General features: G+C 44.8%; 50 protein-coding genes and 1 pseudogene. 29 read left to right on the top strand and 22 right to left on the bottom strand.

Annotation, left to right across the window (positions count from 1 at the left end; translation table 11 throughout):
- Positions 1–304 precede the first annotated feature (304 nt).
- The gene (locus GVO62_RS03680) at positions 305–1,630 is read left to right on the top strand and encodes an OapA family protein (protein WP_120961940.1); all 1,326 of its coding nucleotides are present in this window, start codon (positions 305–307) and stop codon (positions 1,628–1,630) included.
- 7 nt (positions 1,631–1,637) lie between these two features.
- Positions 1,638–2,840, top strand: coding sequence for an anhydro-N-acetylmuramic acid kinase (locus GVO62_RS03675; RefSeq protein WP_159117785.1), 1,203 nt, complete (start codon positions 1,638–1,640; stop codon positions 2,838–2,840).
- Positions 2,841–2,883: 43 nt separating this feature from the next.
- On the opposite strand, the gene fucP is transcribed toward GVO62_RS03675, so the two are convergent.
- A complete protein-coding gene (gene fucP, locus GVO62_RS03670; protein WP_159117784.1) occupies positions 2,884–4,221 on the bottom strand; it encodes an L-fucose:H+ symporter permease in 1,338 nt (445 codons plus the stop codon).
- 512 nt (positions 4,222–4,733) lie between these two features.
- On the opposite strand from fucP, the gene GVO62_RS03665 reads away from it, so the two are divergent.
- A complete protein-coding gene (locus tag GVO62_RS03665; protein WP_159117783.1) occupies positions 4,734–6,053 on the top strand; it encodes a carbohydrate porin in 1,320 nt (439 codons plus the stop codon).
- Positions 6,054–6,271: 218 nt separating this feature from the next.
- Positions 6,272–7,393, top strand: coding sequence for an alkene reductase (locus tag GVO62_RS03660; protein ID WP_159117782.1), 1,122 nt, complete (start codon positions 6,272–6,274; stop codon positions 7,391–7,393).
- Positions 7,394–7,511: 118 nt separating this feature from the next.
- Here the strand turns inward: GVO62_RS03660 and GVO62_RS03655 are convergent, their stop codons facing one another.
- Together GVO62_RS03655 and GVO62_RS03650 are read right to left on the bottom strand one after the other, a co-directional pair.
- Entirely contained in the window at positions 7,512–7,958 is a 447-nt protein-coding gene (locus GVO62_RS03655; RefSeq protein ID WP_159117781.1) for an SRPBCC family protein, read from the bottom strand.
- Positions 7,959–8,156: 198 nt separating this feature from the next.
- Positions 8,157–9,974: a trans-sulfuration enzyme family protein gene (locus tag GVO62_RS03650; RefSeq protein WP_159117780.1), complete on the bottom strand. Its 1,818-nt coding sequence runs from the start codon at positions 9,972–9,974 to the stop codon at positions 8,157–8,159.
- 177 nt (positions 9,975–10,151) lie between these two features.
- Between GVO62_RS03650 and GVO62_RS03645 the strand changes: the two genes are divergently transcribed.
- Positions 10,152–11,123, top strand: a complete 972-nt coding sequence (locus tag GVO62_RS03645; RefSeq protein ID WP_159117779.1) for a D-2-hydroxyacid dehydrogenase — start codon at positions 10,152–10,154, stop codon at positions 11,121–11,123.
- 52 nt (positions 11,124–11,175) lie between these two features.
- Here the strand turns inward: GVO62_RS03645 and GVO62_RS03640 are convergent, their stop codons facing one another.
- Positions 11,176–11,748: a glutathione S-transferase family protein gene (locus GVO62_RS03640; protein WP_159117778.1), complete on the bottom strand. Its 573-nt coding sequence runs from the start codon at positions 11,746–11,748 to the stop codon at positions 11,176–11,178.
- Between the two features lie 207 nt (positions 11,749–11,955).
- Entirely contained in the window at positions 11,956–12,300 is a 345-nt protein-coding gene (gene erpA, locus GVO62_RS03635; protein WP_105929654.1) for an iron-sulfur cluster insertion protein ErpA, read from the bottom strand.
- A gap of 238 nt (positions 12,301–12,538) precedes the next feature.
- On the opposite strand from erpA, the gene GVO62_RS03630 reads away from it, so the two are divergent.
- On the top strand, positions 12,539–13,372 hold the full coding sequence (locus GVO62_RS03630; RefSeq protein ID WP_159117777.1) for a polyphosphate kinase 2 family protein: 834 nt from the start codon (positions 12,539–12,541) through the stop codon (positions 13,370–13,372).
- A gap of 114 nt (positions 13,373–13,486) precedes the next feature.
- Here GVO62_RS03630 and minE read toward each other — a convergent pair whose 3' ends face one another.
- From minE to GVO62_RS03605, 5 genes are all read right to left on the bottom strand, one after another.
- The gene (minE, locus tag GVO62_RS03625; protein ID WP_105929466.1) at positions 13,487–13,747 is read right to left on the bottom strand and encodes a cell division topological specificity factor MinE; all 261 of its coding nucleotides are present in this window, start codon (positions 13,745–13,747) and stop codon (positions 13,487–13,489) included.
- The gene (gene minD, locus GVO62_RS03620; protein ID WP_105929465.1) at positions 13,747–14,556 is read right to left on the bottom strand and encodes a septum site-determining protein MinD; all 810 of its coding nucleotides are present in this window, start codon (positions 14,554–14,556) and stop codon (positions 13,747–13,749) included. Before minD ends, minE begins: the two co-directional genes overlap by 1 nt.
- 30 nt (positions 14,557–14,586) lie before the next feature.
- Positions 14,587–15,396 (bottom strand): septum site-determining protein MinC, encoded by an 810-nt coding sequence (gene minC / locus GVO62_RS03615; RefSeq protein ID WP_159117776.1) that lies wholly within the window; start codon positions 15,394–15,396, stop codon positions 14,587–14,589.
- A 309-nt stretch (positions 15,397–15,705) separates the two neighbouring features.
- Positions 15,706–17,079, bottom strand: coding sequence for a class II fumarate hydratase (locus tag GVO62_RS03610; protein WP_159117775.1), 1,374 nt, complete (start codon positions 17,077–17,079; stop codon positions 15,706–15,708).
- A 112-nt stretch (positions 17,080–17,191) separates the two neighbouring features.
- A complete protein-coding gene (locus tag GVO62_RS03605) occupies positions 17,192–17,527 on the bottom strand; it encodes a hypothetical protein (protein ID WP_159117774.1) in 336 nt (111 codons plus the stop codon).
- A gap of 176 nt (positions 17,528–17,703) precedes the next feature.
- Between GVO62_RS03605 and azu the strand changes: the two genes are divergently transcribed.
- Positions 17,704–18,153 (top strand): azurin, encoded by a 450-nt coding sequence (azu, locus tag GVO62_RS03600; RefSeq protein ID WP_159117773.1) that lies wholly within the window; start codon positions 17,704–17,706, stop codon positions 18,151–18,153.
- A gap of 191 nt (positions 18,154–18,344) precedes the next feature.
- On the opposite strand, the gene GVO62_RS03595 is transcribed toward azu, so the two are convergent.
- Positions 18,345–19,052 (bottom strand): DUF6776 family protein, encoded by a 708-nt coding sequence (locus GVO62_RS03595; RefSeq protein WP_159117772.1) that lies wholly within the window; start codon positions 19,050–19,052, stop codon positions 18,345–18,347.
- A gap of 105 nt (positions 19,053–19,157) precedes the next feature.
- Here GVO62_RS03595 and GVO62_RS03590 point away from each other — a divergent pair, with 105 nt between their 5' ends.
- The 3 genes from GVO62_RS03590 (at position 19,158) to GVO62_RS03580 (ending at position 21,596) form a co-directional block, all read left to right on the top strand.
- Positions 19,158–20,834, top strand: a complete 1,677-nt coding sequence (locus tag GVO62_RS03590) for a chloride channel protein (protein WP_159117771.1) — start codon at positions 19,158–19,160, stop codon at positions 20,832–20,834.
- Between the two features lies 1 nt (position 20,835).
- Positions 20,836–21,264, top strand: coding sequence for a CopD family protein (locus GVO62_RS03585; RefSeq protein WP_159117770.1), 429 nt, complete (start codon positions 20,836–20,838; stop codon positions 21,262–21,264).
- Positions 21,265–21,407: 143 nt separating this feature from the next.
- Positions 21,408–21,596: a hypothetical protein gene (locus GVO62_RS03580; protein WP_105929653.1), complete on the top strand. Its 189-nt coding sequence runs from the start codon at positions 21,408–21,410 to the stop codon at positions 21,594–21,596.
- A 31-nt stretch (positions 21,597–21,627) separates the two neighbouring features.
- Here GVO62_RS03580 and GVO62_RS03575 read toward each other — a convergent pair whose 3' ends face one another.
- Positions 21,628–22,287, bottom strand: a complete 660-nt coding sequence (locus GVO62_RS03575) for a UPF0149 family protein (RefSeq protein ID WP_159117769.1) — start codon at positions 22,285–22,287, stop codon at positions 21,628–21,630.
- 247 nt (positions 22,288–22,534) lie between these two features.
- Here GVO62_RS03575 and GVO62_RS03570 point away from each other — a divergent pair, with 247 nt between their 5' ends.
- Entirely contained in the window at positions 22,535–23,731 is a 1,197-nt protein-coding gene (locus GVO62_RS03570) for an Nramp family divalent metal transporter (RefSeq protein WP_159117768.1), read from the top strand.
- Between the two features lie 183 nt (positions 23,732–23,914).
- Here the strand turns inward: GVO62_RS03570 and GVO62_RS03565 are convergent, their stop codons facing one another.
- From GVO62_RS03565 to typA, 3 genes are all read right to left on the bottom strand, one after another.
- Complete coding sequence (locus GVO62_RS03565; RefSeq protein WP_159117767.1) at positions 23,915–25,090, bottom strand: MalY/PatB family protein; 1,176 nt, start codon at positions 25,088–25,090, stop codon at positions 23,915–23,917.
- Between the two features lie 141 nt (positions 25,091–25,231).
- Positions 25,232–25,609, bottom strand: coding sequence for a response regulator (locus GVO62_RS03560; RefSeq protein WP_120961971.1), 378 nt, complete (start codon positions 25,607–25,609; stop codon positions 25,232–25,234).
- A 233-nt stretch (positions 25,610–25,842) separates the two neighbouring features.
- Positions 25,843–27,675, bottom strand: a complete 1,833-nt coding sequence (typA, locus tag GVO62_RS03555; RefSeq protein WP_159117766.1) for a translational GTPase TypA — start codon at positions 27,673–27,675, stop codon at positions 25,843–25,845.
- 457 nt (positions 27,676–28,132) lie between these two features.
- Here typA and glnA point away from each other — a divergent pair, with 457 nt between their 5' ends.
- The 4 genes from glnA (at position 28,133) to glnG (ending at position 33,022) form a co-directional block, all read left to right on the top strand.
- Positions 28,133–29,542: a glutamate--ammonia ligase gene (glnA, locus tag GVO62_RS03550; RefSeq protein ID WP_120961975.1), complete on the top strand. Its 1,410-nt coding sequence runs from the start codon at positions 28,133–28,135 to the stop codon at positions 29,540–29,542.
- A 235-nt stretch (positions 29,543–29,777) separates the two neighbouring features.
- A complete protein-coding gene (locus tag GVO62_RS03545) occupies positions 29,778–30,407 on the top strand; it encodes a DUF4124 domain-containing protein (protein ID WP_236547055.1) in 630 nt (209 codons plus the stop codon).
- Between the two features lie 130 nt (positions 30,408–30,537).
- Entirely contained in the window at positions 30,538–31,623 is a 1,086-nt protein-coding gene (glnL, locus tag GVO62_RS03540; RefSeq protein WP_105929451.1) for a nitrogen regulation protein NR(II), read from the top strand.
- Entirely contained in the window at positions 31,613–33,022 is a 1,410-nt protein-coding gene (glnG, locus tag GVO62_RS03535; RefSeq protein ID WP_159117764.1) for a nitrogen regulation protein NR(I), read from the top strand. The genes glnL and glnG overlap by 11 nt, the downstream gene beginning before the upstream one ends.
- A 133-nt stretch (positions 33,023–33,155) precedes the next feature.
- Here glnG and GVO62_RS03530 read toward each other — a convergent pair whose 3' ends face one another.
- Positions 33,156–34,295, bottom strand: a complete 1,140-nt coding sequence (locus GVO62_RS03530) for an HD-GYP domain-containing protein (RefSeq protein ID WP_159117763.1) — start codon at positions 34,293–34,295, stop codon at positions 33,156–33,158.
- A gap of 194 nt (positions 34,296–34,489) precedes the next feature.
- Here GVO62_RS03530 and GVO62_RS03525 point away from each other — a divergent pair, with 194 nt between their 5' ends.
- From GVO62_RS03525 to GVO62_RS03515, 3 genes are all read left to right on the top strand, one after another.
- Positions 34,490–35,215: a 1-acylglycerol-3-phosphate O-acyltransferase gene (locus GVO62_RS03525; protein ID WP_159117762.1), complete on the top strand. Its 726-nt coding sequence runs from the start codon at positions 34,490–34,492 to the stop codon at positions 35,213–35,215.
- Between the two features lie 32 nt (positions 35,216–35,247).
- Positions 35,248–35,646 (top strand): ribonuclease E inhibitor RraB, encoded by a 399-nt coding sequence (gene rraB, locus GVO62_RS03520; RefSeq protein ID WP_120961983.1) that lies wholly within the window; start codon positions 35,248–35,250, stop codon positions 35,644–35,646.
- 109 nt (positions 35,647–35,755) lie between these two features.
- Positions 35,756–36,571, top strand: coding sequence for a choice-of-anchor H family protein (locus tag GVO62_RS03515; RefSeq protein WP_159117761.1), 816 nt, complete (start codon positions 35,756–35,758; stop codon positions 36,569–36,571).
- Between the two features lie 49 nt (positions 36,572–36,620).
- Here GVO62_RS03515 and GVO62_RS19660 read toward each other — a convergent pair.
- Positions 36,621–36,707, bottom strand: a pseudogene (locus GVO62_RS19660) (methyl-accepting chemotaxis protein); the annotation flags it as partial.
- Entirely contained in the window at positions 36,687–36,971 is a 285-nt protein-coding gene (locus GVO62_RS03510; RefSeq protein WP_159117760.1) for a hypothetical protein, read from the bottom strand. The gene GVO62_RS03510 and the pseudogene GVO62_RS19660, both read right to left, overlap by 21 nt.
- Before the next feature lie 96 nt (positions 36,972–37,067).
- Between GVO62_RS03510 and GVO62_RS03505 the strand changes: the two genes are divergently transcribed.
- Together GVO62_RS03505 and GVO62_RS03500 are read left to right on the top strand one after the other, a co-directional pair.
- Complete coding sequence (locus GVO62_RS03505; RefSeq protein WP_159117759.1) at positions 37,068–38,351, top strand: ABC transporter substrate-binding protein; 1,284 nt, start codon at positions 37,068–37,070, stop codon at positions 38,349–38,351.
- Positions 38,352–38,404: 53 nt separating this feature from the next.
- Complete coding sequence (locus tag GVO62_RS03500; protein WP_159117758.1) at positions 38,405–41,083, top strand: hybrid sensor histidine kinase/response regulator; 2,679 nt, start codon at positions 38,405–38,407, stop codon at positions 41,081–41,083.
- A 108-nt stretch (positions 41,084–41,191) separates the two neighbouring features.
- Here GVO62_RS03500 and GVO62_RS03495 read toward each other — a convergent pair whose 3' ends face one another.
- From GVO62_RS03495 to pepA, 3 genes are read right to left on the bottom strand one after another with little or no spacing between them, the layout of a single operon-like run.
- Positions 41,192–43,966, bottom strand: a complete 2,775-nt coding sequence (locus GVO62_RS03495; RefSeq protein ID WP_159117757.1) for a valine--tRNA ligase — start codon at positions 43,964–43,966, stop codon at positions 41,192–41,194.
- A 35-nt stretch (positions 43,967–44,001) separates the two neighbouring features.
- Positions 44,002–44,424 carry a DNA polymerase III subunit chi gene (locus GVO62_RS03490; RefSeq protein ID WP_105929440.1) on the bottom strand — a complete coding sequence of 141 codons (423 nt, stop codon included), beginning with the start codon at positions 44,422–44,424 and terminating at the stop codon, positions 44,002–44,004.
- Between the two features lie 6 nt (positions 44,425–44,430).
- On the bottom strand, positions 44,431–45,936 hold the full coding sequence (gene pepA / locus GVO62_RS03485; RefSeq protein ID WP_105929652.1) for a leucyl aminopeptidase: 1,506 nt from the start codon (positions 45,934–45,936) through the stop codon (positions 44,431–44,433).
- Between the two features lie 263 nt (positions 45,937–46,199).
- Here pepA and lptF point away from each other — a divergent pair, with 263 nt between their 5' ends.
- Positions 46,200–47,300: an LPS export ABC transporter permease LptF gene (gene lptF / locus GVO62_RS03480; RefSeq protein ID WP_159117756.1), complete on the top strand. Its 1,101-nt coding sequence runs from the start codon at positions 46,200–46,202 to the stop codon at positions 47,298–47,300.
- Positions 47,301–48,362 carry an LPS export ABC transporter permease LptG gene (lptG, locus tag GVO62_RS03475; RefSeq protein ID WP_159117755.1) on the top strand — a complete coding sequence of 354 codons (1,062 nt, stop codon included), beginning with the start codon at positions 47,301–47,303 and terminating at the stop codon, positions 48,360–48,362.
- Positions 48,363–48,557: 195 nt separating this feature from the next.
- On the opposite strand, the gene GVO62_RS03470 is transcribed toward lptG, so the two are convergent.
- Complete coding sequence (locus tag GVO62_RS03470; protein WP_159117754.1) at positions 48,558–49,142, bottom strand: RDD family protein; 585 nt, start codon at positions 49,140–49,142, stop codon at positions 48,558–48,560.
- A 161-nt stretch (positions 49,143–49,303) separates the two neighbouring features.
- Between GVO62_RS03470 and GVO62_RS03465 the strand changes: the two genes are divergently transcribed.
- From GVO62_RS03465 to GVO62_RS03435, 7 genes are all read left to right on the top strand, one after another.
- The gene (locus GVO62_RS03465; protein WP_159117753.1) at positions 49,304–51,397 is read left to right on the top strand and encodes a TonB-dependent receptor; all 2,094 of its coding nucleotides are present in this window, start codon (positions 49,304–49,306) and stop codon (positions 51,395–51,397) included.
- A 167-nt stretch (positions 51,398–51,564) separates the two neighbouring features.
- Entirely contained in the window at positions 51,565–52,098 is a 534-nt protein-coding gene (locus GVO62_RS03460) for a sigma-70 family RNA polymerase sigma factor (RefSeq protein ID WP_159117752.1), read from the top strand.
- On the top strand, positions 52,095–52,829 hold the full coding sequence (locus tag GVO62_RS03455; RefSeq protein ID WP_159117751.1) for an anti-sigma factor: 735 nt from the start codon (positions 52,095–52,097) through the stop codon (positions 52,827–52,829). Before GVO62_RS03460 ends, GVO62_RS03455 begins: the two co-directional genes overlap by 4 nt.
- Positions 52,830–52,993: 164 nt before the next feature.
- Positions 52,994–54,586 (top strand): DUF4331 domain-containing protein, encoded by a 1,593-nt coding sequence (locus tag GVO62_RS03450; RefSeq protein WP_120962006.1) that lies wholly within the window; start codon positions 52,994–52,996, stop codon positions 54,584–54,586.
- Between the two features lie 11 nt (positions 54,587–54,597).
- Positions 54,598–55,173: an Ig-like domain-containing protein gene (locus tag GVO62_RS03445; protein WP_159117750.1), complete on the top strand. Its 576-nt coding sequence runs from the start codon at positions 54,598–54,600 to the stop codon at positions 55,171–55,173.
- Between the two features lie 70 nt (positions 55,174–55,243).
- Positions 55,244–56,314 carry a hypothetical protein gene (locus GVO62_RS03440; protein WP_159117749.1) on the top strand — a complete coding sequence of 357 codons (1,071 nt, stop codon included), beginning with the start codon at positions 55,244–55,246 and terminating at the stop codon, positions 56,312–56,314.
- Positions 56,307–57,440: a HupE/UreJ family protein gene (locus tag GVO62_RS03435; protein ID WP_159117748.1), complete on the top strand. Its 1,134-nt coding sequence runs from the start codon at positions 56,307–56,309 to the stop codon at positions 57,438–57,440. Before GVO62_RS03440 ends, GVO62_RS03435 begins: the two co-directional genes overlap by 8 nt.
- The last annotated feature ends 231 nt before the right edge of the window (positions 57,441–57,671 follow it).

Genomic DNA, 57,671 nt, shown 5'->3' with positions numbered 1-57,671 from the left:
TTACGCGTACAACGGAACCATTAAAAGGTTTGCGCGTCAAAAAACGGATTACAAACAGTCATGTTGTTAAACCCAACAGTTTTGAACGTGAAATCTGTGTACTGAATTGTCTTATGTCGAACGTAGAGGGATGACTAAAGCCTTCACATTCGCAAATATTCAGCGCACGCTTGAGATGACCACGGTGTTAAGAGCTATTGGGTGTAACAATTTGCGCTAACAAAAATAATGAGAAAAGTTGCATTTTTAAGCAACGTATGTGAAATAGAGTTGTGCACATAACATTTCTCAGGTGGGCAGTAGTATGAGAAAGAAATTAGACCCTTCAAAAGCGGTCAATTTATATAAAAATTTACCTAAGCAGCACAGAACAGGTATCGCTATCGCGAGTCTGTTTCTTGGCGGGCTTATCCTTTTGCCGTCGGAGCCAGTTGAAGCTAGCCGCCATCAAGAGGCACATATTTTAGACGCGGGCGTGCGCTATCCGGTAGATCTGCATATTACGCCGTCTACTGATGTGTTTTCTGGTGAAGAAGAGTCTACGTGGCAAACCTATAAAGTTCGCAGTGGCGACACATTAGCAAAGCTTTTTAAACGAGCAGGTTTTACTGCCCGCGACGTTTATAATGTGACACAAGCTGGCGAGCTAGCAAAAACACTTGTTACTTTGCTGCCTGGCGATGAACTCTCGTTTAAAGCAAATAAAGACGGTAGTTTTGGAGAATTGAAGTACAAACTGTCTTCAACGGAAACCCTGTTTGTTCGTCCTAGTACGTCTGGCGATGATAACGGGCTTACTGCCCAGCTTGAGAAACGTGATGTCGACATTCGCTATAACTTCGCGCAAGGTGAAATTCACTCTAGCTTTTGGAATGCCGCGAGCGACGCTGGCTTAACCAGTAATCAAATTATGAATTTGGCTGGAATTTTCGGCTGGGATATCGACTTTGCAATGGAGATTCGCTCTGGTGATACCTTCAATGTCGTGTTCGAAGAACAATATATTGATGGTGAGTTTGTTGGCTATGGCGATATTGTGGCTGCTGAATTTACCAACCAAGGTGAACATTTTAGCGCGATCCTTCATGAAGACGGTACCTACTATACGCCTGAAGGCCGCAGTATGCGTAAGAGCTTCTTGCGTGCGCCCGTTAACTTTAGATACGTAAGTTCGAATTTCACAAAAGCGCGTTTTCACCCTGTACAAAAGCGCTGGAAAGCACATCGCGGTACTGACTATGTTGCTGCGGTTGGCACACCAATCATGGCCGCTGGCGATGGAAAAGTGATCAAAGCGGGCTATGATAAATACAACGGCCACCATGTTTTTATTCAACACGGTGAAAAATATACCACCAAATACCTTCACTTTAAGAAACGTGCAGTGAAGGTTGGAGATACCGTTAAACAAGGTCAAACTGTCGGTTATCTTGGTAGCTCAGGTATGGTGACTGGCGCGCATCTACATTATGAATTCTTGGTAGATGGTGTACATAGAAACCCACGAACAGTAGAGCTACCAAAAGCGCTACCGATTGCAAAGGAAGAGCGAGAAAGGTTTATGGAAATAGCAGAACTTCGTCAACAGCAGCTTAACAACAACAAACGTATTATGCTTGCGATGAAATAGCAGCGCTATGGCAAAATATATTGGCCTTATGTCTGGCACTAGCATGGACGGCGTCGACGCCGTCCTGTGTGATATTACACAAACCTCGTGTACTACCCTCGCCGCACATTCAACACCCTATTCAAACGAGTTACTTTCAGCGCTTAACGCGCTTTGCACAGAAGGCCCTGACGAACTGAATAGTCTGGCAATTGCAGACAGACTAGTTGCTGAAACCTTTGCCCGGGTTACCTTAGAATTACTTGAACGAAACGGCCTTACTGCATCAGATATAACGGCCATTGGCTCCCACGGCCAAACAGTACGCCACCACCCAAATGCAGACGTGCTATCGGCACACTTTGCCAAATCCTCAGTTCGAGGTTTTACTTGCCAGATAGGCGACCCCAATACTATTGCCACGTTAACCGGCATTGATGTTATCGCCGATTTTAGGCGTAAGGATATTGCGCTTGGAGGACAGGGCGCTCCCCTTGTTCCCGCCTTTCACAATGCAATTTTTGCTAGTAGTAAAACATATCGCGCCCTTGTGAACATAGGTGGTATTGCTAACGTTTCACTGCTTTCCCCTCAACATGAAGGCCTCGCACCCAGAGGGTTTGATATCGGACCGGGAAATAGGTTAATGGACCAGTGGATAAGCCTTCATTTGAATGAGAGTTTTGATAGAGACGGTGCCTGGGCAGCATCGGGCACCCCTCACTCGGGCCTGCTTCAGCAGCTTCTACTGGACGACTATTTCCAGCTACCTGCGCCGAAAAGTACAGGTAGAGAATATTTCAATATCGACTGGTTAAGTAACACGCTCGCAGATTACTTTCCTTCTAGTACGGCGTTAGATGGTGAAGAGGCGAGTAACAATTTAGCGCCAAAGGATGTTCAGGCTACTTTACTGGCTTTGACCGGCGAAACTATTGCTCGAGATATCAAGACGTACTTACCACGAGTAAATAAATGTAGTGAAGCAAGCGAAGTTATTATTTGCGGAGGGGGCGCATTTAACAAAGCGCTCTTGGCCTATCTTGTGGACGCCTTAGATAACTACAAGGTTTCTGATAGCTTTACTCTTGGCATGCACCCTCAACACGTTGAGGGTGCCGCATTTGCGTGGTTTGCACATGCCTATGTCAATGACATACCCGGCAATGTACCTGAGGTGACAGGGGCATCTAAAGCCACTGTGCTCGGAGCGCTTTTTAAAAAAGCATGAAAAGGGCGCTGTAGCATCGCCCTTCATGAAGAACGCTTATCACCTATTTGGCGATTCCCATTTCCATATCTTTTAACGCCTCAGCATCTACTTTACTTTTATTGTCAACACATCCTTTTTTGGCGCGCATATCGAAATACCCATAGCCACCCACTAGCAAGAAACAAATAGCGGGAACAACATAAGAGATTACTACTCCTGCGCTATCTATAATAGCGGCTTGGAATAACGGCATAATTGCCCCGCCCAGTATTGCCATTACAAGACCTGCAGCACCAAGCTTGGTATCTTCTCCTAATCCCTCAAGAGCAATACCGTAAATCGTAGGGAACATGAGTGATAAACATGCAGATATAGAAACAAGTGCAATTACGCCCGCTAAATTAGGTGACTGAGTCATAAAAATGCACAGCGCCATTGCGATTAGCGACATAATCATTAGAAGTCTCGCTGGATAAAGGTACTGCATGACCCACGTCATAACAAAACGAGAGATAAGAAACACAATCATACTGTATTGCAATATCTCACCACCACTAACCTCATTTCCACCCATAGCTGTCATAGCGTACTGAATAGTAAACGTCCAAACGCAGGTTTGCGCGCCAACGTTAAAGAACTGAGCCAATACACCAAAACGATAGTGCTTGTTTGCCACTAAGCGTTTTAGCGATGCACCAAGCTTAACGTCTTCTACTCTAGACTCTACCGACTCTTGAATGGGCGCTTTAATCAGTGCTATTGCAACCCAAACTAACACAAGCACACAAGCCATACCTACATAGGGCAGCATTACCGCATCAAGTTCAGCTCCGATAACAGATTTAAGCTCGCCTACGGACATGGCTGCCCGCTCTTCTGCTGAGGCTTGATTCAGGTTCGGTAGAATAAGGGTCGCGGCTAAAAATACCCCTAAGTTTGTACCCACAGGGTTGAACGCCTGGGCGAGATTGAGGCGGCGAGTAGCACTTTTCTCACTTCCCATAGCCATTACGTAAGGATTAGCTGAGGTCTCAAGAATAGATAGCCCACCCGCTAATACAAAGAGGGCGGCCAAGAAAAAGCCATAGGTCATAGTTTGACTGGCTGGATAAAACAAAAACGCTCCCGCAGCAGCACACCCTAATCCGGTGAGCACTCCCGTTTTGTAAGAAAAGCGTTTATTGATAAAGGCTGCAGGAATTGCCAGACAAAAGTACGCACCATAATAGGCAAACTGTACAAGTGCTGATTGCAGCGAAGACATGGTAAATATTTTACTAAACACTTTAACAAGTGGGTCAGTCATATTGGCAGCAACCCCCCATGCAGCGAAGCAAATTGTTAATAGTATAAAGGGAAGTAATGTGTCTTTGGAAACTAAAGGGGCGTTGTTTTTCATATAAACGGCCTTTTGCTTGTAAATAATTAGTTAACCAATTTAATCACCGCATTTTATCACTGTCAATAAATCAATTTAGTTTATTTAATTATAAAAAGGTAAAAATTTATACTTTGGATTAAAAGACTAATTAACAAAGCCCTCCACCCTCGAATAACGCATATTATCAAAAAACAAAATATAATATAAATATCAATAATATAAAAAGTAACGTTTGACGGTTTTATGTGAGCCACAATAACTATCTTCGACAATCGAACCTGCTTGAATTTTTAACCAAAATTAAACAAACCAGCAAAAACACATAAATAAACACGGTTGATTTAATCGATACATTTAGATAGATTTCGTCTTGCCTTAAGAAAGTGTTAACACGCTGTTATTTCAATTGGTTCATTTTTTATAGATTTAACAAGGAATTAGCGGGCTACAGACAAGAAATACCTTTGTATTTTTCGTCACAAGGTCATAACAGTTCAAACTCGCAACGTATTTTAATTGAGAGAAAAATGATGGATAAACCTATCTCCTTCTGCACGGCTAAGACAATATCGCAATTTTTCTTTGCAGCGCTTATATCAAGTACGCTCGTATTTTCTACTACCGGTTTAGCATCACAAGGTAACTGGCAAGAAGCGTTCGACTTTCAAGCTAGTTACACCGGCGAGTCAGCGACAAATATTGAGGGAGGTCAGCGACGAGGTAGTGCTTACGCGGGACAGCTTTTTATAGGAGGAGAATTAGATTTAAATACCTTGCTAGATTGGGACGACACTAAAGTTCATATTGCGATGACCAATCGACATGGAAAAAACCTAGCAGAGCATTACATCGGCAATAGCACTTCTGTGCAGGAAATATTTGGTGGTCAAAACACTCGTCTTGCTCGCTTTACTATTTCATCAACATTTCTTGACGGTGACTTGGAAGTAGAAGGTGGACGCACAGTGGCCAACATCAGTTTTTTGGGGTCTGAGCTTTGCCAATACTTTCAAACAAACGCAGCGTGCGGCAACCCCACGTTTGTTTTTAGAACCAGTAACTTTACCTGGTGGCCTGTGTCGAGTTGGGGCGGACATGCAAAATACTGGCTTTCACCAAAGACCTACTTCCATACAGGAATATATGAAGACAATACCAGCCATCAAGACCTGGGGGACCACGGATTTGATTGGGCTACAAATGAGGCCACCGGCGTCGTAGTTCCGTTTACGCTAGGTTATCAAACCACGTGGAATGATGACGAGCTTCCAAAAAGATATGAGATTGGCGGTTGGTACGATGGTGCTGATTATACCGATCCTGTATTTGATGATGAGGGCAACTATGCAGCACAGTCAGGAAATGGTTATGCAGTTAGGAACGGTCGCTCGGGTATATTCGCACGCTTTGAACAAACCGTTACTCGCCCTAACCCACTTACAAAAGAAGGACTAACGCTGTTTGGCGCTGTGCTAACCGGCACTTCAGGCGAATTAATCGAAGACTACTATATAAAAGCGGGTTTCGTATTGCGCGGTACATTTGCCTCACGTCCTGACGATACCATTGGTTTTGTATATACCCGCCAGCAGTATAGTAACGAAGCACTAGAAGACCAGCGTATTCAGCGAGCTCTGAATGGCGGCGTTGGCACGCCGGCAAGTAGTCAAACTATGTTAGAGCTCAGTTATGGTTACCAACTTAACGAACACGTAAGAATTCAGCCAAACGTACACTATGTTATTAACCCCGACCAGTTCGCAGAGCGCGACAGAGTCAACGCGCTTGATGACGCAATTGTTATAGGCCTACGGTTCGACATAAACCTTGCGGCTCTTATTTTCCCTTAATTAAACGCGCCGAAAGGCGCGCTTTTTTTGGTGCCTTACTGTCTAGTGTTGAAATCAAGGATCCTCGTGCACTGAAGTTTAAATGGATATCTTTTCTCTATTGCCTTAGTGATCAATCCAAGTCCCCCATATTTATGTATTCACTACTATCTCAAGTACAAGGGGTTCGTCTATTTCGTGCCCCTTATTGAAGTATTCAGATTAATTAAGGATAAGGAATGACAGATTCAGTACTTTTTAGCACTTTTGATTGGGCAGGTAATACGCTTCAAAATCGAATGGTGTTGGCACCAATGACCCGAGGACGGGCAGGCGCCGATCGCATACCGAATAAAATTATGGGCGATCACTATGTCCAGCGGGCCAACGCGGGCCTCATTATCACAGAAGCTACAGCCATTTCAGAAGAAGGTATTGGATGGGTTGATACTCCAGGAATTTACACCGACGAAATGGTAGATGGCTGGCGCTCTATTGTGGACCGCGTTCACCAAGCTGGCGGAAAAATTATCTTGCAGCTATGGCATACTGGGCGTGCGTCACATAGTGACTTTCATAACGGTGAACTGCCCTTATCAGCCTCAGCAATAAAGATTGAAGGTGATGAGATCCACACACCAAAAGGTAAAAAGCCTTACGAAGTGCCAAAGGCAATGACCTATGATGACATTAAGCGAACTGTTGAAGATTTCAAAAAGGCGGCGGTTAATGCGAAAGCGGCAGGCTTCGACGGCGTTGAAGTTCACGCAGCTAATGGCTATCTTATCAACCAATTTCTAGATAGCCGCAGCAATCAACGTGACGACGACTATGGCGGTAGCCTAGAGAATCGCTATCGCTTCTTAGCAGAAGTCATGGACACTGTACTAAGCGTATGGTCAAGTGAGCAAGTGGGCGTTAGATTATCGCCAAACGGTGTCTTCAACGACATGGGTGCCGATGATTTCCGCGAAACCTACACTTATGTTGCGCAACAGCTCAATAAATTAAACATAGGCTATCTTCACGTTATGGACGGCCTAGCGTTTGGTTTTCACGAGCGTGGCGAGGCTATGACGCTTGCCGAGTTCAGAGCTTTGTATGACGGCATGCTCATGGGTAACTGTGGCTATACAAAAGAAGAAGCAGAGAAACGCTTGTCTGCTGGCGATGGCGACATGATAGCCTTCGGTAGACCATGGATAACCAATCCAGACCTACCTACTCGTTTCAAGCACGATTACCCGCTCGCATCATTCGACGACCCATCTACTTGGTATGGTGGTTCAGAAGAAGGCTATAACGATTATGAAACTTACCGCGAAGAAAGTGGAAAAGACGCCATGACGTCTCTTACTTAGGCATAATCGCGCTTCACTTTTTGTTGGTAAAAAGAGAAAGGCAGAGCTTCCCGCTCTGCCTTTCTATTATGCGCGCTTTAGCGCAATTAAACCTGGCCTACAGATAAAGGCTAAACCATTAATTGAATGACTTTTTCTGAGCAGCTAACACAGCGAGCTTTTCCAAACACGACATCCAGGCATAGTTATGTTGTTCGCACTCTTGCTTGTTCACAAACCCTTGCTGCAAAAGCACGAGCCTAACGTTGTTTCCTTCGGTTTCTTCAAAGTGTATATCTACTGTTGTTATTATCGACTCTTCAATGTCGTCTTCCCATGCCCAGGAAAACGATAGCTGTTCATTTGCTAATATAGTCACGTATTCACCGGTCAAAGACATTTCAATGCCGCTGGGGTCCATCATTTTTATGCGATAACGCCCGCCCTCTTTAAAGTCGCACATGATTTGTGTCACTGAACAATCACCCGGCGCAAACCATTCAGACAGATATTCAGGTTCGTGAAATGCTGCAAAAACAAAGGGCAATGATGCATCTAGCGTTACATCAATTTTAAACTCGTGCATAAAGCCGCCTTAAATAGTCTTCAAGATTAAGAGTCGTTGTATCTTTTATTTTAAGATAAAGGCGTGAGCTTACCAGCGCCATTAATCTTTCATACAAAAAAATCCCGAGCCCGCGTAAGGAAAGGCTCGGGATAAGGAGTACATCCTCAACATTTTTTATCGACTGCTCAATGCAACTTCTTGAGCTAAATAATGACGCTATGCCCCTTTCATCAGTGAGTCCATGCTGGCTTTACTGCCGAAGTGCTGCGAACTAACTCTTTCACTCACCGATAAATACAAGCTGTCGATGTCTGCATTTGCCATAAAATTCTCACAAAAACCTGGCACGTGTGGCTCGATAAAATGTTTAGCGGCTAACATGAAATGGGCAATGAGCTGCTTGACGTTATCGGTTCCCATGGCTATGCGCATAGTGGTTAATTCAATCCCAGCTTTTTTCTGTTCTTCTGTACTAAGTTCAGAGTGAGACGTCAACGCAGGGCATAGAATAATCGTGTTGTTCTGGCCAATACTCACTTGATGACTAAACGCGGGCTCTAGAGCATCAAAGAAGCGAACGAATACATCGCGAGGTAAGTTTGCCGGCGCCATATCAACGGTAAACAACGTACACGGCCAGCCATGTGTATGCTGTTTCTCGCGCAGCCCAGCATTACTGTGTTCAGGCAACGCGTGGCAGTTAACGCGAATTTTATCGTGAGCATTAAGAAATGCAGTAAAGACTTGCGTGTTGATCACTTTCGTCATCATGCGTTGTTCAAGGGTCTTCATACCGTTTAATACGTCAAAGGCCTTTTCAGAATCTAAGAACGCGCCTTTAATGTAATACACATCCCAGAACATGGTTTCTGACCAGTCTACACCATTGGCGGAACTGCCTTTAGGTTGGAACATGAGATGCCCCTCCCCTATCACCACGCCCGCCGTGGTTGCGCCACTTCCACACAAATCTTTGGTGTAGCTGTGGATCACATAGTCTGGTCGAGCAGCCTTATTTTTGTGCTGCAGGGGCTGATGTAAAACAGGCGTAGCAAGCGTTGAGTCCAACATCACCAACGCATTTTGTGCGTGAGCCAGTTCACAGATGCCCGGTACATCCAATACATAACCATGTGGATTACAAGGCGACTCTAGATACACATGCATCTTCGCGCCATTATTTAAGCGAGACGCATGCTCAGTTTTCGTTGTTTGCATAAATTCAGCAAAGCTTTGCGCGTCATAACCGTCAAACCACGCAAGTTGAATATCCATGCGGTTGCTGCGAGCGAAATAATCATGGAGCAACTGATAGACGCCACCGTACACGTTTCTAGAAACGATAAGTACATCGCCGTGACTTAGTACATTTGATAAACAGGCATCAATTGCCGCCATGCCTGAATTAAAGTTCCATGCAAGATAATCGGCGGCGTAAGGGCCCGCTTCCATATCTACAATAGCGTTAGCAAGAGAGATATTAGTTGGGTTTAATAATCGCGAGTAAATTTGGTGAGTAAACTCTTTGCCTTGAAACGCATCATCTACCCACTCGGTACAGGCATAGACATAGGTTGCCGTTCGCACGACCACTGGCGTTGCAGAGAAGAGCGCGGTGACGTTGTCAAATAGAGGATAGTGCCCTTGCGAGCCATTTCCGCTTGATAAACTCTGGTAAGTTGCGCGAAAGGGATTTTGTAACGTATCTAGAATTTTAGCAATCTGGAAAGAAAGAAACTTTTTAGCATTGAAGTACGCGACTCTGTCTTCTTTATCAAGTCCTTGCAAGGTATTGCTGGTAATGTCCCACAATTGCATTACGCTTGCTTGTGCGCCGTAAAGGTGATGTGCAGTACTCGCAAGTGCTTTACCGTAATCGCTTGCTGAATCGATACCAAAGTGAGCGAGCTGTTCATCCACCAGAGCCTGCGTGGTTTCAGCTTGGGTTGTGTTACGCTTTGGAGAGAGTACTTTAGCGTGCTTCACATCAATATGTGTTGCTAGTGGTTTTTGGGCATTATTTTCTGACTGCATGACGATTCCGTTGCGAATTAACTTCAGGTGCAATCAACGTTGCACCAACACCATTTACAAAAATGTAAAACTTAAATCACACTTTTAGAACAACCTGCTGAACGATTTTAGTTGTACGTCTAGGAAAGAAATGTTTACTTACCATGCGTTAAGCGACCAGCCGCGAGGGATTTGGGAATGATAAAACTGACAATACTAAGCGATGAAGCCCATGAAATTGCTGAGGCTTTACAACAGAAAATTGCTGATAGTGATGCATTGCGAGGAACAAATCGTGAGTCATTGCTAACAATAGACCAGGTTACATGCCATCCTGATCAAGTAGATACCGATAATGTGACCGTACTACTTTCCGACCCAGATCTTACCGCTGTTATTATTGATAAGTGTTCGGCGCTAAAGTGGTGTCAGTCAACATGGGCAGGTAATGCACCGCTTCTCAACGCAGGCAGAAAAGATTATGTGCTCACTGGGTTAAAGGGAATTTTTGGCAAGCTCATGCGTGAATATGTATTTGCCTATCTACTCCAGCATGCAAGAAATTTAAACGCTTTTGAAAAAAATCAGCGGGCAGCCACGCCTAAGTGGGAGGCATCGCCTCGCGCTGCGCTTAATGGGCAAACCCTTGGTGTTGTGGGTCTTGGCAACATCGGACAGGCGCTGATACCGGTAGCGAATGCTTTTGGAATGAAAGTGGTGGGTTTAACGCGAAGTGGTAACGATGTAAAAGGTGCTGAGCGCGTGTATACGCCAAGCGAAATAAAGGCTTTTTCCGGTGCCTGTGATCACATCGTTAATTTGATGCCAGACACGCCAACAACACAAAACTTGCTATCTTATGAATTTTTTAATGCTTTAAAACCTCACAGTATATTTATTAACGCAGGGCGCGGAAGTGCTGTAGACGATGAAGCATTAATCAGTGCGCTCGATAAAGGTACTCTTGCTCATGCCGTGCTCGATGTATTTCGGCATGAGCCGTTACCTCCTACTCACCGATTCTGGCAACACCCAAACATTACCATAACGGCTCATACGGCAGCGGAATCCCAGCCAAGTGATGTAGCAAGCGTGTTTTTAGAAAATGCTGAGCGCTATTTAGCGCGTTTGCCGCTTAAGTATCAGTTCGACTTTGCGAAGGGCTATTGATTATCCGATAGCCCATCTTTATCGCTTTTCTTTCTGCTAAAAAGTTTTAGCGCTAACCGCGAGGATCGGTAGCGGTAACCTCTATACGGTTGTGATGCTTTTCGTGAAACGCTAATAATTCTGGAAATGCCTTCATACTGTGTAATTCGCGAAACAGCACCCAGTCGATCATGGTATATAAGCAAATTTCTGGGTAAGTCCATCCGCTAAAACCACCAGCATCAAGCTGGTCAACTAACGCGGTAAGCACAGCTTCAATTCTTTCATTTTGAAGCCTGAAATACATTTTATCTTCACTAATATCAAAGTCTGAACGCTTAAGAAGCATGAGTTGTACAAACGAATCGTTAGCTGCATCTATCAAGGTCAATTGATTTTCTTCTTCCCAAGTTAAGCCGTCGTGATCAAGCTTGTCGGCAAGATAGTTATAAATAATGCGGGAATCAAAAATCATTTGCCCCTCGTCCTCAAGACAAGGCACTTTAAGCGTCGGGTTGCGGGAGGCGAGCAATTCTCGGTCTTCACCCGAAAATATTTGAAGGTTTAAAAATTCGTGCTCAGTGGAGGCGAGTACAATACGTATGCGGCGTACATAGGGAGAAGTCGTTGAGCCATACAATTTCATAACGCTATCCTAAACGTGGTCGTTTGATGAAATTAGTGTAGCCGGAATTTGAAAACAAAAGGAAGTATAAAAACAAGACAACCGATAGGCATACAAAATGATGCGATGTATGCCTATGGTTGTAGAAGTCATCAACGTTTAGCGCATTTTGAATCCGTACAAAAAGCGCTCACTATTTGAAAAAGCCTTATCGCTTTGCGAAGAACGCTAAACGCTGAAGCTCGCACCACAGCCACAGGTTGTAGTGGCATTGGGGTTTTGAACTAAAAACCGTGAGCCTTCTAGGCCATCTACGTAATCAACTACGCCACCAACAAGATATTGTAGACTCATCGGGTCAACCACCATGGTCACCGTGTCTTTCTCGATGGTCATATCGCCTTCGTTCACTTTCTCATCAAAAGTAAAACCATATTGAAAGCCAGAACAGCCACCACCTGTTACGTATACACGTAATTTCAAATCAGGATTTTCTTCTTCTGAAACAAGGGCTTTCACTTTCGCTGCTGCAGCGTCAGAAAACTCTATCGGCAACGCCGTTTCTACAGACATACCCACCTCTAAATTAACTTCGTGCTTACGCACTTTGTGCTTGCTCGCAATTATCTAATACTTGCGGATAGTAAGCAATTATTGGGGCAAAACTTAACGATTCAAGTTTATCCCCACCATCGAGCGAGCAATAAACTAAACGTAAAGATAGAAAAATAAAGCTAAGTAGTTAACACTGAAATACCAGAGCCCCTTTTTTTGGCTCTGTGCACTGAATCATTAAAATCGAGGCGCGCTAATGAATAATACCGATAATACGCTATTGCTTCCTTCTCCCCCTGCTTTGTTTGAGGATTTCGGGCAGTCTCGTTTTGATAGCAAAGAAGAATACAAGGACGCATTAGGAAAACAGCAAGAGAAGCTCTTTCACGTTCAACAATCTTACTTCCATCAGAAAAAGCGTGCGTTGGTCGTTTTTGAAGGCTGGGATGCGTCTGGTAAAGGTGGCGCGATAAGACGTATAACGGAGAAGTTAGACCCTCGTGGCGTAAGCGTATTTCCTGTCGCTAAGCCTGCAAAAGAGGACCAAGACAAGCATTTTCTCTATCGCTTTTGGCAGCACATCCCCTCTCCCGGCACCCTCAAGATATTCGACCGTTCACACTACGGTAGAGTACTGGTGGAGCGCGTTGACCAGCTTATCGACGAAAAGACCTATCAACGAGGTTATGACGAAATAAATGCGTTTGAAAAAACGCTCAGTGATAGCGGGGTACGTATTATTAAGCTCTTTATGCACATTTCACCGAAAGAGCAACGCGAACGTTTTGAGGAACGCCTTCACAATCCATTTAAACGCTGGAAGTTAACCGAAGAAGACTTACATAACCGTAAAATGCGAAAAGAATACGTTAAGGCAGTGAACGAGATGTTTGAACGTACTCACACAAGCTACGCGCCGTGGCGTATTATAAATGGGGAATACAAGTGGCAAGCACGGGTAGACGTATTAGACACTATTGTTGCTAGATTAAGCGAAGGCGTCGATATTTCTCCGCCTCAACTTGATGAGAACTTAATTGCACAGGCCTCTAAACAACTTGATGTAGATGAAGACCTTATCAACAGCTAGCGCACGTAACCGTTAGTCATAGCGTGCTGTAGCTCTGGTGAAAAAACGCTGTGGCACTGGTATAAAACCATTATAGTACTGGCTTCTATGCCAGGGCGCATTTCCCTGCCAGACTTAGCTGTTGCTGTCAGGTAACGTCACATTGAGTTCAAGTACGCTGCAATCGTCATTATTGTCCAGTTGCACCGACACTTGATCGTCAGCAATCGTCACATATTTGCGAATAACCTGAATAATTTCCTGCTGCATCATAGGCAGGTAATCAGGCTCAGTACGCCTTTTACGTTCGTGCGCAACAATGATCTGCAAACGCTCCTTGGCTACCGCCGCAGTGCTCGGCTTTTGCTTCTTCTTAAGCAGGTCGAAAATACCCATTACTTCCCTCCTAGCAGGCGCTTAAAGAACCCTTTTTTCTCTGCTTCAAGGAAACGATGTGGAACAGTTTCGCCCAGCAGACGTTTGACGGCGTCAGCATAAGCTTGTCCTGCATTGGCATCTTCGTCAAGAATAACGGGTTGACCTTGGTTAGACGCTTTTAAAACCGCTTCAGATTCAGGAATAACACCTAATAGCGGTATAGCCAATATTTCTTCAACATCAGCAACACTCAACATTTCAGCGCTTTCTACGCGGGTTGGGTTGTAGCGGGTTAGCAAAAGATGCTCTTTAACTGGCTCGCCTTTCTCAGCGCGCATAGACTTGCTTTGCAATATACCCAAAATGCGGTCTGAATCTCGTACTGATGATACCTCTGGATTGGTAACAACAATAGCTTCATCAGCAAAGTACAACGCCATTTGTGCCCCCTGCTCAATACCCGCAGGTGAATCACAAATGATAAATTCGAAGTCTTTTTTCAGTTCATCAAGCACCGCTTGAACACCATCAACCGTAAGCGCATCTTTATCTCGCGTTTGAGACGCTGGAAGAATAAACAAGTTTTCTGTGCGCTTGTCTTTAATCAAGGCCTGCTTGAGCGATGCCTCTTTATTAATAACATTTACGAAATCGTAAACAACGCGGCGTTCGCATCCCATTATAAGGTCAAGGTTTCGCAAACCCACATCAAAATCTATCACTACCGTTTTATGACCTGCTAACGCAAGCCCCGTACTTATTGCTGCACTCGATGTAGTCTTACCTACACCACCTTTTCCTGAGGTTACTACGATAATCTTTGCCATCTATTCTTTCCTATTGGTGCGTACAAAGCATTAAGCCAACGGCTCTATACGTAATGTTTCTTCTTCTAAATATACTTGTGCAGGCTTCTTCCAGCATTCACCTTTAACGGTTTCGTGCATGATAAATTGCCCTGCAATTGAAATGAGTTCCGCGTCTAGCGACTGACAAAATACACGGGCCCCCGTGTTACCTTTAACACCGGCCAGCGCGCGCCCGCGCAACGTGCCGTAAACATGTATGTTGCCATCGGCGAGAAGTTCAGCACCTTCGCTAACCGACGCTGTCACCACCAAATCACCGCCTTCAGCATAAACTTGCTGACCTGACCGAACCGGGCGGTTTATTACTTTGGCTGGTTTAATTTCAGCTTTCAAAGGCCTTACCGCAGATGGCGGAGCATCACTGCCTGATGACGGTTTCGCGGCGCTAGTTGATGACTGCTGTGCCTGACTGTCGCCGTTATTTTCACTACTATTTCCGTTGCTCGCAGTAGCTTGCTGAGAGGGATTTTGCGAGCGAAGTACACTATCGGTAAACTTGCTCTGGCTGACATCTGCCAAGCCCAAATCGTTAATGGTTGGCTTAAGTTCAGCCACCTCTCCTTTCACCGCCATGGGTTGTAACTGCAAGCGACGACACAGCGCTACAAGCAATTCAAACTCAGTAGCTGACAAGGGTTTTATCAGGTGCAATATCAGTGAGGAACGGGTAAAAAACTGCGGCGCGCTCGCAATCTTTTGCGATAGCTGAGCTTCGAAGTTATCTGGTTCAAAATCTATTACTTCTAACACAATACTGGTGAGCGTAGTGCCCTTCATGCGAAAGCAAGTTTCTGTCATTTTTTCTTCCCGAAAAGGCGTTGCTTTTACCTTGGTACTAGCAAAACCTATTAGCGCAATAGTTTGTCGCCGTCTTACGCAGCGATTCAAATAGTTTCAATGGGTCACTGTATCAAAAAACCTCCGTACATACAGCAACTGTAATGCCCTTTTCACTGCTGTGTTAGCCAATATTATGCCAATAAGCGAATTATTTTTAACGAACAAAGGGATTCACCAATATTGCTTCAGAATTGAAGGTTATTTCACCATAAAAAAAGTGCGGTAAAACACCGCACTTTTTTAATACTACATCTCTGTTTTAAGCGCTTAAGGACGAGTAAGTGCTTTAGGGTCGAGCAAGGTTTCTAGCTCATCTCTGGGTATATCTGTCATGGCCTCGGCAACGTCAATAACCGGTTTATTCTCTTTATATGCCGCTTTGGCTATTTCGGCTGCTTTTGCATAGCCAATGACAGGATTGAGGGCGGTAACCAATACTGGGTTTCGATAGAGCGGTGTCTCAATGTTATCTTTATTAACAGTGAAACCTTCAATGGCTTGCTCGCCGATAAGCTTGGCGCTGTTGGTCATTAGCGACAAGCTTGATAATAGATTATTAGCAATCATAGGCAGCATGACGTTTAGCTCAAAATTACCCGACTGCCCTCCCACTGTTATGGCTGCATCGTTGCCTATAACTTGTGCACAGGCCATCGCCACCGCCTCGGGGATCACTGGATTCACCTTTCCTGGCATAATTGACGAGCCAGGCTGTAATGCAGGTAAGGCAATTTCACCAAGACCAGCAAGCGGCCCCGAATTCATCCAACGCAAATCGTTAGCTATTTTCATGAGCGTAACCGCAAGACTTTTGGTCGCGCCAGATAATGTGACTGCGGTATCTTGAGAACCAATAAGCGCAAAGAAATTGTCTGCCGGTTTAAAGCCTACATCGGTAAGCGCATTTAAACTATCGGAAAAGGTAACCGCGAATTCCGGGTGTGCATTTACGCCTGTACCTACGGCGGTACCGCCCTGAGCAAGAGTTTGAATAGCAGGTTGCACTGCACGCAGTGTTTTAACTTGCTGCTTAAGCTGTGCTGCCCACGCTAACAAACTTTGGTCCATTCCTACCGGCATGGCATCCATTAAATGGGTGCGCCCTGTTTTGCTGTACTGCGACACCGACTTTGCTTTTACCTCGATGATGCCAATTAGGCTTTCGACAGCCGGTATAAGCTCGTTTGTAAGCGCCATGGCGCCACTAACATGAATAGTTGTTGGTATGACATCATTAGAACTTTGACCATAGTTAACATGGTCATTGGGGTGAACCTCTTCATCTGCGTAACCCGAAGCCAATTTCCCAATGACTTCGTTCGCGTTCATATTGGTACTTGTCCCCGAGCCCGTTTGAAAAATATCGACGGGAAAATGCTGCACAATATCTTCAAGAGAAAGTAACTCGTCACAGGCTTTAACAATGGCTTGCCCACGATTACTATCAAGAGCGTTGAGTTTCATATTGGCTTGTGCTGCCGCTTTTTTCACTGTAACAAGTGAACGTATAAAAGCTTCAGGCATACGCTGCCCGCTTACTGGAAAGTTTTGAATAGCCCGCTGAGTTTGCGCGCCGTAAAGCGCATTTTCAGGGACTTGAAGTTCTCCCATGCTATCGCGTTCTGTGCGTGTTGCTGTCATTACTCGTATCCTTGTGTTGGTGAAACTCGTGTTATGTGGCATGCCCATAAGCGCTTACGCGTCATTCACATTGGTGCAGGCGACTCTGTAAGCTTTCTATTCTGTAAGCTCTCTAAAGAAAATAGGGCACTAGCAAATGCATATCTATTTTTATTCTTGCAAGCGCAATTCGATCACTCTCGCTGCGAGCATAGCGCTCAGCTTTAAGCAGAGGCTTGTAAAGATGCGCTAAACAACTGTAACGCCAGTGCTGACTGACCATTGGGTCGCACATGGTTTCATAAAGCACTTCAACTGCATTTTGGTAGACAGAAAATTTGTCGCTATCGCTTGGCAACAAATCAGCAATGCAGGTTACGCCATCAAGATTATATATATTCAATACATCCAGCTCATCTGCGCTGTTTCCGAGTCGAACTTGTTGCTGTACATTGCTTATCGATGACATAGGCTTCCTTGTGCGTTAAAAGTTATGAAAGACGAATCAAACGCCCCCTAAGCACAAATACAAATGATAACCATTAACATATACAATGATCCAGTGGTATTCTTTCCCGTATAGTTAACCGAGTCTTCTTATTCCACCGAAAGGTGCAGTTACTTTAAATTCAAAGGATAATTTTTATGATCAAGAAATTACTTGGTGGCACAGCCCTCTTCTTTTTGGCCTCTAGTGCATTCGCTAATGATTGTGAGGTTACTGTAGAATCAAACGATGCCATGCAGTTCAACACCTCGAACGTGACCATTCCGGCGAGCTGTAGCGAATTTACGGTGACACTTAAACACACTGGCCAATTGCCGAAACAATCTATGGGCCACAATTGGGTTATGACGACTAAAGCCGATGGTCAAGCTGTGGCAACCGATGGCATGAGTGCAGGGTTAGATAACAACTATGTAAAGCCTAATGATGAGCGCGTTATCGGCGCTACAGATATTATCGGTGGTGGCGAGCAAACCTCAACTACGTTTTCTGTTGAAGGCTTGAGCAAAGATGAAGAATATATGTTTTTCTGCTCATTTCCAGGCCATATCGGCATTATGAAAGGTACGGTGACCCTTTCTAGCTAGCAGTTCACTTATACCAGTCTGCATAGATTGGTATTAAACAGGCGCGCCTTTAACGGTGCGCCCTAGTTTGGACAGCAGTACTCCAGCATTAAAGTTGTAACGGGCACGACATCTTAAATAGAAAAAGATATGAGAATGAAGTGCAAAAAGGGCCCCCCAAACGTTGCAGCAAAAGCACTGCTTAAAACCACTTACTCAATCTCTACAGAAAGGGCCTCGCTCCATGGAACCCCTATCTCATAAGTACCCTTTCGAGTTTTGTATTGATAAACTGATGTAGTGAACTCAACGGATTCCACATCGATATCTTTATCAATGGTGAGGATAACGTTAACCGCTTGGAAAAAACGAAACCGATACTTAACGTTCTCTGCTAACAGGTTCGACTCACCAGATTTGAGAGTAATAGGTTCGCCGTTTTTTTTACCTACAACAGCAATCGTTAAATCGCCATTTATCACCGCCTTTTGCTGTTTTGACTGCAATAAAACCAACCTTAATTGATATGTAGTGTCGCTTAGTTTGAAAACCTCTACCCCTTCGATAGCAAAGCCGTCTTCAGTTTTTTCTGGCGCCATTACCCGTTCGTAAAAGCTGATTAACTCTTGCTGAGCTTCTATCTCTTTTTTCTGTTCACTGAGTGTATTAACAATTTTTTCAGCTTCTAACGACGCAATCTCAACGGCCACTTCAAGCTGATTCACTTTAGTCGTTAACGCATTGTTCTCTTCAGACAAAATAGCAATTGTCTCTTGCTGCGCATGAACTTTTTTACTGTCGCCCTCGTCAATCATACGGGCGAGTTTATAACCAAATCCCACCATGCCTAGCATTATAAAAGCCACTAGCAGTGACCATTTGTAGTTTCCTAAAATGTGTTTTAACTGATCGGTTGTCATGATCTCTATATCAACAAAAATGCAAAACGCTAACGCGTTCTAAATATTATGAATTTTAAGTGTTTATGGTAAGCTGCTAGCTACGTTAACCTACTGTAACACAACATGCGCTTGCAGGCTTTAAGAGAGGAAGTAGCTCACCCACGCACATCCATTCAGTTGTGCATGCTGGGCATTGTAGGGGGAACCTGCGCGGCGCTTATTATTATCTTGTTCCGGCTATGTGTGGAATGGCTGCAAGAAACAGGCGTATCGTCGCTTAAATCGGTTCTCACTCACGATTGGTTAGTATGGTTTATCATGCCCTTGATAAGTGTGGGGCTGATACTCTTCATTGCTTTTCTAACTGGCTTCAAACATTACCGCCTTGGTATTCCCTTCGTTATTCACCGGGTAAAATATTATTATGGCTATGTGCCTCTAAGAACCACCATCAACCAATTTTTTGGCGGTATGCTTGCGTTAGCGGGCGGGTTTGTAGTGGGAAGAGAAGGCCCCTCAGTACACATGGGCGCGTCAAGTAGCAGCTTTTTAGGCCAGTGGCTTCGCCTTCCTTACAACAGTATTCGAATACTTGCTGGCTGCGGTATTGCTGCTGGTATATCTGCCTCGTTTAATACCCCCTTCGCCGCAGTTATCTTCGTAATGGAAGTTGTGCTCCGAGAATACAAAATCCATATCTTTGTTCCCATCATGCTAGCTGCAGCCTGCGGTTCGGTACTTACGCGTATCGTGTTTGGTGAGGTCAACGAACTGTCATTCTTATCGTTTAACGCGTTTAGTCAATGGATGTACTTTTACTTGGTTCTTTTAGGCATTCTTTTAGGTGTCTTAGCTGTATTATTTAACAGTCAGCTAATGCGTGTTATGACACTTTTTAGACCGGTATCTATGGTGTGGCGACTTGTACTCGCAGCTTTGATTACAGGCACTATTGGCATGTTCATTCCTGAGGCTCTTGGCGCTAATTTTATAGACGTTGAGCATTTGTTTGATAGCTCCCCTGGCGCGCTCCTGCTTGTTTCAACCTTGGTGTTCAAAGTAATTTTAGCGGTTTTTGCCATTGGCTTGGGCATACCAGGAGGGATAATAGGTCCAGTAATGGTGATCGGAATGCTAGCGGGTGCAGTGCTTCTTTTACCATTATCTTACTTTATTGATGTTCCCGAATTTACTAATAGCTTTGCGCTACTAGGCATTGCAGGTATGTTGACTGCAGTACTACATGCCCCGCTTGCAGCCCTATCAGCGGTTATGGAGCTTTCTTACAGCCCGCAAATTATATTGCCGGCCATGCTTGTTATCGTGCCAGCTTATGTTACTTCCACGCAATTTTTTGGAAACCGATCCATATTTATACGGCAGCTTGACTATCAGAACCTGCCCTACGCGATTTCTTCAATTCGAGAAGCGCTGGAGAAAACTGGGGTACTCGCTGCAATGAATACCGAATACAAGTTGTTTCACGATGCTCCAGAAGCTGCACTTTTCAATTATTTAGAAAGTAATCCAACACAAATTGTCGTTCAAAAATCAAAGTTTGAAATAGATGTGCAGTATAAACTGGTCCAATACAATGTCAGTCTGGAACACGATGCGACGGCGCTTAACTACTACGAGATGGAAGGCATTAGCGCCCAGTCAACGCTGCACGAGGTGTATGAACATCTCAAAAATTCGCGCTCTGGCGCAGTTTATATTTACGATCAAGAACTTAACGATATTATTGGCGTAGTTACCTGGAATATCTTGCAAAGTTTTTTACAGAAGGCGCAATATTAATATGTACATTTTATGGTTTAAGGCACTGCATATCTTTTTCATGTTGGCGTGGATGGCAGGGCTTTTTTATCTACCACGGCTTTTTGTGTATCACGCCACCACTCAATCACAAGTTGTAAAAGACGAATTTAAAGTTATGGAGCGTCGGCTATGGTTCTTCGTAACCCCGTTCGCCTTGTTAACTCTAGCATTCGGCGTTGCACTTATTGTCAGTTATGGCGGTACATGGTTTAAAATGTCAGGGTGGCTTCACATAAAGTTATTGCTTTTACTTGCTATTTACGGGTACCACTTCTATTTGTTTAAGTTGTTGAAGCAATTTGAGCGAGACGAAAATAGGCATTCTCCTCGCTTTTACCGTTTTTTGAATGAGGTACCGGTATTGGCTATACTCGCTATTGTTTGTTTGGCGGTAGTAAAGCCTCTTTAGCGAAAAATTCACCCCTTTGGGGCTTGATAAAAGGAGTATCGAGCCCTGAAGCGATAAACCAGCAATAACGACTGTAAGCGCAAGAAAGCACCGGGTTAAAGCTGTTTCTCGGATTTAAATAAATGTAATTATCGGAATACGACATGGACGACAGTAATCAACACCTTAAAGATTTGCTCAAACAAACAGATTTGGCCTTCAAAGCCTTGATGAGGGAACCGGCTTCCTTGCGGTTAAACGAACAATACGAAAAAGCGAAGCTGGAACTAGACAGTTACACAGCTTCCCTCAAACACACATTAAATCAGCGCCAGCATCAGCGACAGCGATAGCTGCAAAACTTAATGTGCAAGCAAACAGTAGTTAATTATTGCTGAATGTCTCAAACTGATTAGGCAACGCCCCAGCCAATTCGCCCGAAAGCTTTGTATAATCGGCAAGTACTGACGGCAACTGCTTTATCAGTAGGGCCATGTTAATTTTTAACTGCTCGGTTTGTTCTTCATTGCGATACGAAAGGGCTAAATCCACATTTGCCAAAGTAGAAAACAGCTTTAAACAACGTGATAGTTGCGCTTCCGGCGCTTCTTTAGTGCTGTTACTGCTCTTTTTCTCGAATTGTTGCCACGCATTTTCCCAAACGGGTTCTAATAACTTGTGGACATGAAGTAGTCCGGTCAACCAGCTTTCTAATGCTTTCGAGGGTCTTCTAAAGCCATTCACCTCTTCGGCCAAAATTAGTTCCTTAGGCAGTGGTGACTTTTCTTGTCGCATAAAATCGAGATGCGCGCGTAAACCATTCATCAGCGCATCAGCCAGCCTATCTACGTCCTTATCTACAAGTTTACTGTCACCTGACTGAATTAACCAAGGCATCCACTGCTCGGGCATGGGTATCTCTGGTGCGGAGGCTACGGCAAAGATCATCCCATCAACTTGGTAAGTAGAAGGAAGAACGTTTTCAAAATTAGGCAACGACACAATATCGCTCACCATCGTTATCGGATAGCCGTCTTTCACCATTAATGTCCTATTTTAATTTGCGTTCTATTTCGTGAAACGGTAGTCTGCGCGCCCACTTTGCTAAGGGCGTATTTTTTAACCTTTTACCCTCACTTAAACTGGGTAAAGGCGAGAGAAAATGACTTGCCCGCATTGGGTACGCGACAATAGGTTTAAAACCAATCTGTTACTGTATTGGTTTAGCGGTACTGTTGCGTGCTCGCCTACCTATTGTCATGATAGCAAAACTTAACTAAGAGTCGTTGCAATGGCAAAAGATAAATCAGGATATATCATCGCGGCCGCATTTATAGGGCCGGGAACAGTAACCACAGCAAGCTTAGCAGGTGCTAACTTTGGTTTTCACCTCGTATGGGCGCTGCTTTTTTCCATTTTCGCTACTATAGTGCTGCAAGATATGGCGGCTCGATTAGGCGTGGCCAGTGGCAAGGGCTTGGCCAGTGCAATGAAAGATATGGCATATAAACCCTGGCTAAAAAATGTGTTTATTTTGCTTATAGTCAGTGCCATCGGTATCGGAAATGCCGCCTATGAGTCTGGAAATTTAACCGGAGCAGCTATTGGTCTAGATGCCTTCATTAATATAGGCATCGGTCCATGGGCCAGCATATTGGGCACTATAGCGATTGTCTTGCTTTGGTCTGGAAGCTACAAATGGATTGAAACCGTTCTAGTCTATTTGGTGTTTATTATGGCTGGGGTGTTTTTAGTTACGCTATTGGTAGCCAAGCCTGACGTTGCTGCTATGTTTAGCCAATTCATCTCCCCCCGCTTGGATGCCGATGCGATTACAACGGTGCTAGCGCTAATTGGCACAACTATCGTTCCCTATAATTTATTCTTACACGCTAGCCTCGTAGCTAAATCATCTCAAGGACAGAATAAACACGACGCTGTTGTTGCCTGTCGCAATCAATCTGCGAGAGCAATAAGCATGGGCGGACTTATCACACTAATTGTAATGGCCACGGCCATGATGGCGTTTTTCAATCAAGCTGCCACCATGGACGCATCTAATATGGGAGAACAGCTCAAACCGGTTTTAGGTGATAAAGCGCAGTGGTTCTTTGCACTTGGTTTGTTTGCAGCCGGATTGACCAGTGCGATCACGGCACCGCTCGCAGCCGCTTACGCAGTAACTGGTGCGCTTGGTTTATCTGACAATATGCAAAGTAAAAGCTTCAAGGCGGTGTGGTTCATTATTATTGTTATAGGTGTAAGCGTTGCAGCACTTGGCTTTAAACCGTTACCCGCTATCTTGTTCGCACAAGCCACCAATGCCCTGCTACTCCCTATCATTGCCATATTTTTGCTAGTGGTAATGAACAAGAGCACTGCGTTGGGAGAATTTAGAAACACGTGGAAAAGTAACGTAGCGGGCTTTGTGGTAGTAGGCACTGTGATTGGTTTAGGTTTATATAAACTAATCGGCGTTTTTGGCTAGTTACAGAAATGAGGGCAGAATTAATCTGACTTTTTTGTAAGTTAACCCTGTTAGCAGGTTTTAAAAGCAGTAAGCCAACGTAACTAACAGAATGCATAGAAAAAGGGCCGCTTTGGCCCTTTTTAACGTCAATAATAGGTTAAAGCTTTCAGCTTTGGGCTTAAAAGCACTTTGCCCCCGACTTTAGCTGGCTAGGCGTTGGAGAATGTCTTGGAGCATCCCCTTGCTGCAGCCGAAATTAATTCGAAAATGATCCGCTTTGTGAAAGTCGATGCCAGGCGATGGGCCCACGCCTTTTTCCTCTGCCCACTGCTGAACATTTTCAACGCCAAGGCCACTTGCATCCACCCAAGCAAGGAAGGTGGCGTCAGCTTTTAGCATACGCAGCCCATCTATGCTGTTAATGGTATTGAAGACCATATCTCTGTTTTCACGCAAGTAAGTAAGTTGCTGTTGGTGCCAATCGTCACACTGGGTAAAAGCCGCTTCAGTTGCTGCCAGCCCCAATACGGTAACCCAAGGCACAACACCTGCTGCGGCATTAGTAAATGCCTGACGCAGTTGGCGGTTGGGAATAATAGCAAATGAGGTACCTAAGCCCGCTATATTGAAGGTCTTGCTCGCGGCCATTAAGGTAACGCTATTTTCCGCAAGGTTTGATTCACGCCCTGCAGGAATATGCGTTTTTCCCTCTTCTAAAATGAGGTCGCAGTGAATCTCATCGGAACAGAGAGTTACATTGTTTGCGTTACAAATATCGGCAATACGATCTAACTCTTCTTTAGACAATACCGAGCCCACAGGATTCATTGGGTTACATAGAATAAACAGTTTGCATCGAGGATCTGCTGCCTCTTTTTCTAGTGCATCAAAGTCTAATGTGTAGCGCGCGCCTTCTACCTCATTAATCGTATCGGCGCTGTCACCATTAGCATGTTGAACTACCGTACCAATATCAACCCGCTCTAGGCCATTTAGCTTAGGTGCAGCTAACAAAGGCGGGTAATTCGGGGTTTGAATAAGCACTTTATCGCCTGTCTCACAATAAGCTTTACAGGCAACGTTAAACGCTGGCACCACGCCAGGAGTCCACACTAACCACTCTGGCTTAATGTTCCAATTGTGCTTATCCTTAAGCCATCTAACTACCGCTTGAATTGCACCTTCATGGTGTGCCGGAAGAATGTATCCCAAATTACCATGTTCTACATAACCTGAAATAGCATTGAGTATTGGCTGAGCACAACGGAACTCGGTATCGGCAACCCACGCAGGAATGACGTCTTTTCCTTTGTACTTTTGCCATTTAAACGAGAAAGTGTCTTTTCGAGGGGGGGTATTATCGAATAACGTGCTCACATTACATCCTGTTGCATAAAAACTTGTGGCAACAGTGTAGAAGTTTCCTACGTTATAAACTAGGGTGAATATCGTGATTTAACGCTATTTCGCTAGATCGAAATGTACTTAAATAGAGATAAATAACATCACTTAATGCCATTACCTTTTGTGTGCAGCTACTTCTTGGGTCTTTTGAATTAATTCCATCATATCAAGTGGTTTAGCTAAAAAACCCGTGACTTGAAGTTTACGAGCCTCAATAACCAGTTCTTTATTTGGGTCCGCGGTAATAAGTAAAAATGGAACGTTGAGACCTGAAGAATGGCAGGTTTTCAACAAGCTTAAACCATCGTAATCCGGCATAACTTGATCGCTAATAATGAGATTCAACGAGTCAGAAGTTTGCTGTAATAAAAAGTCTCGAGCAAATTTGCTGCGTGTAAACGAATAAACGGTGGCGTCTAACTGCGTTTCCAGCGCATCAGTTATCATATCAAGTGTGATAGGGTCGTCTTCGACTACGGCTACAGAAAACAATACGATCCCCTTAAAAATCGGTAAGTAATTATAATTTATGCCAGCTTAAGGCCTTTTTTAGGCCCGAACCCAATTAATCTAAGCATAGGTGGGTAAATTACCTTTGACCACTACCCATTGGTCGAAATTTTGGCCACTTTATACCGTTAATCCGCATAGATAAGTGCCCACTCAGAATAAAAAATGCCAGCGAAAAGCTGGCATTTTAAAAGTTGTTTAAGTCTTAGAAGGTATTAAGACTTAGGCCCGCGTGATGCACGCTTACGCTCGTTTTCAGTAAGAAGCTTCTTACGAATACGGATAGAAACAGGCGTTACTTCAACGAGTTCGTCATCATCAATAAACTCAAGCGCTTGCTCAAGAGACATCTTAATTGGTGGAACGAGTGTCTGCGCCTCATCAGTACCAGATGCACGAACGTTAGTAAGCTGCTTACCTTTAAGCGCGTTTACAGTAAGGTCATTGTCACGACTGTGAATACCAATAACCATACCTTCATATACTTCTACACCGTGTCCGATAAATAGGCGACCACGCTCTTGAAGGTTAAACAAGGCGTTAGTTAGCGCTTTACCGTTAGCGTTGGCAATAAGCACACCGTTTTTACGCTTACCAATGACACCGCCCTTATAAGGACCGTAGTGATCGAACGTGTGGTAAAGCAAGCCAGAACCTGACGTCATCGTCATAAATTCAGTTTGGAAACCAATTAGGCCACGGCTTGGAATAATGAAGTCGATACGCACACGACCTTTACCATCTGGTGACATATCTGTCATTTCAGCTTTACGAAGACCCAGTTGCTCCATAATAGAACCTTGGTGCTGCTCTTCACAGTCGATGGTCAAGGTTTCGAAGGGCTCTTGTGTTTCACCGTCAACTTCTTTCAAGATTACTTCTGGACGTGATACTGCAAGCTCGTAACCCTCACGACGCATGTTCTCGATAAGTATACCTAGGTGAAGCTCACCACGACCTGATACGCGGAATTTGTCCGGATCTTGCGTCTCTTCTACGCGAAGTGCAACGTTGTGTACTAACTCATCGGTTAGACGCTCAAGAATGTTACGTGACGTTACGTATTTACCTTCTTTACCCGCAAACGGTGACGTGTTTACTTGGAACGTCATGGTTACTGTAGGCTCATCAACCGATAGTGGAGGAAGCGCTTCTACCGTGTTCACGTCACAGATGGTGTCAGAGATCTTCAGTTCACCAAGACCAGAAATTGCAATAATGTCACCCGCGTGAGCAGAACTCACCTCATGACGAGCAAGACCAAGGTAGCCATAAACTAGGCCAACTTTTCCGTTGCGCTTTTGACCATCGGCAGTAACGATAGTGACTTGTTGGTTAGTCTTCACAGAACCGCGCTTAACGCGACCAACGCCGATTACACCTACATAAGAGTTGTAATCAAGCTGAGAAATTTGCATTTGGAATGCGCCGTCGATATCTGCATCAGGTGGAGATACTTGGTCGACGATAGTTTGGAACAATGCCGTCATATCGTCTTCTTTAGTATCTGCATCAAGTGATGCCCAACCGTTTAGTGCAGACGCATAAACAACTTGGAAATCCAGTTGATCGTCAGTAGCACCTAAGTTGTCGAACAAATCGAAAACTTGGTCTATTACCCAATCAGGGCGAGCACCTGGCTTGTCGATTTTATTGATAACAACAATTGGCTTAAGACCTTGGGCAAACGCCTTTTGCGTTACGAAACGCGTTTGCGGCATTGGACCTTCCTGTGCATCTACAAGTAGAAGTACAGAGTCGGCCATTGACATTACGCGCTCTACTTCACCACCAAAGTCAGCGTGTCCTGGAGTATCGACGATATTGATACGGTAGTCGTTCCAGTTGATCGCTGTATTCTTAGCTAGGATGGTAATGCCACGTTCTTTCTCGATGTCGTTCGAGTCCATTACGCGTTCTTCTTGCTCACCTCGAGATTCAAGGGTGCCAGACTGCTGTAACAGTTTGTCTACCAGGGTCGTTTTACCGTGGTCAACGTGGGCGATGATTGCGATGTTACGCAACTTATTTATATCAGTGGTATTCATGCTTATATAGAGCCTGTGTAAATCAACGACTACTGCAATTCAGTGGAAAGGAGTATGCGTTAGATTTGTTGCAAAAAAATGCAGATAGAAAATTTGCGCGGATTGTACAGAAAAACCACGGCATTTGCGCATCTTTTTTTTTGATGTGGACACGTTTTATTGATTTTCAATCACTTGTTCAACTATTGAACACTTATGTTGCACCGGATTGAATATATTAGGTAGCCATATGCTGCAAAGTATTCTAGGCTGATTATCGTAAAAAAAGAGCAAATCACCACAAGGGTGCAAGAGCGCACAGTTATGGTGCATTTCAACTTAAAAGGAAGTGATAGGTGCCCCGCTATGCCACAGAAATCGGCATGCATATAGATGGCATGATAATCGCTTTCACTTTTTTCACTGTTGGGGTGAAGCTGATCATCCCGCATTTTTTACATTAAACCTGGAGGACACGATGTCGATTGATAAGGCATTAGAGCTTATTAAAGAAAGTGAAGCGAAGTTTGTAGATTTACGTTTTACCGATACAAAAGGTAAAGAACAACACGTATCTATCCCTGCGGGCCTAGTTGATGAAGAGTTTTTCGAAGAAGGTAAAATGTTCGACGGTTCTTCAATCGCTGGCTGGAAAGGCATCAATGAATCAGACATGGTTCTTCTTCCAGATGCGGACAGCTGTGTTGTAGACCCGTTTGCTGAAGAAACACAAGTAAACATTCGTTGTGACATCGTTGAGCCTTCTACTATGGAAGGTTATGAGCGCGATCCTCGTTCAGTTGCTCGTCGCGCAGAAGAGTACCTAAAGTCAACAGGCATTGGTGACACTGTATTCTTCGGTCCTGAGCCAGAGTTTTTCCTTTTCGACGACGTTCGCTTCCACACAGACATGGCGGGTTCTTTCTATAAGATCGATTCTGCAGAAGCCAAATGGAATTCAGGTGAAGAATTCGAAGGCGGCAACATGGCACACCGCCCAGGCGTTAAAGGCGGTTACTTCCCAGTACCACCAGTAGATTCTGCGCACGACATCCGTGCAGCTATGTGCTTAGTAATGGAAGAAATGGGCCTTGTAATCGAAGCGCACCACCACGAAGTAGCAACAGCTGGCCAAAACGAAATTGCATGCCAATTCAACACGCTAGTTAAGAAAGCTGATGAAATTCAAGTTTACAAGTATGTAGTTCACAACGTTGCACATGCATACGGCCAAACTGCTACCTTTATGCCTAAGCCACTTGTTGGCGATAACGGTTCTGGTATGCACTGCCACCAGTCTATCTCTAAAGATGGCGTGAACATCTTCGCGGGTGACAAGTACGCAGGTCTTTCTGAAGAAGCACTTTACTACATTGGCGGTATCATTAAGCACGCGCGTGCAATCAACGCATTTGCAAACGCGTCGACTAACTCATACAAGCGTCTAGTTCCTGGCTTCGAAGCGCCGGTAATGCTTGCTTACTCAGCACGTAACCGCTCAGCGTCTATTCGTATTCCACACGTAACTAGTGATAAAGCGCGTCGTATCGAAGTTCGCTTCCCTGACCCAACAGCTAACCCATACCTAGCGTTCACTGCAATGCTTATGGCTGGTCTTGATGGAATTAAGAACAAGATCCACCCTGGCGATGCAATGGATAAAGATTTGTATGACCTACCTGCAGAAGAAGCAGCGGAAATCCCAACAGTTGCAAGCTCGCTAGAAATGGCGCTTGAAGCGCTTGATAACGACCGTGACTTCCTTAAAGCCGGCGGCGTTATGTCAGACGACATGATCGATGCATACATCGACCTTAAGTCTGAAGAAGTAACCAAACTTAACATGACAACTCACCCAGTTGAGTTTGATATGTACTACAGCGTGTAATCACACCTGTATAGCGATATATACTAAAGCCCGCTTTGCGGGCTTTTTTTATGCGCGCTAATTATCTACTATGGTTATGTGGTTTCGGTAAAAAGTACTAATAGAGCCCCCTTTTTGGCAGAATTTAGTATGCGCTTGCTTTAGTCATATCTAGCCAGACCAATTAAGTGATCGGCCAAAGGTAATTAACAGGCAGCCCAACAATTCATTGATTAGGTAACAACACGTGCAAAACATGACGCGAAATATCTGCTTACTATCTCTGCTGACGCTGGCTAGCTATGGGCTGCTTCCTTTAAAGGCCACTGCGATAAGTCAAGATAATGAACAAAAAAGTACGCAGCAAGATGCACAAATGAACGACTCAGCTGAAGGCGTCAATGCACCCGTCGCTGGAACCTCTTCTTCTACAACAATCTATAAAGTAGTTGGAAAAGATGGATCTGTTACTTACACCGATAAGCCGCAAAAAAATGCAGAGCCATTAGCGTTTGATGAAAAAACACAGAACGTAGTTACCGCTGCGAAAGTTCCCCCGCCACCACCACTCAAGCCCGATGCACCAAAGCCGAAATACCGCGTAGTAATCAAATCTCCAGCACCTGAGGCGACAATCCGAAATAATTTAGGTGAAATTACCATTTCAGCGACTCAAACTGGTGCACCTAAAGCACCTATCTATCGGTTAATTCTTGATGATGCCCCAATTGCTAGCAATAATTCCGGCGTTTTTAAGTTATCTGGTATCCATCGTGGGGCACACACCTACAAAGTTGAACTAACTAACAATACGGGCAAGACTCTTGCATCGTCTCCAGTTCAAACCCTTTACCTTCATCAGGCATCGGCGTTAATTAATAACTAATAGCGTGCAACCATTGTTATGCAAGCGCACCACAGAGGTTCAGTGAATATTTATTGCTGAGTTCTTTATTCGCGCACCGCATCATTGCAAGCTACAATGCACGAACATGGTGCAAAGGAGACGAGCTCGGATGCATTCCACCGAGTTAGAAACACAACAGCTAATCAATAGCTTAAACACCGCATTGGTGATGGTAGACAATAAACTTACGATTGTTTATGCCAACCATGCGGGTGAAGCTTTGTTTGAAACTGGGTTAAAACAGCTTATCGGACACCCACTTCAAGACTTCTTTCTACCGGGCACAATAGAGACCACCCGCCTTAAAGCCGCTATAAGGAAAGGTGAAGATTTCACCGAGAATGAAATTAAATTGGCGTTTAGAGATAACCGCTACGTATCTGCTGATTTGACTGTAACGAATTTGCACTTTGAAGACGGCCCACGCCTGCTATTTGAAGTTAAAAAAATTGATCAGCAAAAGCGCATAACGCGAGAAACACTGCAAAACGCACAGCATTATGCTGCCCGAGAACTAGTGCGTGGCCTTGCTCACGAAATTAAGAACCCACTTGGCGGCATTCGCGGCGCAGCACAGCTTTTAGAAAAAGAGCTAAACGACGAGCACAAAGAATTTACCAGCATGATCATTGAGCAATCTGATCGTCTTCGCAACTTGGTTGACCGTCTACTAGGGCCCAATTCACTGCCACGATTCGAAGAAAGCAACGTGCATCAGGCCCTTGAAAAAATCCGCAGCCTTATGCGATTTGACTCCGATAGTCCTATTGCCATTGTTCGCGATTATGATCCGAGTATACCGCCACTGATGCTCGATCCAGATATGATCCAGCAAGCGGTGCTCAATATTGTTCGCAACAGTGTTCAGGCGCTAACAGAAAGCGAAACGCCTAATCCAGAAATAAAATTAGTAACACGCATAGAGCGCCAGATGACGATTCAAACAAAACGTTATGCGCTAGTGGCAAAAATAAAGATTATTGATAACGGACCGGGCATTCCGCCGGAAATTAAAGACACACTTTTCTACCCCATGGTCACAAGTAAACAGAATGGCTCTGGGCTGGGTTTGTCAATATCACAGACCCTAATCAACCACCACGGCGGCAAAATAGATGTAGACAGCTACCCTGGTCACACTGAGTTCGTAATTTATCTACCAATCGATCGTAAGGAGACAGACGATGACGAATGAGTCTGTGTGGATTGTCGATGACGACAGTTCTATTCGTTGGGTGCTGCAAAAGGCCTTACAGGCAGCTGAAATAAGCTGTTTAAGTTTTGAAAACCCTGAAGATTTATTACTTCAACTTCAAAGCGGCCAAGCCCCTGAAGTCATCATTTCAGATATTAGAATGCCACAAATGGACGGCATGACTTTATTGAACGAAGTGCATTCTTCGCACCCTATGCTTCCCGTTATAATCATGACAGCGCATTCTGATCTTGATAGCGCTGTAAACGCTTATCAAAAGGGTGCGTTTGAATATTTACCAAAACCTTTCGACATAGACGAAGCGGTTACATTAACCCAGCGGGCACTTGCCCACTCTCGGGAACAATCAAACGTATCAAAAGCACAGCCTGAAGATGTGGTGACCGAGATCATCGGCGAAGCCCCTGCTATGCAGGAAGTGTTTCGCGCCATTGGCCGCCTCTCACGCTCTTCAATCAGCGTGCTCATTAACGGACAATCTGGCACAGGTAAAGAGCTGGTTGCACATGCGCTTCACAGGCACAGCCCTAGAGCAAGTAAACCCTTTATTGCGCTGAACATGGCTGCTATTCCCGCTGACCTTGTAGAGTCTGAATTATTCGGACATGAAAAAGGTGCATTCACTGGTGCACAAGCAGCTCGCCAAGGTCGCTTTGAACAAGCTGACGGCGGTACGCTATTCTTAGATGAAATTGGTGACATGCCGTTAGATGTGCAAACTCGACTGTTGCGTGTACTTGCTGATGGCCAGTTTTATCGCGTTGGCGGTCATCAATCGGTGAGTGTGGACGTACGCATTATTGCAGCAACCCACCAAAATTTAGAACAGCGTGTTGCTGAAGGAAAATTTAGGGAAGATTTGTTCCACCGCTTAAACGTAATTCGCGTACATCTCCCCTCTCTTAGTGAACGCAGAGAAGACATTCCCCTGCTAACGCGACACTTCTTACGTCGTGCGGCAAAGGAGCTGGATGTAGAAGCTAAGAGTATTTCTAAAGAAGCTGAACGCGTCATGTCGCAGCTATCATGGCCAGGTAACGTCAGACAATTAGAAAACGTGTGCCGATGGCTTACTGTGATGGCAAGTGGTCAAGAAGTTCTGCCTAGCGATTTACCACCAGAGATCCATAATGACAACGCGATAGAGAAACCGAGCACAGAATCGGGGGAGTGGCCAGATTTGTTGGCTAGCTGGACGGATAAGCAACTTCGTGACGGTCATCACAATATTCTTAACGACGCGATGCTGACGTTTGAGCGCGTTATGCTTGAGCGAGCACTGCATCACACACACGGCCATAAGCAAGATGCTGCTAAGCGTTTAGGTTGGGGCCGCAACACGTTAACAAGAAAGCTCAAAGAACTCGGTGTAAACTAATTATCTGGTTGAGTTAGGCAAACCTCAAAAATAGCAGACGCAGGCCTGCTATTTTTATTTGTCTGACTTGCCAATCATTTTTGAATAGCTTTTAGCCTTCTATTAAAAGCTCACCCAAAAAGACTGCAGGTTGTTAATGTCCTTTGGTCAAAAGCGCCGTCATTGCCTGGTTGAAAATTCTCACCCATTTCATGCTGAACTGGCCTTTGGCGCTGCGGTTAATTTCAATCACCGCCTCTTTTTTTGATAACACCTTATCTTCATTGTGAGCTCTGGGATGAGTCATGGCGTCATAGGTATCCACTATAGCGAGTAACTTTGCGCCTTCACAAATATCGTCTTCTTTAAGCCCGAGTGGATAACCGGTTCCATCAGTACGCTCGTGATGCTGCATCACAATTTTGCGCGCCATATCCCACTGGTCTAAATGCTCTAACAAACGCGCACTCTTATATACGTGAGAGCGCATAAGATTAAACTCGTTATCGCTAAGAGCATCTCCTTTATGGAGTAGCTTTAGAGGCATAAATGCCATACCGAAATCGTGAACGTAACTGGCAACGGCAAGCTGGTCCTCGTCAATAGGATTTTCGGCCACGTCATTAATGTACATAGCAAGTTTTGCGACCCGATCACCACGCCCAGCCCAGTAATCTGAACGGCGCTCTATAGACTGCATTAGATCTCGGAAAAACAGAATATCCTGCTTTTTTTCGCTACTAATGTCTTTTGGTATTCCCGTTGCCGCAAGGGTGACCGGCTTATTTTGAGCATTGGATTGCTCGTTATCGTCAATCACTCTATCTAGAGCCGGATTTAGTAATAGTACAGCTTCTGTTAGACGCTTCTCATGATCAGATGAATTTTCAGGTGTCACCCGGCTTATTGCCAAAACTAGCTGGTTATGAAGATTGTCATCGTACTCAGCACTACCATTGGCCATTACGCTTTCTACAAACGCTTTAACCCTGTCCATTGTCAGCAATACCAAATCACTCATTGTGCTTGTGTAAGCCACCTGCCCTTTGCGTAAATAATCTAGCAAGTCTTCTACGTGCTGCAAAAGCGGGATCATAGGTGAGAAGTTAACTAAGCCCAAATCGCCTTTGATTGTATGAATAGAGCGAAACAAAGCGCGCTGCAACTCGTTGTCTTCAGGACGAAGCTCTAATTCAATCAGAGTTTGCTCACTAGATTCATAGAGTTCGTTAATTTCCTCCATTAGGTCAGCGAGAATATCTTCTTCGAGGTCGTCTGGAGTGAATGTTTGCATATACTGGTTACCGAGTTAGATTCGATTGCGCTTCTTCTTATTGTAATTGGGTATCGGCAAAATTTCCTCATACTAAAGGTGATAAAGATAAGGACTTTTTTAAATAAAAAGATTTGCGCTGTAAAAACTCATCGGACAAGTGTACGCTGAAACTTCATCTATACTGCGCGCGTCAATAGAATCTAGGAGTTGTTTTGATCGCTTTATTCCGCATTCCAGCACTTTTTATCGCCTTTTTGTTTATCAACGTTGTGTTGTTGATTATTTGTATTGTGCGCCCTTTTCACAAAGATAACGTTCATGCAGCGGGCAGCTTATATTCTCTCATGGCGAAAATTGTGGGCCTGAAACTCATCATTAGAAAGGACCCAGCGGTTAAAATTAATGAACCTTATGTATTTATAGCCAATCATCAAAATAGCTTTGACGTGATTACGATTTGTAAAGCTGCCCTTCCTGGCGTGGTCACAATTGGTAAAAAAAGCCTAAAGTGGATCCCTATCTTCGGCCAAATATACTGGCTATCTGGGAACATCATGATTGATAGAAAAAACTCGGGTAAAGCCCGAAATACGCTAGATATTGCCGCACACCGTATTGCAAAAAAGAAGACGTCAGTATGGCTATTTCCTGAAGGCACCAGAAGTTACGGCAGAGGTATTCTACCTTTTAAGCAGGGAGCATTTCGTTTAGCTAAAACGACCAATGAGCCCGTGGTCATGGTTACAGCTAGTAACCTGCACAACAAAGTGAAATGGAACCGTTGGGACAATGGCATAGTGCTCATTGATATTTCTGCTCCCGTCCCCCTTACTGAAGCGCATTCAATCAAAGAGTGGATGGTACATTTCAATAATGAAATGAAACAAAAATTCGATACGCTCAATACTCAGGTCGCTGAACTAGAAAAAAGCAGGTAAACTTGCGTCAAAATTGCTAACGAGTGTTTATTATGACCCAGTTCGATGAAAGAGAAGAGTGGTACGAGTTTAATCAAGAAACCATTGATGCCCTTTTAGAAGACGGCAGCCAAGCAGACGCCGACTATACCATTGAGCACCACTTCGCCAGTACAGACTTCGATGTGTTAGAAAAAGCCGCCGTAGATGCATTTAAAGCCGGTTTTGAAGTTACGGATGCAGAGGAATTGATGCTAGATGACGGTGAAACAATTTTCTGCTTCGACGCTATAGTTGAAAGGAAACTGGATATTGAAAAACTCAATGCAGATTCTGACGCACTGCTAAAAATCGCTGACAAACACGACGTAACGTACGATGGATGGGGTACGTACTTTGAACCCCGTGAAGAAGGCGATTACGAAGAAGACGAATATCAATTCGATGACTAAGCCTTGCACTTAGTTTTTTAAATAAGCACGTTAAGTTCTCCTTCAGCTTTTGTTCATCTTTTTCCATCAACAATGACACTGTCATTATCGATTGGAAAAGGATGGACAGATGAAAAAATTACTACTCGCACTTGCCACATATTCCGCTTTTACCGCAGTGCAATTGAATTTCACTGCGCCTGCGCATGCAACAATTGAATCAGACTCGCCGTTAAAAGCCGTTGAGTCTAAAGAGTATCGCTACGACAAGCCCTTTGTTCCATCGGCGTCGCTTGAATCGAAGACCACAGATACTGTAAATAGCCAACGCGATGAAATTCAGTCTTCGGATGGCGCTCTTCATCAAGACGCGAATATTCTTGAAACTGGAAAACACACGCAACATTTGGGCATCAATAAGTCTTTTAGCGACATTGTCGTTAGCAGTATTAATGAATTTTGGATTTACGAAAGCTGGGTATCGTTAGAGCAAGATATTGACTACGATGGCTATCACTCTACTTTTTCAATCGAGTTCGACGCCGATACTATTTTTACACGCGCCCCTGTTTATGCAGTTTTATACCTAGGTAGAAACGATGTTTATGAAGCTATTCATGTGACGTCTGACTTTTACATCTATTCAGAAGATTCCACGGACACGTTTACAATTGAAAGTAATCTTTTATCTGGGTACGCTCCGGGTGATTACGATATTTTACTAGAGCTTTATGACGCAGATACAGAAATGCTAGTCGCTTACACAGATGCCTACGATGATAGCGCTCTTGCGTATGTTCCTCTTGAAAGTGAAAACTACGAGCACGTCGAAGAAGAGACAGTTGTGGTCGTTGAAGAGCACGGTGGCACATGGACTTTTCTCACGCTCGTTATGCTAGGTGGAGTAGCATTCATACGCAGATTGTCGGTAAGAAGCCAAAGATAGATTGAGTACACAGCGTGCAAACTGATAAGGCTGCAAATTATTGCAGCTTTTTATCGCCTGCTCTCGCAGCCTCGATGCCAGCATTCAGCGCCAATAGGTTTATTTGCTCCGCTATTCATTTGATTACTGTAAGTACGGTATTAATGAGTTCACTTTTTTCATTTAGCTCAGAAATTTTAGTAGATGTCTCTTCTATACTTTCACCTAAGCTATGAATATCATCCACGGTTTTTTGTACTATCTGATTACCTGCGCTTGCAAGCTCGTTACAGCTTTTAGTTTTGTCTGATGTTTGTACAGCGTTGTGAGATACTTCTTCAGTGGCCTTTGACATTTGACTTAACGCGGCTGATACCTCTTCAATTTCGGCCAATTGAAGCTGAGTTTCACTCACATTCATATATTTATTTTTGGCAGAAGCGCAACATTGTTTGGTACTTCTGTACAATCGATGCCAGAATAAAACTAAGTTACCGTTTGTTTTGGACGCGCGTATATGCCTGCAAAATATAATAAAAACCAAAAGTCCTCGCCAACACGACGAACCCTGTTAAAGGGTGGACTGGCTTTCGGTTTGACTGCGGGCGTGACTCCTTTTGCTATTGGAAAGCCTAAACCCACACTTCGTGTAATGGGTACCCACGTAACGCTCCAAGAAGATATACGACAGCGGGCGATGGAAGACTTGGGCATAAACATAGCATTTGAACCCGGCGGCAGTGCTAGAGTTCTTCAGAAGGCATCGATGCTCCCAAATTCATTCGATCTCTATGAGCAGTGGTCTAACAGCATCAACGTACTGTGGCGAGCTCAAGCTATTCAGCCAATAGAAAAAAAGCGTCTGCTATATTGGGAAGAAATAAATAACCTTACCAAGACCGGTAAACTCACGGGAAATGCAAGAGAGGGAGCAGGCGATGCACCGCATAAAATCCTTCATGTTCAAGGCAACGGATCCTTGGGCGAAAAGCATACAGATGGAATTAGCTTCTTACCCTACGTACACAACGTTGACTCTTTTGGCTATGACACAACGAAACTTCCTGTGGAACTCCAAAGTGAAGAAGAAAGCTGGGGATGGTTATTAGACTCTCGATATTCAGGTAGAGTGGGTATCGTGAATGATCCAACGATTGGTTTGTTTGACCTAGCGCTTGCCGCACAGGCCAAAGGCTTTATACAATTTGAAGATATTGGTGCCATTACTGAATACGAGCTGGATGACTTATTCAACCTTCTTATAGAGTTAACGCAATTAAATCATTTCAACGGATTTTGGACATCAGTCCCTGAATCGGTTGAGTTTATGAAAAGTGGCAGAGTGTCTATTGAAAGCATGTTCTCGCCCGCTGTATCAGCACTTAATGGTCAAGATATTCCTGTGAAATTTGCTGCGCCGAAAGAAGGTTACCGTGGCTGGCACGGCGTAATGTGTTTATCTTCCGCTACACAAGGACGAGCGAAAGACGTCGCATACGAGTACATGAACTGGTGGTTATCTGGCTGGCCTGGCGCATTTATCGCTAGACAGGGATACTATATTTCTAATCCTCAGCGCTCGGCTTCCTATTTATCGAAGCCCGAATGGGATTATTGGTACGAAGGAAAAGTAGCATCAGAGCCGTTGAAGGGAACCGACGGAAAGATAAGTGTTAAAGCCGGCGCACAGCGCAATGGCGGCAGTTATGAAACCCGTTTGAGTAACGTCGCAGTTTGGAACACAGTTATGCCTACGTATGAATATAGCTTACAAAAGTGGTACGAATTCATTACCGCATGATCTCTCTGGAAGAAGTATCACTAATAAAATGGAATAGGGTTCTGTAAGTTCAAATGTTATCGTCAATTCGCATACAGCTTATCACCGTTTTTCTTGCGCTAATCACTTTGATTCTGGCACAGAGCTTTATTGCTCGTAAAAATCAGGATGTTTTGAGTAAAGGAGTTTCATCAGCAGCTAACGCAGTTATCAATGTCGGCATTGTTAAAGAGTTAGAGCGTGATGTTGTAGACCTACAAAGAAACGTACTTATTTTTAAAGAAAACGCCAGTAAGTCTGCGATCACACGCTTCAGCAGGCTGATGGTAACAATAAACAGCAAATTAGACACGCTAGACGCTGCGGAGCAATCTGGAAGCAAAGAGGGCGACAGGTATATTCTTTCGAGGATGAGAGAACACCTAAATGCTTATCAGGAGAACTTCTCACAGGTCGTCAATGCCCGCTCCGAGAGAGACAATTTAATAGCCCAAGGCACACTTTCAGATATTACTTTTTTCAACACATTGTTAGATGAAGCCCTAGCAAAAGGCGAAGTTTCCGTTGTTTCGGTGGAAGAAGCGAAAACTCTTCTAATTCGTGCTGAAAACGCAATGCTAAAGTATCTAATGAAGCCTGATATGAGGTTTATTCAATCATTTAACAAAGCAGCCGATTCCTTAAAGAGTCTCAACTTTTCGGAAAACGAGCGCCTTCAACAAAGAATAAAGTCACTCACGGCTAAACTAAAGGGCGACTTCTTTAAACTGACTCAGCTCATTCAAGGCAATTTATTTCTCGTCAATGTGGTCATGGCAGGCTCAGCCAACGAATTTCTTTACCTAAGTGGTGAGCTAGCTAAGCAAGTCACCGCGAATTCTGAAGTTGCCACACAAAGAACGTATCAAATAGCCAAGCATACTCAGCAAAACGGTGAGGTATTCTCCCTTATAGCGATACTTCTCGCACTGTCAGCAGCGCTCTTTTCTACCTTTCGTATTCTTGGTCCTATCCGTTCCATTACTTTGGTCTTTAACAAGCTTTCTAAAGGCGTTCAAATCGCTAATATTCCCGGCAGTAATCGCAAAGATGAGATTGGTAAATTAGCAAAAGCAGCGCTGGTATTTAGCGATAAGAATCGCCAAACTGAAAAGCTTTTACATGAAGCGCGTAACATGAATACGCAGCTGGAGGGTTTAAACAGTGCTTTAACAGAGTCGAAGATAAAAGCAGAGCAGGCAACTGCGTCTAAAAGTATGTTTTTAGCCAATATGAGTCACGAAATCCGTACTCCGATGAATGGCATTATTGGTCTGATAGAACTTGCTCAACAGCAAACGCTTTCAAATACGGTAAGAGGATACTTGGATAAAGCAGCGTATTCAGGCCAAATTTTAATAAGCGTGATAAACGATATACTCGACTTTTCAAAGATAGAAGCTGGCAAGTTAAAAATAGAAGAAGTAAGTTTCTCCTTGCATTCACTGTTCGATAACTTGATAGCAGTTATTGCACTACGCGCCAAGGAAAAGAACTTATCCGTTCACTTTACAGTTAACCCTTCGCTTCCCCCGCAGGTTATTGGCGACCCATTGCGTATAGCCCAAATCATTATGAATATTGGTAATAACGCCGTTAAGTTCACCGAGCAAGGTCATGTTGACATAGTGTTTAACGGCACATTAAATGAAAAAGGAAATGTGCTTAACCTCATAATGGAAGTTACAGATTCAGGCATAGGCATGAGTCCATCTCAACTGGATAGAATTTTCAAACCATTCACTCAAGCCGATGGGTCGACGAACAGGAAATATGGCGGTACTGGCTTGGGACTCGCTATTGTAAGCCAGCTCACAGAACTTATGCAGGGGCGCCTAGATGCGACGTCTACAATAGGTAAAGGCAGTACATTTAAAATTGAGCTGCCTTTGAAAGCGTTTAAAAACCAGGCAGGCGTCTTGGCTCAAACCCCTCAGCTTCCTTTAGATAGCCTTTATATTACTCAAGCGCCCTTGCTGCCATTGGCCTATTGTCATCAAATTCAGCTCTTGGAACAGCGACATTTATCGATTGAGGAAGCGAAACAAATATCCGACCTTCCCGAATTCATTATTTTTGACGTACAAAATTTCACTACCTTTAGAGAAAACCTTACTTGGCTAAAAAGTTTACACGAAACAGGCAAGTCGGTAGGTCTGGTGTTCGAGACAGCGGGTACTGCGCTTCAATCAAAATACGATTCGCTGTGGGACGGACCGTCAATTATGCATCCGTTTACGCCAGCGCAGTTCGATCGTTTTATAAATCAAGTGATCTCGAAAGACGCCAGAAATGACAATACGAAGTTTGATCATGAAACCATAAATACTGTGCTTGAAGGCCACGTGCTGTTGGTGGAAGACAATAATATCAATCAACTCGTAACAGGCGAGATGCTGACAAATCTTGGGCTTACTTTCGATATCGCAGAAGACGGAAAACAGGCTGTACAAAAAGTGGAAAATGCACCGCAATATGACCTCGTATTAATGGATGTTCAAATGCCCGTTATGGATGGTTATGAAGCAACAAGGATACTTCGTGAGAAAGGTTTTACCGGTGTACCTATTATTGGCCTTTCGGCAAATGCGATGAAGGAAGATAGACAAGGGGCACTTGATGCCGGTATGAATGACTATCTTACCAAGCCCATTAAGCAAAAGGCGCTTGTTGCTATGCTTAAACAATACTTAGGCAAACGATTAGATGGTTAACTTTATTTGATTATCAGCTTCATCAAATAAAAAAAGGATTACCTCAAATGTGAGGTAACCCTTTTATTTATCTACTTCATTAGCCAGTTAAAGCTGAAGTATTTTCGTTTACAGTGCTTTAATGGTCTCGAACTGCTCTTTAAGTTTAGCTAGGGCTTTTTCACCCTCGTCCAACTTCGCACGTTCTTTCTCAATTACCGCTTCTGGCGCATTACTTACGAACTTCTCGTTACCTAATTTGCCACGGGTACGAGATACGTCTTTCTCGATTTTCTCCATCGCTTTAGTAATACGGGCAAGCTCTGCGTCTTTATCGATAAGCCCTGCCATTGGGATAAGAATTTCCATCTCACCCACAAGCGCTGTGGCACTGGCTGGTGCTTCTTCACCGTCTTTTAATATCGTAACGGTTTCAAGCTTAGAAAGCTTGTCTAGGAATGCCTTAGCCGCATCAAGACGACGGGCGTCTTCATCGCTTACGTTTTTAAGTAGCGCATTAAGTGGTTTGTTTGGCGAGATATCCATTTCACCACGAATATTACGAATACCTACGATAAACTTCTTCACCCACTCAATGTCTGCAAGCACTTTATCGTCTTGCTTCGCCGCATCAACTTCTGGGAATGCCTGAACCATAATGCTTGCGCCCTCTTCCACCTTAAGCGCACTCAGTGGCACAACGCGCCGCCAGATAGTGTCGGTAATAAACGGCATTAGCGGGTGCAACAAGCGAAGCAGGCTTTCTAGCACGTTAATTAGTGTATGGCGGGTACCGCGCTTTTCAGCTTCAGTGCTGACGTCATTGCTAAGCACAGGCTTAGTGAGCTCTAGATACCAGTCACAGAACTGGTTCCAAGTAAACTCGTAGACCGTTTGCGCAGCAATATCAAAGCGGTAGTCTTCAAGCGCTTTTTCAAACTCAACCAGCGTTTGTTGGAACTTAGCCCAAATCCAGCGATCGGCCATACTAAGCACCATTTCGCCCCCGTCACGGCCTGTATCGTGCTCTTCTGTGTTCATCAATACGAAACGGGATGCGTTCCAAATTTTGTTACAGAAGTTGCGGTAGCCTTCAACACGGGCCATATCAAAGTTGATATCGCGGCTGGTTGACGCCATCGCTGCAAAAGTAAAGCGCAATGCATCTGTGCCGTAAGCCTGAATACCGTCAGGGAACTGTTTACGGGTACGCTTAGCAATCTTCTCAGCAAGCTGAGGCTGCATCATGCCCGCAGTGCGCTTAGTCACTAGCGACTCAATATCAATACCGTCAATCAAATCGATTGGGTCAAGCACGTTGCCCTTCGACTTTGACATTTTATCGCCGTTCTCATCACGGATAAGGCCAGTAATATAAATATCTTTAAACGGAATCTTGCCAGTGAACTTCTTGGTCATCATGATCATTCTGGCAACCCAGAAGAAGATGATGTCAAAGCCAGTTACTAGCACTGAAGACGGTACAAAGGTTTCAAGATCTGGTGTTTCTTCTGGCCAGCCCATGGTCGCGAACGGCCATAGCGCACTTGAGAACCAGGTATCTAGCACATCGTCATCTTGTGAAAGGGTTACGTCACTGCCTAGGCCATGTTTCTCACGCACTTCTTCTTCGGTGCGGCCAACAAAAACGTTACCGTTTTCGTCATACCACGCTGGAATGCGGTGGCCCCACCACAGCTGACGTGAAATACACCAGTCTTGAATGTTGTGCATCCACTGGTAGTAAGTCTTATTCCAGTTCTCTGGCACAAAGCGAATTTCGCCACTTTCAACCGCTTCAATCGCGGGCTTAGCCAGAGACTCAACGGCTACATACCATTGGTCAGTTAGGTATGGTTCGATAACCGCGCCCGTTCTGTCGCCACGTGGCACCTTAAGCTTATGCGGCTCAATCTTAACCAATGCGCCTTGTGCGTCTAAATCAGCCACTATTTGCTTACGGGCGTCGAAGCGATCTAAACCGCGATACGCTTCTGGCGCATCGTCGTTAATTTTCGCATCGTCAGTAAGAATATTGATCATAGGCAGGTTATGACGCTTACCCATGTCGTAGTCGTTGAAGTCGTGAGCTGGCGTAATTTTAACGCAGCCTGTACCGAATTCTTGGTCGACATAGTCATCGGCAATAACCGGAATTAAACGGCCAGTAATCGGTAGCTTAATTTCTTTGCCGATAAAGCCTTGATAACGCTCGTCATCCGGGTGTACCGCAACCGCAGTGTCACCTAGCATGGTTTCAGGGCGCGTTGTCGCAACCACTAGTTCACCGCTGCCATCCGCTAGCGGATAGCGCATGTGCCACATGTGGCCGTCTTCTTCTTCGTTCAGTACTTCTAAGTCAGATACTGCAGTGTGAAGCACTGGGTCCCAGTTAACCAAACGCTTACCGCGGTAAATTAGGCCTTCTTCGTGTAGTTTAACGAACACTTCAGTGACGGCTTTAGACAGGTCTTCGTCCATGGTAAACACTTCGCGAGACCAGTCAGGTGACGTACCTAAGCGGCGCATTTGACCGGTGATCGTACCGCCGCTGTGCTCTTTCCATTCCCACACTTTTTTGATGAAGTCTTCGCGACCTAAATCGTGGCGCGTCTTGCCTTGTGCATTAAGTTGGCGCTCTACCACCATTTGGGTAGCAATACCGGCGTGGTCGGTACCCACTTGCCATAGCGTATTATAGCCTTTCATGCGGTGATAGCGGGTTAAGGCATCCATAATGGTCTGCTGGAAACCATGGCCCATGTGAAGGCTACCGGTAACGTTTGGTGGCGGAAGCAAAATACAATAAGGGTCGCCGCTACCTGAAGCTTTAAATAAACCCGCCTCTTCCCATGACTTGTAGCATTGCTGCTCGATGGACTGCGGTTCGAAGGTTTTATCCATTACACACTCTCAAATTGAAGCTAAACGCGAATGAGCTATGCAGATTTAAACTGCATATTGCATCCAGCTTGCTGATAGTTTTTGTATCTCACCCGTGCGGCCTGTTTGGCATTCTCGTCCACGGGTACAAAATCGATGATTTGACGATGCTGGTTAGGCGAAGGCACCATGCCGGAACCCACATTTACCACCATTTGTCGTCTGGCTACCTGCTCTGGCCGCCAACAAATTTCCACCGGCGTTCCCGACTGCGGCCCTTCACCAAAAAGATTATGGGGCACGAAGCGGTCAGCCGGTAGCTGCCACAACAATTCATCAACTTCTTCAGCTTGCGCCTGTGTATCGCACAACACGCTAATTTTTTGCTTATTGGCAAACGCTGACGCAATGACTTCACTGGCGCGGCCTGCCACACCATTGTCACTGCTGGTAAGTTGATAAAATATCACTTGTGGCATTTATGATTAGTCCTCTAATTTGATATCTGCGCGGTTCATCAAGAACTGAGACAGCATTGGCACTGGACGGCCTGTTGCGCCTTTGTTCTTGCCACTGCGCCATGCCGTACCGGCAATATCAAGGTGCGCCCAGTTGTACTTTTTAGTAAAGCGTGACAGGAAACAACCCGCTGTGATTGACCCTGCAGGGCGACCACCAAGGTTTGTCATATCGGCAAACGGACTTTCAAGCTGCTCTTGGTAATCATCCCATAGCGGTAGACGCCATGCGCGATCTGAGCTTTGCTCCGATGCATTTAGTAGCTCGTGAGCAAGAGGGTTATGCGTGCTCATTACTGCCGTTGCGTGATGACCTAGCGCAATAATTGCCGCGCCCGTTAGCGTAGCAACATCAATAACAAGCTCTGGTTCGAAACGCTCTACATAAGTTAGTGCGTCGCACAATACCAAACGGCCTTCTGCATCAGTATTAAGCACTTCAACGGTTTGGCCCGACATGGTCGTTAGAATGTCGCCTGGGCGGTATGCTTTACCGTCTGGCATGTTCTCACAGCCTGCTAGTACGCCGATAACGTTAATTGGCAGGTTAAGTGCAGCGATGGTATGCATTGTGCCAAGCACGCCTGCAGCGCCGCCCATGTCGTACTTCATTTCATCCATGGCTTCGCCTGGCTTAATTGAAATACCGCCAGAATCAAAAGTAAGACCTTTACCAACAAGCACAATAGGTGCTTGGTCTGCAGCACCGCCGCGGTGATGCATAATACTCATCATGCTTTCGTTGTCAGACCCACGACCAACCGCTAAATATGCCTGCATACCTAGCTCTGCCATTTGGGTTTCATCAACCACTTCAGCAGTGACACTGTCGTATTGGCTAGCTAGCTCTTGCGCTTGTTGCCACAGATAAGCGGGGTTACAAATGTTTGGTGGCATGTTGGCCACGTCTTTAGTCACTTTTGCACCACGAGCAACGGCCAAGCCATGCTCAATAGCACGCTCGCCCACCGTCAGTTCGCGACGGGTAGGTACATTAAATACAATTTTACGCAGCGGGCGGCGAGGCTCGCCTTTTTTCGTTTTAAGCTGCAAGAAGGTGTAAAGCGTGTCTTCCGTTGCCTCGACAGCTTGGCGCACTTTCCAATAAGTATCACGGCCTTTAACGTGAAGCTCGGTAAGGAAACACACTGCTTCCATTGAACCCGTTTCATTCAACGTTTGAATGGTTTTGGCAATGATATTCTTATACTGACGTTCATCTAATTCGCGCTCTTTGCCACAACCGACTAGAAGCACGCGCTCGCTCAGTACGTTAGGTACATTGTGTAGCAACAACATTTGACCCGCTTTACCTTCAAGGTCCCCACGGCGTAACAAGTTGCTGATATAACCTTCACTGATTTCGTCTAGTTGTTCGGCCACCGCCGTTAGGCGACGCGGCTCGAAGACACCCACAACAATACATGCACTGCGTTGTTTTTCAGGACTGCCACTTTTTACACTAAACTCCACGATATCACCTCGCTTTTCGTCGTTTATGGTTTGCACGATGACTAAAATCACGTAACGTTTCGCGCTGCTTTATGTTTTAATACGCAGCATAACTTTTTAGTTCGCTGCAATACACGCTTTCATGCCTATTGAATATAGGTTAATTTTGCGTCAAAACACCGTGCAAACGGTTTATGATTGCAGGCAAAACTTGTAAAAACAGTAAGTTTAAACAAAATTGTGCATTCTTTCACTAAAATTCCTAATTTTCCGGAAGGGCTGAGATGCTGATATTCCGCTATTTACTTAAGGAAACGCTGAAATCTCAGTTAGCGATTTTCTTCATCCTAATGGCCATTTTTGTCACCTTGCGATTTGTGCGCGTTTTAGGCGATGCATCAGACGGTGACATTCCCGCTGGGCTAGTGCTTGGATTCTTGGGTTTATATGCCCCCATTCTCTCATCTTTGGTGCTGCCCATCAGTGCTTACTTAGGCATAATGCTGGCCCACGGCAGGCTTTATGTAGACAGTGAAATGACGGTGATGCGCGCCTGTGGTATCAGTGAATGGTACGTTACGCGGGTGATGCTATTTTTATCTGTGCTCATCATGGTAGTTACTGGCGCGATCACACTGTATTTCGCGCCTCTGGCTGCCGAAAATGAATATCAACTGCGGGAAAAAGCGCGAAACGAGGCGGGACTTTCGGCGCTGATGCCTGGCCGGTTCCAACAGACCGGTAACGAGAAAGCGGTTATTTTTGTTCATGATGTAGACAAGAGTGACACTTTACAGCGTGTTTTCCTGTCGCAAAATCAAACAGCTGACAGCGAAGGCGATGTCCGCGTTGTGTATGCGCAAACTGGTGAAGTGGCTAATAACCCTGACGGCACGCGAAACCTTGTATTAAAAGAAGGGGTGCAGTACGAAGGCAAGCAGTCTGAAAAGGCCTTCCGTAAAGTTGAGTTTGATGAATACCAGATTCAGATAGCCGATAAACCTGCAGACGAGACCCGTCGCAAGGTAAGTGTTTTGCCCACCAACGAGCTTTGGGAAGACGACAGTATTGAAGCTAGAGCAGAGCTTCAATGGCGTATTGCTATCCCCTTATCCATCCCATTTTTAGTGCTTATTGCCGTTCCTCTTAGCGCCGTTGACCCGCGTCAGGGGCGCTTTGGGAAAATGTTCCCTGCCATTTTACTTTACCTTGGCTACTTCTTACTACTACTTGCAAGCAGACGAGTATTAGAGGACGGAAAAATGCCGCCCCAGCTTGGTTTGTGGTGGGTTCATACCATTATGCTGATAATAGGCGTTATGCTTATTGTGCGAGACAGGAAAACTGGCACAGAGCTTCGCGCTTGGATATTGAGGAAGAAATAGATGTTTAAGATCCTCGATTTGTATATAGCGCGAACGTTGTTGGGCACCATAACCGTCACTCTTAGTGTTCTTATTGGTTTAAGTGCACTTATTAAATTCGTGGAACAGTTGCGCAAAATAGGCGAAGGCGACTACGACATGCTTGCCGCGTTTATCTACGTACTACTAAGCTTGCCCCGTGATTTAGAACAATTTTTTCCTATGGCTACCCTGCTTGGCGGTCTTATTGGCATGGGCGTTTTGGCCAGCAACAGTGAGCTCGTGGTCATGCAAGCATCGGGAATGAGCCGCTGGAATATCATCAACTCGGCCATGAAATCGACGCTTGTTATGATTTTACTGGTGATGGCCATAGGTGAATGGGTAACGCCTTACAGTGAAACCAAAGCTAAACAAATAAGAACAGAAGCCATTTCGGGCGGAAGTTTATTTTCATCTGACAAGCTTGTATGGGCAAAGGATGGAGACAGGTTTGTGAGCATTGGCCAAGTGCTGAGCCAAGACTCGCTAAAAGATGTGAGCATATTTAGTTTCAATGCTGACCTTTCACTAGACAGTATCACCTATGCTAAAAATGGAGAGTTTGACGGCGATGGCTGGTGGCTAAACAGCGTGGAAGTAACCCAGTTTACAGAAACCAATGTCACGTTAGATGAAAGCGATCGTGTGCGCTGGAACTCGACCCTTACTCCCGATAAATTGGGGATTGTGGCGGTTAAGCCCGAAGCATTGTCTATTACTGGCCTGCTTGATTACGTGAACTATCTAGATAATAACGACCAAGATCCATCTCGCTATGAGTTAGCGCTGTGGCGAAAAATCTTTCAGCCTATATCAGTTGGCGTTATGTTGTTGATGGCGCTGTCGTTTATATTCGGACCGTTGCGCAGCGTGACTATGGGTGCTCGCGTTATTATGGGCGTACTAACAGGTTTTGGCTTTTTTATATTAAACGAAGTATTTGGCCCCGTGAGCTTAGTATATCAGTTGCCGCCGTTCCTTGGTGCTTTGCTACCAAGCCTGCTGTTTGCTGCCGTCGCAGGTATTATGCTAAGGCGATAATCAAACAACAACGTGACTTACGCTTGGTGTTTTGAAAGCTTACAGCACATATAAAAAAAGAGGCTTCGCCTCTTTTTTTTAATACTTTTTTTCGTATTAAAGCTTATATACTCACTACCAGTTGACCGATAGATTATCGTCGCTAGTAAGTGATAGCCTTCTAAAATATGTTTCTCAAGCCAACCAAAACGCACGCTACCAACTTTTGTGATCGTTTGCCTCTTTGCTTAATTTCAACACTTCTGTTTTCGCTAGACGGTCTTGCAGTGACTGTTTATTCTTAAAATCAAATAAGACCAACAGAGTACCGAGACCACCTAGCGATGCAAAAAGTCGAATGAATAAGCGAGGCCAAGTCATGGGCTCTTCAACGGTGCTATAAATCCGCAAGCGCCAAGCTCGCATACCTAATGTTTGCCCACCTCTGCGCCAAAACCACAAGAAAAAACCAGCTATCCACAAGCCTACCCAAGCTTGAATAAGCAGCTTATAGCCAAACGACGCCTGAATAAGGTCAGCGGGCTCCGCGTACCCCTGTAAATCGAGCGTACCGTTTTTTAACATAACCACCAGCGTGACTATCATCACCATCGCTGCGCACATGCCTACGGCGGTTGCCACTAGGGTGTCGTAAACCATAGCAAGTAACCTGCGGATAAACCCCGCTCGCTCAAGGGTTTCACTTTCTGAGTCTGCGCTACTAGCACTTTCATGTTCAGCAGTCGTCGACGATTTTGGTGCCGATAGCCTTTTCTTAACTTTCTTATCGTGTCGTGCCACGGGTATCTCTTCACATCATCATTTTCGATATATATTTTGACACAAGCGCCCTGTAGCTTAAACACAATAAGCTACACTAAATGTCATTAATAAAATGATTGATAAATCGATGACTGCACAGTTATTAAAAATAATGCATCCAAGTACCGCATTCATTCGTTATGGTTATTAAAACTGATAACGGAAATCATAAAGTGACCACATTAACTTTTGCAAAAACATTAACTGCTAGCGCTATATTACTCGCAACTGCGCCCACACTCGCCCTCGATGACCCAGAAGGTGATATTGAGCATATTCGGGTACGCGGTGACTCGTCGGTAAAAGATGGAGAATTTATTTCTGCTTCTCAGGGATGGGTGTCGGGTGACACTATGATTGACCGCCCAATGCTACGCGCTGGTGAAATATTGGAATTTATTCCGGGTATGATGGTGACGCAACACAGCGGTTCAGGGAAGGCCAACCAGTATTTTCTTCGCGGTTTTAATCTTGACCATGGAACCGATTTTACCGTAAGCGTTGATGGAATGCCGGTCAACATGCGTAGCCACGGCCACGGTCAAGGATACAGCGACCTAAACTTTATAATTCCTGAACTCATCGACAGCCTTAGCTACTTTAAAGGTACCTACTATGCCAACATTGGCGATTTTTCTAGCGCAGGCGGCGCGATTTTTAATTTGAGAGATTCCCTTGAAAATAACCAGGTATTCTTAGGTTTAGGCGAGTTTGGATTTAAGCGCGCCGTTGCACTAAACCAGTTTGAAACAGGAGAAAGCCGCGTTGTTACGGCTTTAGAATATCAAACCTATGACGGCCCATGGACTGATGTTGACGAAGACGTAAAAAAGAAAAACGCTCATATTCGATATATTACGCCAATGTTAGATGGCCAACTTACCATAACAGGCATGGCTTATGATAATAGTTGGAATGGCGCCGATCAGGTACCAGAGCGTGCTATTCAAAGCGGCTTAATAGACCGCCTTGGCTCTATCGATACCCAGGTTGGTGGGGAGTCTTCTCGCTATAGCCTATCTGCAAACTACGCTAGCGACACATGGAACGCCTCTATTTATGCCATAGACACTGAGCTTAGTTTATTTTCTAACTTCACTTACTTCCTCGATAACCCTGAGCGAGGCGATCAGTTCGAACAAGCTGATGATAGAAAAATCTATGGCGGTGAAATATTCACTACCCTCCCCTTCGCTATTACAGAAGGGAGCAGTATTACCTTGGGCGGCCAGTGGCGCTTTGACGATATCGACAATGTAGGCTTGTATCGCACTCAAAATTTAACCCGGTTTGGCACTGTTAGAGAGGACGCGATAGAAAGTAACAGCTATGCACTTTTTGCTCAGTCCAATATTTTTCTAAACGATAGATTAAGCCTGTCGTTAGGCGGTCGTTATGATTACTTAGATGTTAACGTAGATAGCGATTTAGACGCCAACAGCGGTAGTGCTGACGATGGTATTTTTACGTTAAAAGCAGGCCTGAAATACTTGCTGTCTGAACAGCTCACCGCATTTGCCAATATCGGTCAAGACTATCACTCAAACGACGCGCGGGGTGCAACTATTACTGTAGATCCGGTAAGTGGGGATGCAACCGAACCATCACCGTTACTAGTGAAGTCTCTTGGTTATGAAGCCGGGGTTAATTTTACCGACAATAGAACTTATAACGTTTCAGCTGCATTGTGGCGACTAGAACTAGATAGTGAACTTGTTTATGTCGGCGACGCAGGCTTCACCGAAGCGAGTCGACCATCAGAAAGACACGGAATAGAAGTAAGTGCCTACTACTGGGTTAATCATCATTTAACAACTGACATTGAAGCTGCTTGGACAAAAGCAAGATTCAGCGACAGCGTAGAAGGCGAAGGCCGCCATATTGACGGTACAGTTCCGGGCGTTGTGAGCGCGGGCCTCACGTATTTTCAAAACAGCAACCAGCTTGGATTTAGTTATACGCTGCGAGGTCGTTATTTAAGTTCTCGTACGGTGGAAAGCTTCGATGAAGTTTCACCGCCATCAACGTTTTTAATGAACGCACAGGTCGCTTATCGTCAGCCGATGTGGGACGTGACTTTAGAAGTGTTGAACGCCCTTGATAGTGATGATCATGATATCGACTACTTTTATGCGTCGAGACTTCCTGGCGAACCTGAAGATGGCATAGAGGATTTGCACTATCACCCGGTTGAACCACGAAACGTTCGTCTTACTGTTTCCTTGAAATATTAACCGTGCATAAGCTTTTAATAGCAATAGCGGCGTAGGCCCTTTTGACGCCGCAATATTTTATGTGAATGTTTAAAAAGCGTGCTAGTTTAAATACTTAGAAGCAGCATTTTTCGAAAGTCAGTATCATCGTGAGAATGGTGCCATAACAATAAAAGGTAGGAGCAACGATGGAACATGAAACTTTGTTCCCTTTGCTGTGTAAAACAGCAGACGGTGACAAAAAAGCCTTCGCAGAGCTTTATAAAATAACCAGCCCACAGCTTTATGCAGTTGCTTTAAAGCTACTAAAACGGCCAGAGCTTGCCGATGAAGCCACACAAGATGCTTACATTAAAATATGGCATAACGCAGGCAATTATCAGCGAGGCAAAGGCACCGTGCTCACTTGGATGGTAAGCATTGCGCGCTATCGGGCACTGGACTTAATTCGCTATCACAATGTAAGAAACGAAGTTGAGCTAAACGATGATGCACCATCGGGAGTAGAGAGCTCACAAAATGTTAAACTGGGTGCAGAGCAAGCTAAACTAGCCGCGTGCTTGGATGAATTAGACGGCCCTCAGCGCCAAGCTATTCATTTAGCTTACGTTAACGGTATGTCTCATCAAGAAGTGGTGAGTCACTTGGCCTCGCCCCTTGGTACAATTAAAAGCTGGATAAGACGAGGCTTGCAGAGCTTGCAGAGGTGCTTGTCACTATGAATTATTTGAAAGAAGAACGACTTAATGCACTGGCAGCGGAATACGTTGTTGGTACCCTCAGAGGTAAAGCGCGCACACGCTATCAAAAGTTAATGATGCAATATCAAGCGGTGAGCGATGCAACGGCCCAATGGGAACAATATCTAACCGGCTTTGCGGAGACGCTCCCGCCTGTGACGCCGCCAGACGACGTGTGGGAAAACATCCAAGTAAAACTTGGACATAAAGCCGCTGACGACGCAAGCGTAGCTAGCGATACACAACCTTCTAGTAAGTCTGGCGAGGTTATCGACTTTGAGAAAGAAAAGCAGAAACGCTGGAAGAACTTATCGTTCATATCTACAGCTGCAGCAATGGTGTTGGCCGTATTACTTTTCGTCATGCAGCCTGTACCAGCTCCTGTCGTTTCGCATATTGCCGTGGTCAACAACGCAGACAACACGCCATTGTGGGTAATAGAAGTTTCAGGCGATAGTATGAACGTTAAGGTGACTGATGCCTTTGTTGCCCTTGCAGATAAAGACTATGAACTCTGGATGGTACCAGCAAACGGCGAAGCACCGATTTCGCTCGGGCTTTTGCCGGAGGCTAACGGAGATACTCGGGCGACACCCGACATTTTACTTAGTCAAAGTATCGCAGCCCTGGCTGTTAGTTTAGAAGCGCCAGGTGGTTCGGTGACTGGCTCGCCGACCGAAGTACTTTATATTGCTCCTATTGTGTCAGTTTAAGTTTTCTAGCAAAAAGCGACACATCTTAAGGCCACTGTTTATGTGGCCTTTTTTATATCTAAACTTTCTGTAAAAACTTTTTTTCATTTTTTTAAATTATTTTGCATCTAAAGCCAAAACTCAGTCGTTTAACTTTTGAACTCATAAAAACAGAGAGACTCGACATGATCCAATTTAAACGCAAAACCTTGTCTTTGGCCGTTGCTGTAACGTGTGCAGCCATAACAGCGGGCGCAGTTGCGTCAAGCCATAGAGAAGCACCGAACATTACTCGTCATCCAGCGCTAGACAGCACTGACTTCTACGCATTTAACAGTTATGAACAAGGCCGAGAAGGCTACGTCACCTTCATCGCAAACTACATTCCATTGCAGGATGCATACGGCGGCCCTAACTACTTTGCTATGGATCCAAATGCCCACTACGCCATTCATATCGATAACGATGGTGATGCTGTAGAAGACATTAGCTTTGTTTTTAATTTTAATAACATGCTAGCTGCTGATAATGAAGGTATAGCGCTACCCATCGGCCCAGAAGGCGATAAAAAGATGGTAAAAGTACCGCTTAAAAACGTTGGCGGTATCAGTGCAGATGATTCAAGCGCAGCAAACTTTTCAGAAATGTACAGTCTTACTATGGTCAGTGGCGACATTAAAACAGGTACGCGTACAACGCTAACGCCAGCCATGGGCGATATGTTTAAAAAGCCCCTTGATTATATCGGCAATAAAACCTTCACAAGCGAAGCGGAATACGCCCGTTATGCCCAAAGCTTTATCTATTCGTTCAGCATCCCTGGTTGCGACGACATGGCCAAGGTATTCGTTGGGCAGCGTAAAGACCCCTTCGTCGTAAATCTGGGTAAAACTTTTGACCTTGTAAACTATGTACCTGTTGAAGGTGACAGTGCGCCGGGTGCAGGTGATGGCCAAGGGTTCCCGGGCGGTATTACTCAAAGCGCGATGAACGATGACTTGGCAGACAAGAACGTAACGGCACTTTCTATTGAAGTGCCTGCTGCGTGTGTGACTGGCGAAGGAAACGGCGTAATTGGCGGCTGGACAACGGCAAGCTTACCTCAAGCTCGCATTCTTAACCCAGATGCGACGTTTGAAAAACCAGAAACTAACGGTGGAGCGATGACACAGGTTTCTCGTCTAGGAAGTCCACTTGTGAATGAACTGGTTATTGGTATCGGTGACAAGGATAAGTTCTCAACCTCTCACCCTAGCAATGATGGTCAATTCGCTGATTATGTGACTCACCCATCACTGCCTGAGTTACTTAACATTCTTTTCAAAGATGCGGTAAATACCACGCTGGGTACGGAGATTGAAACTCTTGCACCAACTAACTTCCCTCGCACGGACTTGGTAACAGCGTTCCTAACTGGTTTCCCAGGTGTTAACCAACAAGCTACCGTAACTGCGTCTGAAATGCTTCGCCTAAACACTGGAATTCCAGCAACACCTGCTGAATCACAGTCGGCCTTTGGTGTAGCAGGAAATGACTTAGCAGGTTTCCCTAACGGTCGCCGCCCAGGTGATGACGTGGTGGACATTGCACTTCGCGTAGTAATGGGACGCCTATGTCACCCTATTCCAGTAGCAGGTGAAGACACTGATTTAGGTTTATGTGCACCAGAAGATGCAAGTGTGGGCACCGTACCTTTCACTGACGGCGCACCTGTAGACGCCAGCATGATTGATAACGCATTCCCTTACCTTAAAACACCGCTTGCTGGTTCAGAATAAGGAACGCAATTATGCCTATGAAGAAAACATTATTTAATCATGACTCCAGCCAATTTTCGATTGCGCGCTTTGCTTCAGCGAACGCTCGCTCTCGCCGAGTTTGGGTCATATCGGGATTGGTATTAGCGCTTTCGGGCTGTTTTGACAGCGATGATGACGACGATTACACGCCACCCGAGGAAAATGTGGCACCAGTAGCGGTGGATCAGATGCTGACGACGCAAGCTGATATTGCCTTTGACGGTACGTTAACTGCGACAGATGAAGATGGCGATTCGCTTACCTTCGGCCTTGGAGAAAACGGTAGCTTAGGTAGTGCTGTAGTTAACGCTGATGGAAGCTTCACTTACACACCAAACGCTCAGGTAACAGGCAGCGATAGCTTTACGTTTACCGTGTCAGATGGTGTAAACCCTGAGGTGACTGCATCGGTTTCTGTAACCATAGAAGCTCAGCAGGTATCGTTTTCTAGCTATACCCGTGATGCATTTAACCAAGCCCCTACCGACGAACCACTACCAATTAACGGAAGAGAGTTCACACAGGATGCTGATGATACGACTTTCGACGATTTACTCATCGATTAACAGTCTGGATCGGTAGCGGAAAACAGTGTCAACCGTAAAGCCATGGAAGGCTTTTTTAAAGGAAACGACAATGCAGTTTATTAAAACGTTTGCTTTCACCCTCCTATTTTCAAACCTAATGCTTATTACCGAATCTAACGCAGCAAACATTCAAAACGAAGCATTAAATTACAATACCGTGATAGCAACCTGGGAGCCCCAGCACGCATCAATTAAAGGCTTTGATGAAGCAGATAAACTTTTATCACAAAGCCGATATCTTTTTGCACAGGGCAATGAACGGGAACGTGTAGAACGCTTTACACGTGCAATGCGAAATAACTATGACGCATTAAATCTAGGTCAAAAAGAGCGTCTTGTTGTTCTTGAAGCTAGGTTACTTCAAGGTATTCATAAATTTGAGCAAGCCGAGCAGCATTTAGCACAAATATCACATTACCGCTCCCCAGCTGCGCATTTGCTTCTTGCAGATATCAATATTCAGCGGGGCAACGCAAAACAGGCAAAACAATATTGCGAACAGTTAGTTGGAAAAACCAGCTTCTTGATTGCCTTTACCTGTATGGTAAACGCAGATTTTTCGCAAAACGCTGAACCTAGGTTACTACAAAAGCTTAAAGCATTTGAAATATATACCGGTTCAGCCACACATACTGAACAAGAATGGTTTTATGAAGTGCTTGCAGACATGACGCTAGAATTAGGCAATGCTGAAGAGGCACTTCAGTTATTAGGCAAAACGGAATTCTCACAGCTTCCGATTAGCGCTTTGCTGGTTTGGGCAGAAGCGCACACTTCGCTTGGCAATTTTAAAATCATAACCGAGACTTTAGAGGCCTCTGTACCTGACATATCTACTGCCGATGACGGCTTACTCCTTCAATGGGCTAAGGCAGAGCGAGCACAGGGCATTCAAACCTCTCCTGTACAATCTCAGTTAGCTAAAAATATGGAGATTCGCGTTTGGCGTGAAGATAGCTCACACGCGGCACAAGTCGCAACTTACTTTTTAGAGGTAGAACCAAACTATGCCCTAGCTTTAAAGTTTGCCGAACTTAACTGGCAATATGCGCAAAATAATAGCGATAAGCAATTGCTAGAGCGGGCACGACAAGCAAAGGCGGTATCCACTGATGTGTAGCACTATCCCTTTTTTCAATAAAAAAAGTATAAACACGCTTATTGCGCTATTCATGTTTACACTGCTTAGTACTGACGTCTTATCTCACGAATTGAGCAACGGGTATTTAACTCTTAATAGCACTTCAGACAATGCGCTAGCGGGTGAACTGTTATTAAAACCCGAAGATATCGGTCGCGCTGCTGGGTTAGATATTGATAACAACGGTAGCCTTACGTGGGGCGAGGTGAATCGACACCACAGCTTGGCAAACAATTATATACAGAGCAATGTTGTCATCAGTGATAATGGCCAGCGCTGTGCGCTCAGTACAGCGCCACCATCTATGAAAAACATATCCGCAGAATCGGTGTTGGCCTATCCACTTCAAGTTACTTGCGCAAAGTTAAACGAGCTAACCGTGCAATACACAGGCATTGTCGCGGACTTTCCTACCCATAAGTTACTCACGTCGATAACGCTAAACGACTTTAACGGAGTATATGTATTAGACAGCGAGCGAACATCAATTACTGTTTCCCCTCTAAACAATGACTGGCTCACTCAATTTGGTGAAATGGTATACCAAGGTATTTGGCATATTTTCATCGGGCTTGACCACATTCTCTTCTTGGTTGCTACCTTACTTACCGTGAACCTTCGTCGAAACAATAACCGCTGGGAAAGAGCGGCAAGCAAAGCGCGTATTTTTAAAAATACGGTGATACTTGTGAGCACATTTACTCTTGCTCATTCAATAACCTTAACGGCCACAGCGCTCAATTTCATTACGCTCGATAGCCGTATAGTAGAGTTAGGTATCGCCTTATCGGTAGCCATCACCGCATTAAACAACATGTTTCCGATCATCATGCGATTAGGATTTATCACCTTTGGCTTTGGACTATTACATGGAATGGGATTCGCCAGCGTGTTTGGTGACCTCAACGCCCAGTCGGGCAGCTTGGTAATGAACGTATTGGCCTTCAATTTAGGGGCTGAAATAGGTCAACTCGCCATTGTTTCTTTGTTGCTACCCCTGCTACTGGCTATTCGAAACGTAAAGGTTTACGCCAAGGCAATAATGCCAATTGCATCTTCAATCATTGCGGTAATTGCACTTAATTGGACGCTTCAGAGATGGTAGCAGCGGCAAACCTAGTTATTAATTGAAAGATAAGAGTAAGGTTATACCGAGTGACAAAAAATAAGAAATGGCTGAAGCGGCGAGCGCCTTTGGACAATCTTTCGGCACTTAGTCATAAAAAGCACAAAAAGTAGTTGTATAGGCGCGCGGCATCGCTATAATGCCAAGCATCAACACCACGTTGATGTCTATACACTATGCCAGTGTGATGGAATTGGTAGACATGACGGA

The sequence above is a fragment of the Alteromonas sp. KUL150 genome (assembly GCF_009811475.1).
Taxonomy (GTDB): Bacteria; Pseudomonadota; Gammaproteobacteria; order Enterobacterales; family Alteromonadaceae; genus Alteromonas; species Alteromonas gracilis.
The sequence above is the reverse complement of the archived record's forward strand: the minus strand, read 5'-3'. Positions and strand labels throughout refer to the sequence as shown.

Coding starts and splice junctions, on each gene's coding strand:
- GVO62_RS03435 (WP_159117748.1), top strand. CDS start 56,307: ATGTGTAGCACTATCCCTTTTTTCAATAAAAAAAGTATAAACACGCTT.
- GVO62_RS03605 (WP_159117774.1), bottom strand. CDS start 17,527: ATGTCATCGATAAGCAATGTACAGCAACAAGTTCGACTCGGAAACAGC.
- fucP (WP_159117784.1), bottom strand. CDS start 4,221: ATGAAAAACAACGCCCCTTTAGTTTCCAAAGACACATTACTTCCCTTT.
- GVO62_RS03640 (WP_159117778.1), bottom strand. CDS start 11,748: ATGAAATTGTATGGCTCAACGACTTCTCCCTATGTACGCCGCATACGT.
- lptF (WP_159117756.1), top strand. CDS start 46,200: ATGCTGATATTCCGCTATTTACTTAAGGAAACGCTGAAATCTCAGTTA.
- GVO62_RS03455 (WP_159117751.1), top strand. CDS start 52,095: ATGAATTATTTGAAAGAAGAACGACTTAATGCACTGGCAGCGGAATAC.
- minD (WP_105929465.1), bottom strand. CDS start 14,556: ATGGCAAAGATTATCGTAGTAACCTCAGGAAAAGGTGGTGTAGGTAAG.
- GVO62_RS03675 (WP_159117785.1), top strand. CDS start 1,638: ATGGCAAAATATATTGGCCTTATGTCTGGCACTAGCATGGACGGCGTC.
- GVO62_RS03545 (WP_236547055.1), top strand. CDS start 29,778: ATGACGCGAAATATCTGCTTACTATCTCTGCTGACGCTGGCTAGCTAT.
- GVO62_RS03645 (WP_159117779.1), top strand. CDS start 10,152: ATGATAAAACTGACAATACTAAGCGATGAAGCCCATGAAATTGCTGAG.
- erpA (WP_105929654.1), bottom strand. CDS start 12,300: ATGTCTGTAGAAACGGCGTTGCCGATAGAGTTTTCTGACGCTGCAGCA.
- GVO62_RS03650 (WP_159117780.1), bottom strand. CDS start 9,974: ATGCAGTCAGAAAATAATGCCCAAAAACCACTAGCAACACATATTGAT.
- GVO62_RS03445 (WP_159117750.1), top strand. CDS start 54,598: ATGCCTATGAAGAAAACATTATTTAATCATGACTCCAGCCAATTTTCG.
- GVO62_RS03660 (WP_159117782.1), top strand. CDS start 6,272: ATGACAGATTCAGTACTTTTTAGCACTTTTGATTGGGCAGGTAATACG.
- typA (WP_159117766.1), bottom strand. CDS start 27,675: ATGAATACCACTGATATAAATAAGTTGCGTAACATCGCAATCATCGCC.
- rraB (WP_120961983.1), top strand. CDS start 35,248: ATGACCCAGTTCGATGAAAGAGAAGAGTGGTACGAGTTTAATCAAGAA.
- GVO62_RS03505 (WP_159117759.1), top strand. CDS start 37,068: ATGCCTGCAAAATATAATAAAAACCAAAAGTCCTCGCCAACACGACGA.
- GVO62_RS03680 (WP_120961940.1), top strand. CDS start 305: ATGAGAAAGAAATTAGACCCTTCAAAAGCGGTCAATTTATATAAAAAT.
- GVO62_RS03460 (WP_159117752.1), top strand. CDS start 51,565: ATGGAACATGAAACTTTGTTCCCTTTGCTGTGTAAAACAGCAGACGGT.
- azu (WP_159117773.1), top strand. CDS start 17,704: ATGATCAAGAAATTACTTGGTGGCACAGCCCTCTTCTTTTTGGCCTCT.
- glnA (WP_120961975.1), top strand. CDS start 28,133: ATGTCGATTGATAAGGCATTAGAGCTTATTAAAGAAAGTGAAGCGAAG.
- GVO62_RS03655 (WP_159117781.1), bottom strand. CDS start 7,958: ATGCACGAGTTTAAAATTGATGTAACGCTAGATGCATCATTGCCCTTT.
- GVO62_RS03530 (WP_159117763.1), bottom strand. CDS start 34,295: ATGCAAACATTCACTCCAGACGACCTCGAAGAAGATATTCTCGCTGAC.
- GVO62_RS03450 (WP_120962006.1), top strand. CDS start 52,994: ATGATCCAATTTAAACGCAAAACCTTGTCTTTGGCCGTTGCTGTAACG.
- glnL (WP_105929451.1), top strand. CDS start 30,538: ATGCATTCCACCGAGTTAGAAACACAACAGCTAATCAATAGCTTAAAC.
- GVO62_RS03500 (WP_159117758.1), top strand. CDS start 38,405: ATGTTATCGTCAATTCGCATACAGCTTATCACCGTTTTTCTTGCGCTA.
- GVO62_RS03575 (WP_159117769.1), bottom strand. CDS start 22,287: ATGGTGAAAGACGGCTATCCGATAACGATGGTGAGCGATATTGTGTCG.
- GVO62_RS03570 (WP_159117768.1), top strand. CDS start 22,535: ATGGCAAAAGATAAATCAGGATATATCATCGCGGCCGCATTTATAGGG.
- GVO62_RS03630 (WP_159117777.1), top strand. CDS start 12,539: ATGAATAATACCGATAATACGCTATTGCTTCCTTCTCCCCCTGCTTTG.
- GVO62_RS03610 (WP_159117775.1), bottom strand. CDS start 17,079: ATGACAGCAACACGCACAGAACGCGATAGCATGGGAGAACTTCAAGTC.
- GVO62_RS03490 (WP_105929440.1), bottom strand. CDS start 44,424: ATGCCACAAGTGATATTTTATCAACTTACCAGCAGTGACAATGGTGTG.
- GVO62_RS03580 (WP_105929653.1), top strand. CDS start 21,408: ATGGACGACAGTAATCAACACCTTAAAGATTTGCTCAAACAAACAGAT.
- GVO62_RS03665 (WP_159117783.1), top strand. CDS start 4,734: ATGGATAAACCTATCTCCTTCTGCACGGCTAAGACAATATCGCAATTT.
- lptG (WP_159117755.1), top strand. CDS start 47,301: ATGTTTAAGATCCTCGATTTGTATATAGCGCGAACGTTGTTGGGCACC.
- GVO62_RS03585 (WP_159117770.1), top strand. CDS start 20,836: ATGTACATTTTATGGTTTAAGGCACTGCATATCTTTTTCATGTTGGCG.
- GVO62_RS03510 (WP_159117760.1), bottom strand. CDS start 36,971: ATGAATGTGAGTGAAACTCAGCTTCAATTGGCCGAAATTGAAGAGGTA.
- GVO62_RS03465 (WP_159117753.1), top strand. CDS start 49,304: ATGGTTATTAAAACTGATAACGGAAATCATAAAGTGACCACATTAACT.
- GVO62_RS03495 (WP_159117757.1), bottom strand. CDS start 43,966: ATGGATAAAACCTTCGAACCGCAGTCCATCGAGCAGCAATGCTACAAG.
- GVO62_RS03595 (WP_159117772.1), bottom strand. CDS start 19,052: ATGACAACCGATCAGTTAAAACACATTTTAGGAAACTACAAATGGTCA.
- glnG (WP_159117764.1), top strand. CDS start 31,613: ATGACGAATGAGTCTGTGTGGATTGTCGATGACGACAGTTCTATTCGT.
- minE (WP_105929466.1), bottom strand. CDS start 13,747: ATGGGTATTTTCGACCTGCTTAAGAAGAAGCAAAAGCCGAGCACTGCG.
- GVO62_RS03515 (WP_159117761.1), top strand. CDS start 35,756: ATGAAAAAATTACTACTCGCACTTGCCACATATTCCGCTTTTACCGCA.
- GVO62_RS03440 (WP_159117749.1), top strand. CDS start 55,244: ATGCAGTTTATTAAAACGTTTGCTTTCACCCTCCTATTTTCAAACCTA.
- GVO62_RS03590 (WP_159117771.1), top strand. CDS start 19,158: ATGCGCTTGCAGGCTTTAAGAGAGGAAGTAGCTCACCCACGCACATCC.
- minC (WP_159117776.1), bottom strand. CDS start 15,396: ATGACAGAAACTTGCTTTCGCATGAAGGGCACTACGCTCACCAGTATT.